Below are 54,235 nucleotides of genomic sequence, written 5' to 3' on the forward strand. Positions count from 1 at the left end.
GCAGCATCTCCTGGACGAAGCTGCCCGCGACCGCGAGCCCGAGCACGATCGCCACGCCGTCGACCGAGCCGGTGACCGCGACGACGGCGAGCGCCGCGAGGCCGGTGGCGGCGATGACGACGCCCGGTCCGGCCGTCACCGGCAGGCCCGCGAGCCGGGGCCAGCCGCCGGCCACGAGAAGGGTGGCGAGGGCGACGACGACGAGGAGCGGCCAGTGCCACATCGCGCTGAGCGCGAGCACGGCGGCGAGGGCGGCGGTGACGACCCCGCGGGTCGAGCTGCCCATCACGACTCGCACCCGGCGACGGCGGGGCGCGGCGGGAGGACAGGGTCGACGGGCACCCCCCGAGTCTGGCAGATCGAACACTGACGTCGGCGGCACCCCGGTTCCCACTAGTGTGTCCCCGACCAGGAAGAGGTGCGATGGCCACTCTTGTCGTGCTGACACGTGAGCCCACCGGCGCAGCCGCCGTGCTGCCCTCGCTCGCCCTGCTCGACCACCGGGTCGCGACGGCGCCCCTGTCCGCGGACTCGCTCGTCGACCCCGCGGACGCGGACGTCCTCGTCGTGGACGGCCGTCAGGAGCTCGCGGCGGCGCGATCGGTGTGCCAGCTCGCCCGCAGCACCGGGCTGCAGCTGCCCCTGCTGCTCGTCCTCACCGAGGGCGGCCTCACCGCCGTCACCCCGGCGTGGGGCTGCAGCGACATCGTGCTCGCCACGGCCGGGCCCGCCGAGCTGGAGGCGCGCCTGCGGCTCCTCGGCAGCCAGGTGGCGGCGGCGGAGCCGGCCGGGGACGTCCTCGAGGCGGGCGAGCTCGTCATCGACACCGCCGCCTACTCGGCGCGGGTGCGCGGACAGGCGCTCAACCTCACCTACAAGGAGTTCGAGCTGCTGCGGCACCTGGCCCAGCACCCGGGCCGCGTCTTCACCCGCGCGCAGCTCCTCGACGAGGTGTGGGGCTACGACTACTACGGCGGTACGCGCACGGTCGACGTCCACGTCCGGCGCCTGCGTGCCAAGCTCGGCGCGGAGCACGACCAGCTCATCGGGACGGTCCGCAACGTCGGCTACAGATTCGTCGTGCGCCCGACCGTCGACTGACAGGACGCGCCGGGCCTGCTGTCCTAGGATGGACGCAGACGTCGGGTCGCGAATGCCCCGGGCTCCAACACAAGCCGCCACGAGCGGCCTTCGCGCCGACTGGCGCTTCGCGGCCCGGCGTCGCCCTCTCCCCCGGCCGGCGTCGGCTGGGCGCACCGACGGGCCGTGCCCGAGGTTTCGCTAAGGTGTCCCGGGACGTCCGGCCGTTCGTCCTCGCCGCGGTCCCGCTCACCGATCTCGTCTCGTCTGCCCGGAGGTAGAACACCATGTCCTTGCGCCGTCCCTTCCTTGCCGTTGCCGCCGCCCTCGCGCTGGTCGGAGCGGCCGGGTGCGCGGCCGACTCCGTCCTCGAGCTCGAGGTCGGCGACTGCCTCAACCAGAGCGACCTGGAGGGCGAGGAGGTCAGCTCCGCGCCGGCCGTCGAGTGCACGGAGGAGCACGACGCCGAGATCTTCGGTGAGCACGTCTTCTCCGGTGACGACTACCCGGGCGTCGACGCCGTGCAGGCCGAGTCTCAGGAGACCTGCCTCAAGGAGTTCGCCGAGTTCATCGGCCTGCCCTACGAGGAGTCCGCGCTGCCCTTCACCATGCTCTACCCCTCCCAGCAGAGCTGGGACGAGGCCGACGACCGCACCACGCTGTGCATCGTCGTCTCCGACGAGCCGCTCACCGAGTCCCTCAAGGGCTCCAAGATCTGACCCTCCGCGACGCGAGACGCCCCCGGGAGCCGAGGCTCCCGGGGGCGTCGTCGTCTGTGCAGGTCAGCCGAAGCGCCCGGAGATGTAGTCCTCGGTCGCCTTGTTCCTCGGCGCGGCGAACATCTGCTCGGTCGCGTCCATCTCGATGAGGCGGCCGGGCTTGCCGGTGCCGGCGATGTTGAAGAAGCCGGTCGTGTCCGAGACACGGGCGGCCTGCTGCATGTTGTGGGTGACGATGACGATCGTGTAGTCCGACTTCAGCTCGGAGATGAGGTCCTCGATCGCGAGCGTGGAGATGGGGTCGAGCGCCGAGCAGGGCTCGTCCATGAGGAGCACCTGCGGCTGCACCGCGATGGCGCGGGCGATGCACAGGCGCTGCTGCTGGCCGCCGGAGATCGAGGAGCCCGGCCGGTCGAGGCGGTCCTTGACCTCCTCCCACAGGTTGGCGCCGCGCAGCGCCCGCTCCACCAGCGCCTCCTGGTCGCTCCTGCTCATCCGCTTGTTGTTGAGCTTGACGCCCGCGAGGACGTTGTCTGCGATGGACATCGTCGGGAAGGGGTTGGGCCGCTGGAAGACCATGCCGACCTGGCGGCGGACCTCGACCGGGTCGACGTCGTCGCCGTAGAGGTCCTGGCCGTCCATGAGCGCCTGCCCCTCGACGCGGGCGCCGGGGATGACCTCGTGCATGCGGTTGAGGGTGCGCAGGAAGGTCGACTTGCCACAGCCCGAGGGGCCGATGAGCGCGGTCACCGAGCGGGGCTCGATGACCATGTTGACGTCCTGGACGGCGAGGAAGTCCCCGTAGAAGACGTTGAGGTCCTTGACGTCGATGCGCTTAGACATGCGTGGTCCTTGAGGGTCGTGCGGGCAGGAGGATCTGGTGCGGGTCGCGCATCAGCGCACTCCCTTGGGCGAGAAGTACCTGCTCACCAGGCGTGCGGCGAGGTTGAGCAGCATGACGATGAGGATGAGGGTGAGCGCACCGGCCCAGGCGCGGTACTCGCTCGCCCCGCCCTGCGCGTACTGCCGGAAGACGTACACCGGCAGGGTGGCGATGCGCCCGTCGAAGGCGTCGTAGTTGACGGCGTTGGTGATGCCGACGGTGATGAGCAGCGGGGCCGTCTCGCCGATGACGCGCGCGATGGAGATCATGACGCCGGTGGTGATGCCGGCGATCGCGGTGCGCAGGACGACCTTGACGATCGTCAGCCACTTCGGCACGCCGAGGGCGTAGGCCGCCTCCCGCAGCTCGTTCGGCACGAGGCGGAGCATCTCCTCCACCGAGCGCACGACGACGGGCGTCATGAGGACGGCGAGGGCGATGCCGCCGATGAGCGCGGACTTGTACGCCGGGCCGAAGAGGACGAGGAACACCGTGAACGCGAACAGGCCCGCGACGATCGAGGGGATGCCGGTCATGACGTCGACGAGGATCGTGATGGCCCTCTTGAGGCGGCCGCCGCCGTACTCGACGAGGTAGATCGCGGTGAAGATGCCGAGCGGGATCGAGATCACCGCGGCGATGCCGGTGACGTAGAGGGTGCCGATGATGGCGTGGTAGGCGCCGCCCTCCGTCATCTGCCCGAAGACCCCGACCATGTCGGTGGTGAGGAACTCCCAGCTGAAGGTGCGGACCCCGCCGCTCACCACCGTCCAGACGAGGGACACGAGCGGGATCATCGCGAGGACGAAGGCGAGGGTGACGAGCGTCGTCGCGAGACGGTCCTTGGCCCACCGCGGGCCCTCGACCTGCCAGGAGACGGCGACGACGGCGACGACGTGGATGATCGCGCCGAGGAAGACGACGCCGGCGACGGTCGGGGTGCCGCCGATCCCGAGGATCGCGGCGGCGACGGCGAGGGAGACCGCGAGGACGGCCCACGGCGCCCACGAGGGCAGCCGGCGGGTCTGGTGCAGGGCGACGGGCGTCGTCGTCATCAGTTGGCTCCCGAGAACTCGGCGCGGCGCGCGATGACCCACCGCGCGAGGAGGTTCACGCCGAAGGTGAGGACGAAGAGGATGAGGCCGGTGGCGATGAGGACGTCGACGCCGGTCCCGGAGGCCTCGGGGAACTGGCTGGCGATGTTCGCCGCGATCGACTGGTGCTGGCCGGGCTGCAGGAGGTTGACGTTGATGAGGAACCCGGGCGACAGCACCATGAGCACGGCCATCGTCTCCCCCAGCGCGCGGCCCATGCCGAGCATGGCCGCGGAGATGATGCCCGAGCGCCCGAAGGGCAGCACGGCCTGCCGGACCATCTCCCAGCGGGTGGCCCCCAGGGCGAGGGAGGCCTCCTCGTGCAGCCGCGGGGTCTGGAGGAACACCTCACGGATCGTCGCGGTGATGATCGGCAGGATCATGACGGCGAGGACGAGCCCGGCGGTGAGGATGTTGCGGGCCGGCGCCTGGTAGTCCGCGAACAGCGGGATCCAGCCCAGGTGCTCCGAGAGCCACGCGAAGAGCGGGTCGATGACCGGCTGGAGCCACTGGATGCCCCACAGGCCGAAGATGACCGAGGGGATCGCGGCGAGCAGGTCGACGAGGTAGCCCAGTCCCTGCGCGAGGCGGCGGGGGGCGTAGTGGGAGATGAACAGCGCGATCCCCACGCTCAGCGGGACCGCGACGACGAGCGCGATGACCGAGGAGAGGACCGTGCCGAACAGGAGCGGCGCGACGTACTCCCACAGGTTGCGGCCCTGCATGAAGCCGACCTCGGCGAGCTCGTCGCGGGAGGCGACGAGGGCCGGCCAGGCGCGCACGAAGAGGAAGATCGCGACGGCGGCGAGGATGACGAGAATCACCAGGCCGGCGCCCGTGGAGATGCCGGCGAAAAGCCGGTTGCCCAGCTTGCCGGGGGTCCGCCCGGCGCGAAGGGCCGGGGTGGAGCCAGGCGGGGTCTGGGGCGGTGCGGCGGTTGCCACGTGTCCTCCGAGAATCGGACGGCGTGCGGACGTGCGTCGGGCGGGCCGGCGTCAGAGCACCGGCCCGCCCGTCAGGTTAGCCGGTCAGCCGGCAACCGTGATCTGCTCGAGGGCGGCGGTGACCCGCTCTCGCAGCTCGTCGGAGATCGGCGCGGAGCCGGCGACGTCGGGCTGGGCGGCCCGGTCCTGGCCCTCGGCGCTGGCGACGTACTCGAAGTAGGCCTTGACGTTGGCAGCGTCCGCCTCGTTCTCGTAGGTCGAGCAGGCGATCGAGTAGGACACGAGGACGATCGGGTAGGTGCCCGACTCGGTCGTGTCGCGCGCCAGGTCGATCGTCAGGCGCAGGTCGGTCGCGCCCTCGGCCGCCGGGGAGGCGTCGATGACGGCGGCCGCGGCCTCCGGGGAGAAGGGCACGTACTCGTCGCCCACACCGACCGCGACGGTGCCGAGGTCCTCGGCGCGGGAGGCGTCGGCGTAGCCGATGGCGCCCTCGGCGGCCTGGACGGTGTCGATCATGCCGGAGGTCTGGGCGCCGGACTGGGTGCCGGCGATCGGCCAGGTCTCCACCGGGCCGTGCGTCCACACGTCGGGGGCGACGGCGTCGAGGTACTCGGTGAAGTTCTCCGTGGTGCCGGAGTCGTCGGAGCGGTTGACCGGGATGATGCCGAGGTCGGGCAGCTCGACGTCCGGGTTCGCCGCGACGATGGCCGGGTCGTCCCAGCTGGTGACCTCACCCATGAAGATCCCGGCGATGGTCTCCGGGTCGAGGTTGAGGTGCTCGGCGTCGACGCCGGGGAGGTTGTAGACGATCGCGATGGGGCTGATGTACAGCGGCATCTCGATGACCTCGCCGCCGTAGCAGCGGTCGACGCCCGCGGCGAGCTCCTCCTCGTCCATGGCGGCGTCCGAGCCTGCGAAGAGCACGGTGCCGTTGAGGAACTGCTCACGGCCGGTGCCAGAGCCGGTGGGGTCGTAGGTGACGTTGACGTCGGGGTTCTGGTCCATGAAACCGGCGATCCAGCCCTGGACGGCGGACTCCTGCGAGCTCGCCCCGGAGCCGGCGATCGAGCCGGAGAGCTCACCCGCGCCGGCGTCCGTGGAGGAGGAGCCGGGGGTGGAGGCGTCGGAGGTGTCACCGTTACCGCAGGCCGCGAGGGTGAGCGCCACGGCGCTCATGGCGGCGATTCCCGCCAGGCGGCGGCTACCTGCAAGCTTCACGTTCATTCCATCCTGTCAGTCGGAGGGCCCGGGAGACCCGGTGGCCGTCACTGACGGTAGGAAGGGCAGGTGTCCGCCCGGCAGGCGCCGGGTGAACGGCGGGTGAACAGGCGATGTGGATTTCATCACGCCACCCGCTCAGGTCGTCAGGCGGCCCCGCACGATGCTGTCGCCGCTGTGGGCGGGGTCGCCGTCGAAGGGCTCTCGGGAGACGTCGACGAGGACGAGCTCGTCGAGGTCCAGCCCCTCGGGCAGGTCGAAGACGCCCTCGTTGCCGGCGAGCAGGCCGACGCTGACGAGCTGCTGGACGTCCTCGTCGAGCAGCCAGACCTCGCGGAAGCCGTCGCTCTCCTCGCCGCTCACCTCGACCCGCAGGAGCAGGCGGCCGTCGGCCTCCTCGATGCGCGCCGACCCGGTCTCCTGCCACCCGGGCAGCGGGTCGAGCTGGGCCTGCGCCACGGGCGCGGGCTCCTCCTCCTGCGTCCCGGGCAGGTTCGTCACGACGAGCGTGCCGGCGATGCCGGCGGCGACACCGGCGGCGAGCCACGCCGCGCGGGCCAGGCGTCCGCGTGGGCGCTCGCGCCGCCCGGCGGGGCGGGTGGAGCCGCCCGGCCCGCGCCGGGCGGTGGCGGTGGCGGTGGCCGGGGCGGTGGCGGCCGACGGGGGCGCCGGGTCCGAGGTCGTGCTCGCGATCTCCTGCGCGATGCGGTCCCACACGTGCGGGGCGGGGGCGACGAGCGGCTCGGCGGCGCGCCCGGCGGAGACGACGGCGGTGAGCGCGGCGAGCTCCTCGCGGCACTGCTCACAGGTGGCGAGGTGCTCGGCCGCGGCGGCGTCCGGCTCGACCTCGCCGAGCGCGACGAGGGTGAGGGTGTCGTCCTCAACGTGACGCATGGCTTCCCTCCATCCTCGTGCGCAGGCGGCGCAGGCCGCGGTTGATGTGCGACTTCACGGTGCCGAGCGGCAGGTCCATTCTCTCGGCGATCTCGGTGTGCGTGAGCCGCTCGAAGAAGGCGAGCTCGAGCACGTCCTGCTGCGGGGGCCCCAGCTCGACGAGGGCCTGGGCCACGACCACCTGGTCGACGATCTCGTCGGTGCGGTCCGGGCCGGGCGCGTCCTCCGCCTCGGCGAGGTCGGACCGGTCGCGGGCCCGGCGGCGCAGCGCGTCGGCGACGGCGTAGCGGGTGATGCCCGAGAGCCACGCACCGATCGGGGCCCGCTGCGGGTCGAAGCGGTCGCGGGAGCGCCAGGCGCTGACGAAGACCTGCTGGGTGACGTCCTCGGCGTCGGCGGTGTTCCGCAGGGTGCGGAGGGCGATGCTGTAGACCATCGAGGAGTACTCCTCGTAGACGAGCCGGACGGCGTCGGCGGTGCCGTCGCGGAAGCGCGCGCCCAGCACCTCGGGTTCCGTCATCGCCACCTCAGCCGTACGCGTCCCTGTCAGGGGACCAATGTAGCGGTGACGACCGTGTTGTCGGTGTAGCTCTGGACGTCGTCCTGCCACACGCCGTCGCAGGTGATGAGGACGAGGCGGTGCTCGCCGTCGCGGCGGAAGTGCTCGGACAGGTCGATCGTCGTCTTGGGGATGAGACGGGCGGACTCGACGGCGTACTCGAGCACCTGCCCGTCCTCGCGGGTGACCTCGATGCGGTCGCCGGGCTCGAGCTCGACGAGGTCCCGCAGCGGGCCGTAGGCGGTGATGAAGGACCCCGAGTGGGCGGCGATGACGGTGGCCCCCTCCTCGGCCCCCGCGGAGGGGCCGAAGCGGTACCAGCCCGCACGGGCGGCGTCCTCGGGGATCTCCATCTGGCCGTCGGGGGCGACGCCGACGGCGTCGACCGGGAGGTCGGCGTCGAGCGCCGGGACGACCACCCTGACGGGCGGGCTCTGGGTCTGGACCTCGGGGAGCCCCGCCGCCGACCGGACGGGCACATCCGGGACGGCGGCGGGGCTGGAGGCCGGGGATCGGGCCGGGTCGTCTGGGGCGGGCGTCCCGGTCGGTGTCCCCGCGCCCGGGCCGGTGGGGGCTCCCACCACCGGCCCGGGCTGCTCGGGCTCCCCGCCGTCCACGCCGCACCCGGCGAGGACGAGCAGCAGGCTCGCCGCTGCGGCTGCGAGGAGACGGTTCATGTCAGGCCCGGGTCCGGGCGAGACGACGGGCGCCGACGGCGGCGGCGAGGAGCAGCGCGCCCAGGCCCGCGGCAAGCGCGGCGGCGGGCACGGTGGGCTCGTCCACGGGGACGAGGCCGGTGGGCACGCCCGCGGGCGCGGAGTGGAGCCCGGTGATCGTCTGGGTGGCGACGTCGAGGGTGTCGTCCTCGAGGCTGCCCCAGGCGTAGACGATGGTGCTGGAGCCCTCCTCGACCGGGACGTCGACCGGGCCGATGACCGGCTCGGTGGTGCCGGCGGCCGCGACGGCTGCCGGGACGGTGCCGGCGGGCAGGTCCAGGCTCTCCTCCGCACCGTTGGCGAGACCGCTGATGACGGCCTCCCCACCGGCGAGGACGTCGACCTCGGGGGCGGCGGCGGTGTGACGGACCGTGAGGCGGCCCTCACCGGCGGCCGTCTCGGAGATGTCGTTGGTGAAGAAGGAGGCGGTGGGGGCGCCGTCCGCGTCGAGGTGGGCGACGGCGGTGTAGTTGCCCCCGGCCTCGAGCGGCAGGTCGAGCGGCCCGAGCACGGGCTCGCTGTCGTCCTCGGCGTCCGCGGCGGTGATCGCAACGGAGTAGGTGCCGGCGGGCAGCTCGAGCGGGCCGGCGAGGCTGGCAGGCTCGAAGTCGTCCAGGGTGCGCTCCCCGTTGACCCAGACGTCCACGGTGAGGCCCGGGACCCCGTGCAGCACGGACAGCAGCGCGGCGTCGTCGGTGGCGGCCGAGGCCGGAGCGGCGAGAGCGAGCAGGGCGAGGCCGGCGGTGGCGCCGATCCCTGCGCGACGGGTGGTGCTCATGGTGTCCTCCAGTGTCGGTAGTGGTGCTGACACCAGGTATTCGTCACCACCCCCCGATCCGGATGCACCTGGGTGCGAGGAACTTTTTTCTCCCCGCTCCCGGCGGACCGGGGCGAGCGTCCTACGTCCGGTCCGCGGCCGTCAGCTCCTCCTTGTACGTCGGCGCGCGGTGCTTCTCGAGCGCGACGACGACGGCCGCCCGGCCGGGGCGGCGCCCGACGTGGACGACGAGCATCTCCGAGGTCTTGAGCCACGGGTCGGACTCGGGGACCTGCTTCATGATGCGGTTGGGCGTGTTGATCGCGATCTGGTCCATGAAGGTCGGCAGAACGGGCCGGTGGGTGCAGATCGCGACGCCCGGCGCGCGCTGCTTGACCTCGGCGTCCAGGAGCTGGCGTGCCCGCTTGGGCTTCTCGCGGTGGGCGTCCTCGGTGATCTCCGGGTGCAGCTCGACCTCGACGCCGATGGCGTCGGCGTAGGGCGTCACCGTGTCGACGCAGCGCCGCCACGGGCTCGAGACGACCCGGTCGACGCCGTAGGCGGACAGCAGCGGGACGAGCCGCTGCGCCTGCGCCTCGCCCACGGCGGTGAGCGGGCGGGTGGACTCCCCGCCCTTCCACACGGTGCGCTTGCGGGCGCGGGCGTGCCGCACGACGATCAGCGCCCACGTGCTGAGCCGCTCGTCCTTCCACTGGTCCAGGAGCATGCCGAGCGGCTCACGGTCGTGGTCGTGGGTGAGGAGCCGGCGCGCGTCCTTGGCCTCGACCCAGCGCACGTCGTCGATCTCGCGCTCGCTCGCCGGGACGGCGAGCGGGCGGCCCCGCAGCGACAGGTCCCCGGGCGGGGCGGTGTGCGCGGCCCAGTAGTGGACCTCCTTGCGCCGCCCGTCGCTGATCCGGTAGCTGACCTTGGGCAGCGGCTGGCCGAGGACGACGGCGACCCCCGTCTCCTCCGCCGTCTCCCGGACGGCGCAGGCGGCGAGCGTCTCGCCGTTGTCGAGCTTGCCCTTGGGCCAGGACCAGTCGTCGTAGCGCGGCCGGTGGACGAGGAGCACCTCGAGCTTCTTGCGGTCGTTGACGCGCCACACGAGCGTGCCGGCCGCGTACTGGGTCCGTGGGACGCTCATCGGCTGGCCGCCACCCGCCGCCGGGCGCGGGCGATGAGGAGCTGCTGGAGGTCCTCGAGCGGTGTGCCGTCCTCCGCGAACTGGTGGCGCTCCCAGGTGCCGTCCTGCAGGAGGTGCCAGGACGCCGTCGTCGGCGCGACGCAGCGGTCGAGGAGGTCGGTGAGGAACTCGACCTGCCCCTTGTCGATGATCCGCACGAGCACCTCGACGCGGCGGTCGAGGTTCCGGTGCATGAGGTCGGCGCTGCCGATCCACAGGTCGGGCACCTCCTCGTCCCCGGCGAAGGCGAAGACGCGGGCGTGCTCGAGGAAGCGGCCGAGGATCGAGCGGACGCGGATGTTCTCGCTCAGGCCCGGGATCCCGGCGCGGAGCGCGCAGATGCCGCGGACGACGACGTCGACCTGCACGCCCGCCTGGCTCGCCCGGTACAGCGCGTCGATGATGGTCTCGTCGACGATCGAGTTGACCTTGATCTTGATCCACGCCGGGCGGCCCGCGCGGTGCCCGGCGATCTCCCGCTCGATGCGCTCGACGAGCCCGGGGCGCACGGAGCGCGGCGCGACGAGCAGGCGGCGGAAGCGCGAGCGCGGGGCGTAGCCGGAGAGCTGGTTGAACAGCCGGGTGAGGTCCTGCCCGACGTCGGGGTCGCAGGTGAGCAGGCCGAGGTCCTCGTAGCCGCGGGCCGTCTTGGGGTTGTAGTTGCCGGTGCCGATATGGCAGTAGCGCCGCAGCCCGTCCTTCTCGTTGCGCACGACGAGGGACAGCTTGCAGTGGGTCTTGAGCCCGACGATGCCGTAGACGACGTGGACGCCGGCCTCCTCGAGCTTGCGCGCCCAGGAGATGTTCGCCTGCTCGTCGAAGCGCGCCTTGATCTCGACGATCGCCAGCACCTGCTTGCCCGCCTCGGCGGCGTCGATGAGGGCGTCGACGATCGGGGAGTCGCCGGACGTGCGGTAGAGGGTCTGCTTGATGGCGAGCACCTTGGGGTCCGCCGCCGCCTGGGCGAGGAACTCCTGGACCGACGTCGAGAACGAGTCGTAGGGGTGGTGGAGGAGGACGTCACGGCGGCGGATGGCCTCGAAGATGTTCGTCGGCTGCGCGCTCTCCACCTCCGCCAGCGCCTGGGCCGTGACGGGGACGAACTTCGGGTACTTCAGCTCGGGCCGGTCGAGCTCGTGGATGACGTCGAGGCCGGTGAGGTCGAGGAGCGAGGGCAGCTCGTAGACCTCGTGCTCGACGACGCCGAGCTCGCGGATGAGGAGGTCGCGCACGTGCGCGCTGATGCCCTGGGCGAGCTCGAGCCGTACCGCGGGCCCGAAGCGGCGGCGCATGAGCTCCCTCTCCAGCGCCTGGAGGAGGTTCTCGGCGTCGTCCTCCTCGACCTCGAGGTCCTCGTTGCGGGTGACCCGGAAGGTGTGGTGCTCGACGATCTCCATCCCGGGGAAGAGGTAGTCGAGGTGCTCGCCGATGATCTCCTCGAGCGGGACGAAGGCGGTGCGGCCGTCCTCGCGCGAGGACGGCGTCTCCTCCGGGCGGTGCGGGCGGCCCGCGGCGTCGACGGCGATGAAGCGCGGCAGCAGCGGCGGCACCTTGACGCGGGCGAAGTGCTCCTTGCCCGAGCTGGGGTTGCGGACGACGACGGCGAGGTTGAGCGAGAGCCCGGAGATGTAGGGGAAGGGGTGGGCCGGGTCGACGGCGAGCGGGGTGAGGACCGGGAAGATCTGCTTGCGGAAGTACTTGCGCAGGCGCAGCTGCTCGCTCTCGGCGAGGTCCTCCCAGTGGAGGATCTCGATCCCCTCGGCGGCGAGCGCCGGCTGGATGTCCTCGGCGAAGGTGCGTGCGTGCTCCTCCATGAGCTCGTGGGCGCGCACGCTGATGGCCTCGAGGACCTGCCGCGGGGAGAGCCCGGACGCCGCCGTCACGGCGAGGCCGGTGGCGATGCGCCGCTTGAGGCCGGCCACGCGGACCATGAAGAACTCGTCGAGGTTGGAGGCGAAGATCGACAGGAACCACGCGCGCTCGAGGAGCGGCTGGGTGGTGTCCTGGGCCTGCTCGAGCACCCGCTGGTTGAAGGCGAGCCAGCTGAGCTCGCGGTCCGCGAAGCGGCCCTCGGGGAGCCCGACGTCGAGCGGGTCGACCTCACCGCCGTCGTCCCCGGCCTCCTCGCCCGCCTCCTCGACGAGCTCGTCCGCCTGCTCGGCGACCTCCTCGGCGGGCGCGGCGGCGCCGGTCAGCGCGACGGCGTCGACGCCGTCGTGAGCGGCACCGTCGTGAGCGGCACCGTCGTGAGCGGCACCGTCGTGAGCGGCACCGTCGTGAGCGGCACCGTCGTGTGCGACGCCGTCGTGGGCGGCGCCGTCGTCCGTGGCGTCGTCGCCGGTCTCGGGCCGCTCGTCGGCGGGCGCGTCCTCGAGGTGGCTGGGCGTGGTGACCTCAGGCTCTGGCATGGGGCCATGCTGCCACCTCAGCGCGCGTACTGAACGTCGAGCGAGGAGCGGTCGTAACCGGCACGGCGGTAGGTGCGGATCGCCGCCGTGTTGTCGCCCTCGACGTAGAGCGTGGTGCGGCGGAAGCCACGCCCGCGCATCTCGGCGAGGGCGAGGGCGGTGAGGTGCCCGCCCAGCCCGCGTCCCTGGGCCTGCGGGTGGACGCCCAGGGCGTAGATCTCGGCGTCCTGCCCCTCGGGCTTGACCCACATCGAGGCGAGGAGCGCGTCCGGCCGCCCGGCCTCGTGGGCGAGCCACAGGAGGGAGGGGTCGAACCACGGCTCGGCCTGCCGCTGGTGGAGGTCCGCGACGGTGAGGCGACCCTGCTCGGGGTGCGCGGCGAAGGCGGCGGCGTTGAGGGCGACCCACGCCTCCTCGTCCTGCCCGACGACGAAGGTGCGCACCTCCACCCCGGCGGGCGCCGCGGCCGCCGGCGCCTGCGCTCCCGGCTCGAGGTCGCGCGCCATCTGCCACAGCTCACGGGTGACGCGCAGCCCGGCGGCGCGGGCCAGCGCCTGGGCGCCGGGGAGGTCGCCGTGCGCCCACAGCGCGACGGTGGGGACGTCGTCGAGGACGGTGTCGAGCAGCCGCCGTCCCAGGCCGCGACGGCGGTGGGCCGGGTGCACGCACAGCTCGCCGCTGCCCTCGGGGTCGACGACGGCGTGGGCGAGGAGCTCCTCCCCCTCGGCGAGCCAGTGGTGGCGGTAGCCGTCGGCGCCGTGGCGCACCGCGAGGACGGTCTGCTCGTTGAAGGGCGCGACGCCGTCGGCGTCCGTCGCGGCGGCGGCGAGACGCAGGACGGCGTCCGCGGAGGTGAGGCCGGTGCCCATCAGTCGAGGGTTCCCACGCGCCACATCTCGGCGGCGCGCTCGAGCTCCTCGGCGGTGCGGAGCAGCGCGGAGGCGCGGCGGGTGAGACGGGCGGCGAGCTCGTCGTCGTCGACCCAGTCGGCGTCGAGCGCGGAGCCGGTGGCGACGACACGGATGAAGGCGGCGGCGCGGTCGAGGGCGACGTCGAGGTCCCCCTCGTAGACGCCCGCGAGGACGGCGTCGGCGAGCTGGGCGACGTCGCTCGGCCCGGGGGGCTCGACGACGCCGGCGATGACCCCGGCCACCTCGGCGCGGTGCCGGCCGATGGAGAAGCGGTCCGCGACCCGGGCGGGGTCGGCCCGGACCCACTCGCGCATGAGGTAGAGGCGCCACAGGGCACCCGGGAGGGTGGTCGGGGGGCTCTGCGCCCACAGCGCCGCGATGGTGTCCAGGCCCTCGGTGTCGACGAGGGACACGAGCCGGGAGACGAGCTCGGGGTCCTCCGCACCGGCGCGGCCGCGCCCGACGAGCACCGCGGCCGTCGTGTGGGCGGCCTGCGAGCGCAGCGCCGGGTCGACGTCGCCGACGATGCGCTCGGCGGTCTGCGCGTCGAGCATGGCCGGACGGCGGTGCTTGCGCTCCATCTGTCCCCCTCACGGTGGTCCGCCCCGGACGGACCGACCGGAACTCCACGATGCTACGAGACACCTCCCCCGTCCGGCACGTGCGCAGCCGCTCTTCCCCGCGCCCGCCGTCCGTGGTGTGCTGGGCGCGCCCACCCCGGAGGAGAGGAAGCACACCATGGACGAGACACCCGCGACCCGGCCGATCGACGCGGCCGGTGACGCCCTGCACGTGCGACGCGTCTTCGGGGAGGCCTACGAGGCGGGCGGCACGCTCGTCATCCCGGTCGCCAGGGTCGTCGGCGGCAGCGGTATGGGCTACGGCACCGGCGCCCTGGGCAGCCCCGAGCAGGGCGGCACCGGGGAGGGCTCCGGCGGCGGGGGCGGCTTCGGCGTCCACGCGAAGGCCGTGGGTGTCTACACCGTGCGTGACGGCGTCGTGCGCTGGCACCCGGCGCTCGACCTCAACCAGGTGATCCTCGGCGGCCAGGTGGTCGGAGCGATCGCCGTGCTCGCCCTCGCCCGGGCGCTGCGGGCGCGGCGCCGGTAGTCAGTCCAGCCGGCTGGCCCTGGCCCGGGCGGCCGCGGCGTCGAGCTCGTCGGCCGTCGTGGCGAGGGCGTGGGGACGGCGGGTGACGGGGCCGGCGGCGTCGTCGTCGTGCGTGTGCCAGCGTGGGTCGCTCGCGGCGCCGTCGGACAGCACCCGCAGGAAGGCCGCGGCCTGCTCGAGCAGGTCCGCGAGGTCGGTCTCGCTCGTCCCGGAGAAGAGCTGGGCGAGCCGCTCGTCCAGGACCGGTGGCTGAGGGGCGACGACGGCGTCGCGCGGCTCGCCGTCCGGGGTCGTCTCCCCCGGGCCGGTCTGCGCGGTGCCGGCGCGGAAGCGCATCGTGATGGTCTCGGGATCGCGCTCGAGCCAGGCACGCAGGAGGTAGAGGCGCCACAGGGCGCCGGGGAGGCTGGTGGCCGGGCTGCGCGACCAGAGACCCGCGATCTCGTCCAGGCCCTCGGCGTCGATGATGGCGCCGACACGCTCGGCGAGGCGCTCGTCCTCGGCCAGGTGGCTCGGGCCGAAGAGGACCGCGTTGGCCGTGGAGTGGGCGGCCTCGAAGGCGAGGGCGGGGTCGGAGTCGCCCCAGATGAGCTCGGCGTCCTTGTTGTCGAGGATGGCGGGCCGTCTGGGCCGCTCGCGACCGTCCACTGCTCTGGGTCAGCTCGCCTTGCGGAGGGCGAAGCCCACGCCCTCGGGGCCGGTCTCCGCGTCGAGCTGGTGCTCGGCGAGGAGCGGTGAGGCGGCCTCCTCGACGAAGACGCGGGCACCGTCCTCCTCGATGACGGCGTCGCCCCGCTCGGGCTGCGGCGACAGGCTCATCTCCACGAGGTCCGCGTCCGGGGCGAGGGAGAGCCGCACCCCGCCGGACTTCGGCAGGCCCGACTGGGAGGTGATGCCCGTGATGGCTGCCTTGGCGTTGTCGGTGAGGCTCAACATGGTGTCCCCCTCGGAGGTATCGGCGGTGCGTCCTGCACCCCCTCTACGGTGAGTCCCTGGGCCGCTCCCCGCAACCGGGACGCGCCGCAGCCTGGCCGGCAGGCCGGTCCGCGTAGTCTTGCCCCTGCCGGTGCGCGGCGGGGTGAGCTCGCCCGCGCGTCCCGGGGGCCTCTAGCTCAATGGGCAGAGCAGCGGACTTTTAATCCGTAGGTTGTGGGTTCGAGTCCCACGGGGCCCACTGGAGGCACGCCCTCCGATCCTGTTGCATGCTGGGAGTACCCAGCCCGTGGCAGGTCCACGGCACACTCGCCCGACCGGACGAAGGACATGGAGACGTACGACAGCACGGTGAAGCTCGCTCAGGCCCTCGGCCCGGGCGACGTGCTCGTGGGCGTCGGTCCGGGCGGCGAACGGCTGTACCCGGTCCACGAGGTGCAGCGCAGGGCCGGGGAGGTCGTCGTCGTCGCCGGCGACCAGTCCGTGACGTTCCACCCGCGTGACGAGGTGCGGGTCGCGCACCCGGACGTGGTGGGGCTCCACGCCCGCGACGAGTCGGCCGCCGAGTCGCCGACGCGGACGGCGTAGCGCCTCCCGTTCGGCTGGCGCCCCCGACCGTCGCCTCGTACGTTCGTCCGGCACGCCGACGAGACCCGCCGGCCACGCACACGAGGAGGGCACGATGGGATTCCTGCGCAAGGCCATTCGAGGTGGCATCGCCCTGAAGGCGCTTCAGATCGTCCAGCGTGAGGCGGCCAAGCCCGAGAACCAGCGCAAGGCCAAGGAGATGTACGCCAAGGTCCGCGACCGGAAAAAGCCCCCGCAGCGCTGACGCGAGTACGCACAGACGGTCACCCAGGGACGCACGTGATGTGCGTCGGGGTGACCGTCTGTGCGTACTCGGGGAGAGGTGAGAGGGGCGTCAGACGCTGCGGACGCCGGACGTCGCACGCCGGCCGCCGCGGCTGCGGCCCTGGCCGCCGCCCTGCGCCGGGCGCGAGTCGACCGAGGCCTGCCCGGTCGTGGAGGAGTAGACCGAACGCGACCCGGCACCGCGGCCGGCGCCGCCGCCGGTCCTGGCGCCGGTCTTGGCACCCCCACGGCTGCCGCCGCGGGGCGCACCGGAACCGCCGGACCGGCCGCCGCCCTGGGGCGCGCGGTCGGTGGTGGCGGCGGAGCCGGAGCGGCCACGGCCGCCGCGACGACGGCCGCTGCCGCCACCGGCACCGGCGCGCTGCTGCTGAGGTGCGCTCGGCACGGTCGCCGCGGCCTCGGCCGGGGACACGAGCGGGGCGAGCTCGCCGACGAGCTCGGAGATGACCCGGTCACCGGGGCGCACGCTCACCGGCTTCGCCGAGATCTTTGCCTGGCGGGTGAGGGTGCGCATGTCGCCGGCCTGCTCGGGGAGCATGATCGTCACGACGTCGCCGCCGGAGCCGGCGCGGGCCGTGCGGCCGGAGCGGTGCAGGTAGGCCTTGTGCTCGGCGGGCGGGTCGACGTGGACGACGAGCTCGACGTCGTCGACGTGGATGCCACGCGCGGCGATGTCGGTGGCGACGAGCACGCGGACGGTGCCGGTGGAGAAGGCCGCGAGGTTGCGCTCACGGGCCGGCTGGGTGAGGTTGCCGTGCAGGTCGACGGCGGGCACGCCGGCCGCCGTCAGCTGCTTGGCGAGGCGCTTGGCCTGGTGCTTGGTGCGCGTGAAGAGCACGCGCTTGCCGGTGCCCGAGGCGAGGGCCTGGACGACGTCCTTCTTGTCGTCGGCGCCGGAGACGGCGAGGACGTGGTGCGTCATCGCCGCGACGGGCGACTCCGCGCTGTCGACCGAGTGGTGCAGCGGGTCGGTGAGGTAGCGCTTGACGAGGACGTCGACGCCGTTGTCCAGCGTCGCGGAGAAGAGCATCCGCTGGCCGGTGCGGGGCGTGCGGTCCATGATCCGCTTGACGCCGGGCAGGAAGCCGAGGTCGGCCATGTGGTCGGCCTCGTCGAGGATGGTGATCTGCACGTCCTCGAGCGACAGCACGCCCTGCCCGAGGAGGTCCTCGAGGCGGCCGGGGCAGGCGATGACGATGTCGACGCCGGTGCGGAGCGCGTTGACCTGGCGGGTCTGGTTGACGCCACCGAAGATCGTCGTCGTCACCAGCCCGAGTGAGGTCGCGAGGGGCTCGACGACGGCGTTGACCTGGTTGGCGAGCTCACGCGTCGGCACGAGGACGAGGCCGCTGGGGCGCTTGGAGACGCGGCGTCGGCCGGCGAGCCGCGTGACGAGCGGGAGGGCGAAGGCGAGGGTCTTGCCGGAGCCGGTACGCCCGCGGCCGAGGACGTCCCGGCCCTTGAGGGTGTCGGGCAGCGTCGCCGACTGGATGGGGAATGGAGCCGTGATGCCGGTGTCGGTGAGGTGCTGGACGACGGGCGCGGGCAGGTCAAAGGACGCGAAGGAAGTCAAGGGTGCCTTTCAGGCTTCGAAGATCGGTCGGAGTTCGCCGTAACGGGATCCGCAGCGATGACCGCTGCATCGAACTCGACGACGCCGGGCTCGCGAAGACGCGCTGCCCACCTCGCCAGGATAGCCCTACTCCCGTCCCTGTGCCGGGCAGGGACTGTGACATGGGGCGCGGTAGCGTGCCGGGCGTGACCCGTCCCTCCCGCGTCCTCGCGGCTCTCGCGCTCGTCCTGGCGGGCCTCCTGCTCCTCCCCCCGGCCGCGACAGCGGCGAGCGGCGACGTCGTCCGGCAGCTCGACATCGCCATCGACATCCGCCCCGACGGGACGCTGGAGGTCACCGAGACCTACGACTGGGACTTCGGCACGCGCGAGGGCCTGGGCCTCACCCGCATGCTCGACTCACGCTTCGACTACGCGCCCGACCCGGACAAGGTCCGCGTGTACGAGTACGGGGACTTCTCCGCCTCCAGCCCCACGGGCGCGCCCGCCGGGGTGTGGAGCACCGACGAGGGCGCCCGCGTCCGGGTCGACATCGGCGCCCCCGACGGCTCCGACGACCGCCGCAGCGGCCGGCAGACCTACGTCCTGAGCTACACCGTCGACGGCGCCCTCAACGCGATCCGCGACGACCCCGCCGTCCCCGACCAGGACGAGCTGTACTGGAACGCCACCGGCCACGACTGGGACGTGCCCGTCGAGCAGGCGACCGTCACCGTCACCGGCCCGGCCGACGTCGTCGACCACGCGTGCTACGAGGGCGGCCGTGGCTCGACCGCCGGGTGCGCCTCCCTCGACGCCGACGGCGGGGAGGTGCGGGCCACGGGCGGGCCCCTGCCCTCGGGCTCCGGCATGACGGTCGTGGCCGCCTTCCCGCCCGGCACCTTCGCGGCCGTCGCGCCGATCCTCGAGGACCGGCCCGAGCCGTTGCTGTGGGCCGGCGACGGCGCCGCCCCCACCGCCGCCCGCTTCGTGCGGGACAACCTCGCGTGGCTCACCCCGCTGGCCCTGCTCGGGCCGGTGCTGCTCGCGGTGCTGCGCGTGCGGCGCGGCCGCGACCTGCACTTCGCCGACCTGCCGCCCGGGGTGCTGCCCACGCCGGGCACGACGCCGCGGGTGGAGGTGCTGCACGGCGACCCCGCCGTCGCCGTCCGCTTCACCCCGCCCGACGGCCTGCGCCCCGGTGAGGTCGGCGCCCTCGACGAGAAGACGGCGACGACGGCGCACGTCTCCGCCACGCTCATCGACCTCGCCGTCCGGGGCTTCCTCCAGATCCACGAGGCGGGCACGGGCTGGCGCGGCAGGCCCAACGACTGGCTGCTCGTCGCCACACCGGAGACCGCACGCGGGGACCTGCGCGACTACGAGCGCACGCTGCTGGAGAGGGTCTTCGCGGGCCGCAGCCAGGTGCGGATGTCCCAGCTGCGCAACACCTTCGCCGGCACGCTGCGCACCGCCCGCCGGCAGCTCATGGGCGGGCTCGCCCAGCTCTTCACCGGACGGGTCCGCGGCGGGGGCGGGTCGGTGCTCGTCCTCGTGCGGGTCGTCGTCGTCGGCCTCGTGCTCGTCACCTTCGGCGGTGGGATCGCCGGGGCGGCCGTGAGCGGACCGGCGACCATCGTCCTCGTCCTGGCGGCCGGCGTCGTCCTCGCCGCCTTCCTCCTGGCCTGGGGCCTGACGCGCCGGGCGAGGCTGCAACGCAGCCCGGTCGGCCGGGCCCTGCACGAGCAGTCACGCGGGTTCCGCCTCTACCTCACCACCGCGGAGGGCCACCAGCTGCGCTTCGAGGAGGGGGAGGACATCTTCTCCCGGTACCTGCCCTACGCCATCGTCTACGAGGTCGCCGAGCGCTGGGCCGGCATCTTCGCCCGGCTCGAGGCCCAGGGGCAGCAGGTGGCCGGGCCCACCTGGTACGTCGGGACGCACGGCTTCCGGGCCGGCAGCTTCACCACCCTCGGCAGCGCGCTGACCTCGTTCTCCTCCACCGCCGGCCGCACCCTGTCCTCGACCCCCGGCTCCTCGGGCGGCTCAGGCTCCCGCGGCGGGGGCGGCGGCTTCTCGGGCGGCGGGGGCGGCGGGGGCGGTGGCGGCGGCCGCTGAGGACCCCGGACACGACGACGCCGGCCGGCCCCCTGAGGGACCGGCCGGCGTCGATGTCAGGCTCAGCGGCGCTTGGCGCTCTTGTTCGTGATGCCGAGGTACACGCTGATGAAGAGGATCGCGGCGACGATCGAGATCGCCCAGCGGATCCAGTCGATCCCGCCCGTGTCCTCCACGCCCAGCGCGCCGGCCAGCCAGTAGCCGGCGAGTGCGCCCAGCACACCGAGGATGATGGTCCACAGGATGCCGAGGTTCTGGTCGCCCTTCATGAAGAGCCGGGCGAGCGCGCCGATGACGGCTCCGAAGATGATGAGACCAATGATCTCCATGGCATTCCTTCCTCTCACTGGGCGCCGCCATTGGGGCGACGCCGGGTGTTCGTCCGGAATCGTGGCACGGCCCCGCAGGGCCCGCACGCCGAGAGCCGTCAGGCCGGCTCGACGCCGACGGCGAGTGCCAGGTGGTCCGACACGGGCAGCCGGACCGCGCTCGCCTCGGTAGTGGCCCGCAGACCCGGCCCGGCGAGCACGTGGTCGAGCTGGCGCCGGGGCCGGCGCGCGTTGAAGGTGGGCGCCTGCGCGAGCCCGCGCATGCCGGTCACCCGGGCGGCGTCGTCGGGGCCCATGTTGAGGTCGCCGAGGAGGAGGTGGGGGCCGGGCAGCGTGCGCAGCGCCCACGCCGACTCCGCCAGCTGGCGACGCGCCACGGGCGGGGCGACGGACAGGTGCGTGCAGCCCACCGTCACGGGCCCGAAGGGCGCCTGGACGACGGCGGCGAGCAGCACCCGCGGCTGGTCCAGCCGCACCTGGAAGCCCAGGCGGGTGTCCGCGGGCGCGACGCGGACGGGGCCGGGCCGCAGCGGCCGCACGTGCCAGGAGCTCACCGGCCAGCGGCTGAGGAGGGCGACGCCGTAGCCGGAGTCGTCGGGCACGTGGGAGGGCACGGGACGGCGGCGCAGGCCCCGGGTGGAGCCGGCGAAGGCCGCAGCGAAGCGGTGCCAGCGGTAGCCGAGGGCCTCGGCGATGACGGCCGTCTCGTCGATGCGGCCGCTGCGCGCCTGGCCCTTGTCGACCTCCTGGAGGGCGAGGACGTCGCCGGGCAGGTCACGCAGCGCCGTCGCGAGCCGTTCCGCGGAGCTCGCGTCGCCCACGAGCGGGTGCCCGTGCTGGAGGTTCGACGTCACGACCAGCACGGGCAGCCTCTCAGCGCTCCTCGAAGCTGAGCGCCACGGAGTTCATGCAGTAGCGGTCCCCGGTGGGGGTCTGCGGCGCGTCGGGAAAGACGTGTCCCAGGTGGGAGTCGCAGCGGGCGCAGCGCACCTCGGTGCGGACCATGCCCAGGGTGCGGTCCTCGAGGAGGGTGACCGCCCCGGAGTCCTGCGGGGAGAAGAAGCTCGGCCAGCCGCAGTGGGCGTCGAACTTCGTGGTGGAGCGGAACAGCTCGGCCCCGCAGCCGCGGCAGCTGTAGACGCCCTCGCGGTTCTCGTGGAGGAGCTCGCCGGTGCCCGGCCGCTCCGTGCCTGCCTCGCGCAGGACGTGGTACTCCTTGGGCGAGAGGCGCTCGCGCCACTCCTCCTCGCTGAGGGCGACCTTGGTGAACGCCACGCGCTGGTTCTCGGTGCTCATGTCCCCATCTTGCGCCTCGCTCGGCCGGGAAGTCACGTCGAGGCGTCCTGGAGTGACTCGACGAGCACCTTGCCGAATACGTGCGTCACGTAGGGGTTGTCCTCGTCGCGCTCGACCGGCTCGTAGCCGCTGGCCCGGTAGAGCCCGCAGGCCTCGACGAGGGACTCGTTGACGCCGAGCAGGACCCGCCGCCCACCGAGGGAGCGGGCGCGGTTCTCCAGGGAGCCGAGGAGGAACCTGCCGAGCCCGCGGCCGCGGACGTCCGGCTTGAGCCACATCCGCCGGATCTCCACGACGCCCGGCTCGAGCACGTGCACCGCCCCGAAGCCGACGACGGTGCCGGTGGCGATCTCGCTGAGCAGCATGAAGTCCCCGCGCGGCGGGGTGACCTCGGCGGGGTCCGCGGCGTCCGCGAAGGACGGGTCGATGTCGAGGCGGTGGCTGAGCTCGGCGAGGTAGGAGCGCACCGCGTGCGCCGCGGCGTCGCTGCCGGCCTGCCCCTCGAGGACCCGCACCGGCGGCACCCCCGCGGCGCGGCGTGCCCGGCCTGCCGTTGCTCCCATCGGCACAGTGTGCACCTTCCCCCTGCGCCCTGTCCTGCGCGGTCCTAGGCTCACGCCATGGAGCAGCAGTCGGCGCACCGGCCCAGGCTGTGCGTCCTCGCGCCCACGCCCCTCCTCATGGTCGAGGTCGAGCCGGGTGAGGACGAGGACTACGAGCACTCCGCCGACCTCCACCTCCATCCCGGTGGCCAGGGCCTGTGGGTGGCGCGGATGGCGATCTCCCTCGGCGCGGAGGTCACCGTGTGCGGGCCCTTCGGCGGTGAGGTGGGCGCCGTGCTCGCCCACATGCTCTCGGAGGAGAAGCTCACCGTGCGGGCCGTGCCCTACAACGCGGGCAACGGCGCCTACGTCCACGACCGCCGGGGCGGGGACCGCGCGACGCTCGCGCACATGGTCCCGCCGCAGCTGACCCGCCACGAGCTCGACGACCTCTACGGCACGGTCCTCGTCGAGGCGCTCGAGTCCGACGTCCTCGTCCTCACCGGCGCCGAGCCGGACAGGGTGCTCCCGGCCGGCTTCTTCTCCCGCCTCGTGCGGGACGTACGCAGCGTGGACAAGCCGATCGTCGCGGACCTCTCGGGCGACGCCGCGAAGGCCGCCGCCGCCGAGGGGCCCACGGTCCTCAAGATGAGCCACGAGGAGCTGCAGGCCGCCGGCCTCACCACCGGGGACTCCGTCGAGGAGCTCCAGGCGGCGGGCCGGAGGCTCGTCGAGCAGGGCGTCGGGGCGATGCTCATCTCCCGTGCCGGGGAGCCGACGCTCCTCGTGACCATGGAGTCCACCCGGCTGCTCGTCGGGCCCGTCGTCACGCCCCTGGACCACCGCGGTGCCGGGGACTCGATGACGGCCGGGGTGGCCGTCGCGCTGGGGCGCGGTGCGAGCGTGGGCGAGGCCGCCCGCCTGGGAGCCGCGGCCGGGGCCCTCAACGTCACGCGTCGCGGGCTGGGCACGGGCCGGCGCGAGCAGATCGAGCGCTTCGCGGACCGCATCGGGATCGAGGTCGTGCCCTGGGACGACCGAGGGAGGGCTGAGGCGTGAGGGTCCTCGTCACCAACGACGACGGCATCCGGTCACCGGGGCTCGTCGTGCTCGTGCACGTCGCGCTCGAGGCGGGCTGCGACGTCGTCGTCGCCGCACCGCACCGCCAGTACTCGGGAGCGAGCGCGTCCCTCACCGCGCAGGAGGTCGACGGGCGCCTCGCGCTCGTCGACGCCCGGCCTCCCGGCCTGCCCGACGGCGTGCCGTCCTTCGGCGTCAAGGCCGCCCCCGCCCTCATCTCCTTCGTCGCGGCCTACGGCGCCTTCGGGGAGCGCCCGGACCTCGTGCTGTCCGGGGTGAACCTCGGCGCGAACACGGGGCGCGCCACGCTCCACTCCGGCACGGTGGGCGCCGCGCTCTCCGCGGCCACCCAGGGCATCCCCGCCCTGGCGGTGTCGATCGCCTCCGCCGAGCCCCAGCACTGGGACACCGCCCGGCTCGTCACCACGCACGCCTTCGCGTGGCTGCGCGAGCAGGGGCCGGACGAGGAACGGGTGCTCAACGTCAACGTGCCCGACATCCCGGCCGACCAGCTGCGCGGTCTGCGCCCGGCGCGCCTGGCAAGCTTCGGTGCCGTCCAGGCGCGGGTGCGGGAGAAGGGGAAGAACTACGTCACGCTCACCTACTCGGGCGTGGACGCCGAGGACGAGCCCGGCTCCGACCACCACCTCCTCAGCCGCGGGTGGGCCACCGCGACCCTCCTCACCGCCCCCTACGACGACCCCGGCGAGACCGGGCTCCCGGCCTTCACCGGGCGCGGCGCGGCGCCGGTGGCGGTGGACGTCGGTTCGGGGACGGTGATGAGCGCGAACGACGACCTGCCGAGCGGGGAGATCACCGAGGAGCAGGTCGAGGGCTCGGCGACGCGCTGAGCCCTCGGTCCCGCCTCGGGTGACCGTCAGTCCTCCGCGAGCGCCTCGCCCTCGGCCGGCGCCCCGGGACGTGCACGACGGCGGTTCTGCACGGCCATGGCGACGGCACCGACGAGCAGCCCGCCACCGCCACCGACGACGGCCCCCTTGACCATCGAGCCGAGCGCCCCGGAGCCGATGTCGACGGCGGGCAGGTCGATGAGACCGTGGCCTGTGAAGATCGTGCAGGCGAGCGCCGCGAGGACGACGGCGAAGCCGCCGAACACGATGGCGCCGGTGGTGCGCTTCATCGCCGGCTCGGCGCGGAAGGCGAGCTCGCTCACGTCCACCCCTCGCCGGCCGGCGTACCAGATCGTCGCCCAGCTCTGCAGGCCGACGACGAGCATCAGCAGCACGGGGAGCAGCAGCTGCCCGAGCAGTGCCGTGACGACCGCGATGCCGATCGAGACGTAGCTCGTGAGGGTGTAGCCGAAGGTGGTGGCCTCCATGAAGACGGCGCGCTCGCGCTCGTCGCCGTAGCTCGCGCTGTCCAGCGCCATGAGGCGGGCGGCTGCCCGGTCCCGGGCTCCGTGGGTGCTCGTCATCGTCGTGCCTCTCCTGTGGTGGTGTCCTCGTCCTGGCCGAACAGCTCCTCGACGGTGGAGCCGAGCGCGCGGGCGACCCGCAGCGCGAGATGGACCGACGGCGCGTAGTCGCCCTGCTCGACGGCGATCACCGTCTGCCGGCTGACACCGACGGCCGTGGCGAGCTCGGCCTGCGTCAGGCGCTGCTCGCGTCGGCGCCGGCGGACGGGGTTGTCCGTGCCGCTCGGGGCGACGGCTCGTGGGCTCATGCCCCGATGTTAAGGACGCTTGACATGCCATGTCAAGGCTGCTTGACACGCAGTGTCAAGGTCCGTTGACACGGTCAGTCGTGGAGCCGCACCTCGGTCGCCTTGTGGCCGCGCGGCTCCAGCTGGAGCGTGGAGTGCTCGACGTCGAAGTGGCCCTCGAGGCAGTGCTGCAGCGCGTCGAGGACCACGCAGAAACGGTCCGGGTGCAGCACGCCGTCCTCGACGACGACGTGCGCGGAGACGACCGGCACGCCGGAGGTGATCGTCCAGGCGTGGAGGTCGTGGACCGTGACGACCCCCTCGACCTCGCACATGTGCTCCCGCAGCTCGGCGAGCGACATGTCCTCCGGCGCCCCCTCGAGCAGGACGCGGGCGACGTCGCGCAGGAGGAGCAGCGCGCGCGGGACGATGAACGCGCCGAGCGCCACGGAGGCGACGGCGTCGGCCTGCGTCCAGCCGGTCACCGCGATGACGGCCGCGGCGACGAGCACCGCCACCGAGCCGAGCAGGTCCCCGAGCACCTCGAGGTAGGCGCCACGGACGTTGAGGCTCTCCCCCCGCCCACCGCTGAGCAGCCACAGGGACACGAGGTTCGCGACGAGCCCGACCGTGCCGACGAGCACCATGAGGCCGGTGCGGATCTCCGGCTCCGTCCCGAACCTCCCCACGCCCTCGACGATGACGACCACGCCGACGACGAGGAGGATCGCGCCGTTGACGAGCGCCGCGAGGATCTCCGCCCGCTGCCAGCCGAAGGTCCACCTCCCCCGCGCGGGACGGGAGGCGATCCACGTGGCCGCGAGCGCCAGGCCGAGCGCGGCCGTGTCGGAGAGCATGTGCCCGGCGTCGGCGAGGAGGGCGAGCGAGCCGGACAGCCACCCGCCGACGGCCTCGACCACCATGACGGTGGCGGTGACGAGGAAGGCCGCGAGGAGCCGCGAGCGGTGCGCCGCGGCGGCGGTGTGGTGGTGGTCGTGGGGCACGTCAGCCCCAGCCGAGCTCGTGGAGGCGCTCGTCGTCGATGCCGAAGTGGTGGGCGATCTCGTGGACGACCGTGACGGCGACCTCCTCGACCACCTCCTCGGCGCTCTCGCACATGCGCAGCGTGGGTCCCCGGAAGATCGTGATGCGGTCGGGCAGGGAGCCGGCCGCCCACCAGGAGTCCCGCTCGGTGAGCGGGGTGCCCTCGTACAGCCCGAGCAGGTCGGGGTCGCCCGCGTCGGCCGGCGGCTCGTCCTCGACGAGGACGACGACGTTGTCCATCTGCGCCGTCAGCTCGGGGGGCACGAGGTCCAGGCCGTCGCTGACAGCCTCCTCGAACTCCGCGCGGGACATCTCGACCATGGCCCCATCATCACCCAGGCCACCGGCACCCCGGCAGGCGATCCGAGGACGTGCCGCAGACCACACCCAGGCGTTTTGCTCCTACGCCGTTCTTCCCCCTATGCTTATGGAGGTCTTGGGGCGCCTCGGCGTCACGGGCGTCCGAACGGGCCCCCATCGTCTAGCGGCCTAGGACCCCGCCCTTTCACGGCGGTAGCACGGGTTCGAATCCCGTTGGGGGTACGAACCAGCACGACAAGCAGTACAGCAGGAAGCCTTACCACAAGGCCCCGTAGCGCAGTTGGTTAGCGCGCCGCCCTGTCACGGCGGAGGTCGCGGGTTCAAGTCCCGTCGGGGTCGCGGCGGAAGGCCCGGTCAGAGTTCTGGCCGGGCCTTCGCACTCCAGGCTCTGTAGCTCAGTTGGTAGAGCGTTCGACTGAAAATCGAAAGGTCACCGGATCGACGCCGGTCGGAGCCACACACAGAAGAACCCCCGCCTCGTGCGGGGGTTCTTCGTTTTTCCGCCCGCGTGGTGGGGCCGGGACGGGCGAGGGCCCCGCACCTGGGCGGGGCGGGGCCCCGCTCGTGCCCTACCCGGTCAGGAGGCCGGGGGGCGACGCACGCCCAGCGTGTCCTTCCCGTCGCCGTTCCAGTCACCGACGTACACCTCGTCGCCGGAGCGGCCGTAGACGATGGCGAAGTCGGCCGGACCGCCACGCAGGGAGTTCTTCACGTGGAACTCCCGGTCGCGGCGGATCGCGAAGGTGTCCGTGCCGTTGCCGTCCCAGTCACCGGCGAGGGTGACGTCACCGGGGCGGCCGTAGGTGAGGACGACGTCGGCGTCGCCGCCGGCGATGCGGTTCTTCACGTGGTAGGTCGCACCGCGACGCACCGCGAAGGTGTCCGAGCCGTTGCCGTCCCAGTCGCCCACCATGACCTCGTCGTTCGCGCGGCCGTAGGTGATGACGTGGTCGGCGTCGCCGCCCCGCAGGGAGTTCTTCACGTGGTACTCCGCGCCGCGGCGGACCGCCAGCGTGTCGACACCGTCACGGTCCCAGTCACCCACGAGGACGACGTCGTCCGCGCGCCCGTAGGTGAGCACGGTGCTCGCCGGCCCGCCCTGGGGCGCGTCGTTGACGAAGTACTGCTTCCCGCGGCGCACGGTGATGGTGTCCGTGCCGTTCCCGTCCCAGTCACCGATGAGCACCTCGTCGGTGCGCCGGCCGTACTGGAACGCGTAGTGCGCGGTCCCCGACCAGTCGTTGGACAGGAAGAAGCCGAACCGCTGGGCCGGGGGCTGCGGCTCGTCCGCACCCTCGACGGTCACCGGCACCCGGACGGTGGTGCCGCTGGGGGCGGCCTCCATCTCGAGGGTGTACTCGCCGTCCAGGTCGGCCGGCACGGTGAAGGTGACCGTGGCCGCGCCGTCGGTGACGGCGGCGGTGTGCACGGCCTCGCCGCGCTCGCCGTCCTCGCCGACGAGGTAGACGGTCAGCTCGGTGTTGTCCGGGCTGCCGAGGGAGGTGAGGTCGAGCCTGCTGACCTCGAAGGAGACGTCCTCGCCGGCGACGAGCTCGCTCGGCAGGGGGCTGACGACCGTGGCCCGGCGGGCGAAGTCGGGCGACAGCGGGGAGCTGGCCTCGATGTACTCGATCCAGGCGTCCCGGTCGACGAGGCCGGTGTCCTGCACGTCGGTGGCCTCACGGAAGACCGTGAAGTTGTCACCGCCCTGCGCCAGGAAGGAGAAGGTCCCGATCCGGTACTCGGCGGCCGGGTCGATCGGGGCGCCGTCGACCGTCACGGAGGTGATCCGCTCCCCGCTCTCCGCCTCCGGGTCCAGCGTGTAGGACACGTTGTCCGACAGGCCCAGGTGCAGGAAGGGGTTGGAGGCGGTCGAGGGCTGCCACTGCTGCTCGAGCATCGTGACGAACTGCTCGCCCGTGAGGGTCACCGTCCACAGGTTGTTGACGAAGGGCAGCACGGCGTTCGCCTCGGCGAAGGTGATCTCACCGTTCTCGCCCCGCAGCAGCTCGGCGCGCAGCCCGCCGGGGTTGACCACGCCGATCTCCGCGGCGCCCAGACGCTCCTCGCTCAGCTTGTCGCGCAGCACGTTGGCCACGAGGTTGCCCAGCGTGGACTCCCTCGTGCGGTCGTCGCGCACGAGGTCACCGGCGGCGTTGGTCGTGTGCGCCGTCGTGATGTCGGCGCTCACCTCGCCGACGACGACGCTGCCGATCTCCCGGGCCTCGGCGAGCGCGGCGTCGAGGATCGTCTTGACCTCGGCGACGCGCGGGTAGGTCTCGACGAGCTCCTCGAAGGGCGCCGTCGTCATGGGCACGTTCCGCTGCTCGTAGTCCACGACCTCGCTGCTCTCGCGGTCGACGGTGAGGACGACCTGCGAGACGTACGTGCCGTAGCTCTCGCCCTGGATGACGGGCCGCAGGGCCGCGCCGTCGGTCCCGGGGACCGGGCCGTCCCAGGCGTAGACCTCGTGCGTGTGGCCGTTGAAGATCGCGTCCACGTCCGCGCTGGTGTCGTTGACGATGCCCGCGAAGACCTCGCTCGTCGCGATCTGCTCCTCGAGCGTCGAGCCGGAGCCGGCCGGCGCCCCCTCGTGGAAGGACGCGACGATGACGTCGGCCGCGCCGCTCTCGCTCAGCTCGCCGGCGACGCGGTTGACCGCCTCGACCGGGTTCCCGAACGTGAGGCCCTCGATACCGCCGGGGGTCACGAGGGTCGGCGTCTCCTGGGTGACGACGCCGATGACCGCCACGGTCACGCCGTCGACCTCGAAGGTGTCGTACTCCGGCAGGGCCGGCTCACCGTCCGGGCCGTAGACGTTCGCCCCGAGGTGCTCGAAGTCGGCCCAGTCGGTGACCTGGCCGGTGAGGTTGTCGAAGCCGGCGTCGAACTCGTGGTTGCCGACGTTCGACACCGCGACGTCCAGGGCGTTGAGGACGTCGATGGTGGGCTTGTCCTCCTGCACGGAGGAGGTGAACAGCGAGGCGCCGATGTTGTCGCCCGAGGACAGGAGGAGGGTGCTGTCCTCCCCGCCCTCGGCGCGCAGCTCCTCGATCGTCCCCGCGAAGGAGAGGGTCGCGTTGGTGACGACGCCGGTCTGCCGGTTGGTGACGTAGTCGTTGAGCCGGCCGTGGAAGTCGTTGAAGGCCAGCAGGTTGATGTCGACCGTGGGCTCCGGCTCGTCGGCGAGGAGGTCGAGCCCGACGATGATCGGGTCGTGGTCGCTGGACCGGTACGGCGAGGCGTCGTGGAAGTCGGTGACGTTGTAGTTGTACCGGCTGTACTCGAAGGCGATGGACTCGTAGGCGTTGATGTTCCAGATGTCCGCGCCGGTCACCGCTGCGGTGGCCGCCTCGCTCGCGAGGACGTGGTCCAGCGAGCCGACCATCGAGCCGAAGGAGTAGGTCGACTTCTCGGTGAGCTCGGCGCCGAGGTCCGTGTAGCCGTTCTCGTAGAAGACCTGCATCGGGTCTTCCTGGGTGTAGGAGTTGAAGTCACCGGCGAGGAGGACCAGCTCCGTGCCGGCGTCGGCCGCGACCTCGTCGGCGAAGGCGACGAGCGCCTCGGCCTGGCGGACGCGGTCGGGGTTCGAGGCCCCCTGGCCGTCGCCCTGGTCGGCGTTCTCGCCCGTGCCGGAGCCCTTGGACTTGAAGTGGTTGTTGATGACGACGAAGGAGTCGGCGTCCTCGACGACGTCACCGTTCTCGTCGACCGGCGCGAACTCCTGGGCCATCGGCTCGCGGGCGTTGCCGAACGCGGCGCTGTCGAGCAGGATCTCGGTGCCGCCGACCGGGGCGACGGCGTCGACCTGGTAGATGAAGGCGTTGCGGATGACGTCCTCCGCCGCGGGGAACTGCTCCGCGGACACGACGTACTCCCACCGCTCCTCGCCGGCGCCGGCGTTGAGGGCGTCGACGAGGTCGGACAGGGCGTGGTCACGGTCGGCAGCGGTGTTGCTGGGCGCGAAGGGCAGCGAGTTCTCGATCTCCTGGAGGGCGACGACGTCGGCGTCCAGGGCGTTGACGGCGCTGACGATCTTCTCGGTCTGACGGGCGAGGTTCGCCGCGTCGTAGGCCCCGCGGACGTCGCAGCTGCGGGCCGTCGTCGGGCCACCCAGGCGGTCGCCGAAGAAGCCGCAGCCGGCCTCCTCGTCGCCGAGGCTGGTGAAGTAGTTGAGGACGTTGAAGGTCGCGACCCTCACGTCCCCGCCGACCTCCCCCGGAGCCTCCGGCCGGGTGTTCTCCCAGCTGATGGGCTGGACCTCGGCGGTGTTGGCGCCGGTGAGGCGGCTCTGCGGCTGGAAGTTCCAGGTGGCGTCCTCCCCTGCGATGGTGCGGCGGAAGTCGAGGATGACGGGACCCTCGAACTCGACCGGCGCGCCGACCCGGACCGGGTTGTCCGGCGTCAGGTAGGCGACCGGGGTCTCGTGGTTGTCGAAGGAGAAGTTGGTCCAGTCGTGGCTGGAGCCGTCGTCCATCCGGATCTCGCGGTCGGCGTTCGCGGCGACGAGGTCGGTGTACGCCTCGGTGCCGGGGCGCACGACGTCGGTGGGCTGGCGCAGGGGCTCGTCGCCGGCAGCCAGGCCCACCCAGCCGAAGCGGTTGGTGTGGTAGGTGTCGGTCACCGTGAAGTCGCCCTGCGGGGCGAGCAGCATGCCCTCGAGGGCCTCGCGCTCGTCGACCGCGGGCAGGGGAACCTGGGCCGGGACGACGGCGGCGGCGGGCTCGTCGAGGACGCTGTGGCTCGCCGCGGCGATCTGGGTGAGGCCGAAGTACTCGCCGGCCGTGCCGGTCACCTCGACGTGGTCACCGACCTCGACGTCACTGGCGAGCTGCGTGCCGCCGCCGAAGACGAAGATGCCGTGCGAGGCGTCGTGGCCCTCGAGGTCCGCTCCCGTGCCGGGCGTCTGGATGAAGGCGCCGTTGAAGCCGCCGTCGGCGTAGACGCCGGTGACGACGCCGCGGGTGGTGACGGTCCGGTCCAGCAGCGGGGTGGCGTCACCGGTGCCCTGGATCTCGGCGATCGGCGTCACCTCGCCCGGCTCGGGCTCCGGGTCCGGGTCCGGCTCCTCGGCGGCGGTGTTGAGGGCGCCGAAGGAGCTCGCGGACGGGCCGGTCCACACGCCGTCGATGCGCTGCAGGGACTCCCCGGCCGGGGTGGTGTTCGTCTGCGCGACACCGATGTCGGTGCTCGCCGTCCCGGCGGCCGGGCCGTCGGCCGCCGTCATGGTCCCCTCGTAGGAGAGGAGCTCGACGACCGTTCCCTCGGGGTCCACCAGCGCCACACCGTCGGGGCTGCCGTTCTGGATCCCGTCCGTCGGGTACTCCTCCACGACGACGCCGGAGTCGCCGACGACGCCGCTGAGCGTCCGCGGGCCGTACGCCGTGTTGTTGCTGCCGTTGTAGAGGACGATCTGCCAGCCGCTGAGGTCGGTGCCGACCGGCGCCTGGATCTCGATCGCCTCACCGACGTCGGTGCCGGCGTTGTCGTAGTGGATCTCGCTGATGAACACGGGTCCCGTGCTCATGAGCGCGGCGGCGGGTGCGACGGCGACGAGCGGGGTGAGGATGAGGGAGGCGACTCCGACCGCGGCCACACCCCCTCTGCCACGAGTGGTGGACCTACGGGGAACTCGGCTCACGGGTGCTCCTTCTCCGGCCGCCCGGCCGGTTGTTCGTGCGCGCGACGACGCGCGCAGTGGAGGGGTAGGCCCGTTCATCATGTGGCACGGGCCACTCTCTCGTCAACGTCTCACAGTGCGAGACACCGCCCGTTCACCCTCCCGTCACCGCCGAGTCACCGCCCGCGAGGAGCCCGTCCGCACCGGGCCCGCGCGCGGCGCGCGGGGCGAGGACGTGCACGGCGCACCGATCCCCGCGATCATGGGGCAGCAACGACGACTGCACGACGACGGCGCTTCGGCGCGGAGAAGAGGGAGACGCGTGAGTACTGCCGCACCGCAGCACCTCGGGACCGGCCAGCAGCCGCCCGGACGCCCGTCCATCGGCGAGCTGGTGGCGAGGATCTCCGACCAGTTCTCGCGCATCCTGCGCGGCGAGCTGGAGCTCATCCAGGTCAAGGCGGCAGCCAAGGCGAAGAAGGTGGGCGCGGGCGCCGCGATGTTCGCCGTCGCCGGCCTCCTCGGCTTCTTCGCCCTCGCCCTTCTCATCACCACCGCGGTGCTGGGCCTGGCCGAGGCGCTCCCGGCGTGGCTGTCCGCCCTCATCGTCGCCGTCGTCCTGCTCGTCATCGCTGGCATCATCGCCCTCGTCGGCAAGAAGATGCTGCAGTCGGGCGAGGCGCCCTCCGCGGAGGAGACCAAGGCCAACCTCAAGGCCGACCTCGACGCCGTCAAGAAGGGCCTCAACTCATGAGCGACGACAAGCGCACCCCCGAGCAGATCCAGGCGGACCTCGCCCGCACGCGGCAGGAGCTGGCCGGCTCCGTCGACGAGCTGAGCACCATGCTCGACCCGCGGGAGCAGATCAAGGAGGCGAGGACGAGCCTCAAGGCCGCCGTCAGCCGCACGGGTGAGTCCGCCCGGCACGCGGCCAAGGGCGCCGAGACCAAGGCCCAGTCCCTGCTGGACGACGCGAAGGGCGGGGACCCCAAGGCCATCGGCATCGTCGGTGCGGGCGCGGCCGCGCTCGCCCTCGTCATCACGGTCGTGGCACGCCGCTCCCGCTGAGCCACGCACACCACGCGCGCAGGGCCCCGGTGGCCCTGCGCGCGTTCTGCTCAGCCCGTGGGGCGCTGCGCGCCCATCCCGTTCGCGACGAGCAGCTCGTCGACCTCGCTGCGGCGGTAGCGGCGGTGCCCGCCGAGGGTGCGGACCGCGGTGAGCTTCCCGGCGTTCGCCCACCGGGTCACCGTCTTGGGGTCGACCCGGAACCGGGCAGCCACCTCACCGGGGGTCAGCAGTGTCTCCTCGCGATGATTCTCGTCCATGGTGCACCTCAGTTCCGTCACGGCCCGGGCCGGCTCACCCGCCAGATGACTCACGCTAACTCGCCCGATTCGGGCGAAAAGCGGACGAAGGTCCCGTGTCCCCCACGGCGCTCGGACCCCCGGCCGGGCCGGCGGAGTGAGCGGCCGCACGTGCGCTGGATGGTCGAACCGCCACTCGACCATGTACCGTGGGGCTCACGAACCATGACCACATAAATGGGGCCGCACTGACACCGTCGGTGCCTGCCCCTCTTCTACGTTGGAGGGGGTCGACGCCATGGGGCGCGGCCGTCAGAAGGCCAAGCAGACGAAGGTCGCTCGCCGGCTGAAGTACTACAGCCCGGAGACCGACTACCAGGCTCTCGAGAGAGAGCTGGCGTCTCAGAGCCATGACCGGGACATGCACGACTTCGAGATCCCCTCCGCAGAGGATGACGACGACTGGCGTCTCCGCTCGGACTAGGTTCACCGTCGCCCACGGCGACGGCGTGACAGCGATCCTCAGGTCGCCGCTTCCCCACGGGGACGCGGCGACCTGAGCTGGTCGCTGCTCTCAGCTGCGGTACTCGCCGTGCATGCGCACGGCGCCGCCACGCATGCCCTTGGTGCCGGTGACGACGTCACCGTCGCTGACGGCGAGGCGCTCCACCGTGCCCAGCTGCCAGGCGTCGATGCCGGCTGCGCGGGCCGTCCGGACCGCCTGCTCCGCCGCGGACGGCGCGAGCACGGCCACCATGCCGACGCCGAGGTTGAGCGTCTGCTCGAGGTCGGCCCACTCGACCGGGCCGAGGCGACGGACGACGTCGAAGACGGCCGGCACCTGCCACGAGCCGCGCTCGACGTGGCCGACGAGACCGGCGGGCAGCACGCGGGCGAGGTTCGCCGCGAGCCCGCCACCGGTGACGTGCGACAGGGCGTGCAGCCCGTCGTCCTCCGCGAGCTCCAGGCACAGCCGCGTGTACAGACGGGTGGGCTCGAGGAGCTCCTCCCCGACGGTGCGGCCGAGCTCGGCGACGTCCCGCTCCAGCGACCAGCCGCTCACCTCGAGGACCCGTCGCACGAGGGAGTAGCCGTTGGCGTGCAGCCCGGAGGAGGCGAGCGCGACGAGGACGTCGCCCTCGGCGACGCGCTCGGGGCCCAGCACGCGGTCGGCCTCGACGACGCCCGTCGCGGCGCCCGCGACGTCGTACTCGTCGGGGCCGAGGAGGCCGGGGTGCTCGGCCGTCTCCCCGCCCACGAGGGCGGTGCCGGTGAGGGCGCAGGCCTCGGCGATGCCGCGGACGATGTCGGCGATGCGCTCGGGCACGACCCGCCCGCAGGCGATGTAGTCGGTCATGACGAGCGGCCGGGCGCCCACGACGACGATGTCGTCGACGACCATGCCGACGAGGTCGTGGCCGATGGTGTCGTGGACGTCCATGGCCTGGGCGATGGCGACCTTGGTGCCGACGCCGTCGGTCGAGGTGGCGAGGAGCGGACGGCGGTACTCGCGGAGCGCGGAGGCGTCGTACAGGCCCGCGAAGCCGCCGGCGCCGCCGACGACCTCGGGCCCGTGGGTGGCGCGCAGCGCGCCCTTCATGAGCTCGACGGCGCGGTCACCCGCCTCCGTGTCGACGCCGGCCGCGGCGTAGCTGATGGGGGTGCGGTTCTCGGTGCTCACTGCGCTCCAGCGATCGTCAGGGACCCCGGGTGCCGGGGCGGGAGGACCTGGTAGTCACGCCGCTCGGCCGAGCCCTCGGCGTCCTCGACGGGCACGGGGTACTCGCCGGTGAAGCAGGCGGTGCACAGCCGCGTGCGGGGCACGGCGGTGGCCTCGATCATCCCGTCGGTGGAGATGTACCCGAGGCTGTCGGCGCCGAGGGAGGCACGGATCTCCTCGATGCTCATGCCGTTGGCGATGAGCTCGGCCCGCGTGGCGAAGTCGATGCCGTAGAAGCACGGCCACTTCACCGGCGGGGAGGAGATGCGGACGTGGATCTCCGCGGCACCGGCCTCGCGCAGCATGCGGACGAGGGCGCGCTGGGTGTTGCCGCGGACGATGGAGTCGTCGACGACGACGAGCCGCTTGCCGGCGATGACCTCGCGCAGCGGGTTGAGCTTGAGCTTGATGCCGAGCTGGCGGATCGTGTCGGTCGGCTGGATGAAGGTACGCCCGACGTAGGCGTTCTTCACCAGCCCCTGCGCGAAGGGGATCCCGGACTCCTGGGCGTACCCGATCGCGGCGGGCGTCCCGGAGTCGGGCGTGGGGATGACGAGGTCGGCCTCGACGGGGTGCTCGCGGGCCAGCACGCGGCCCATCTCGCTGCGCGCCGCGTTGACCGAGCGGCCGGCGATCTGCGTGTCCGGCCGGGCGAGGTAGACGTACTCGAAGACGCAGCCGCGCGGGCTCGGCTTGGCGAAGTGCTGCGAGCGCAGCCCGTCCTCGTCGACGACGACGAGCTCGCCCGGCTCGATCTCCCGGACGAAGGTGGCGCCGACGATGTCGAGGGCCGCGGTCTCCGAGGCGATGGCCCAGCCGCGCTGCAGCCGGCCGAGGACGAGGGGCCGGAAGCCGTGGGGGTCGCGGGCGGCGTAGAGGGAGTGCTCGTCCATGAAGACGAGCGAGAAGGCGCCCTCGAGGAGCGGCAGCACGCTCATCGCCGTCGCCTCGAGGGACCCGGTGCCCTCACCGGCGGTCCCGGACAGCAGGGCGGTGATGACGGCGGTGTCGGTGGAGCTGCCCCGCCCGAGCTCGCCGGACAGGTCCGTGCCCGACTGCTCGCGCACGAGCTCCATGAGCCGGCGCGTGTTGGTGAGGTTGCCGTTGTGGCCGAGGGCGACCGTGCCGCTGCCCGCCGGGCCGAGGGTGGGCTGGGCGTTCTCCCACGCGCTGGCCCCCGTCGTCGCGTAGCGCACGTGCCCGACGGCGATGTGTCCCTGCAGCGCGGACAGCGTCTGGTCGTCGAAGACCTGGGACACGAGGCCCATGTCCTTGTAGACGAGGAGCTGCTCGCCGTTGCTCGTCGCGATGCCGGCCGACTCCTGGCCGCGGTGCTGCAGGGCGTAGATGCCGAAGTACGTGAGGCGCGAGACCTCCTCACCGGGCGCCCAGACACCGAAGACCCCGCACTCGTCCTGGGGAGGGGCCTCTCCCGGGAGCAGGTCGTGACTCAGCCGTCCGTCTCCGCGTCGCACGGGTGCATCGTCCCACACGCCGGCCGGTAGCACCGAGGGCTGTCAGACAGGTGAGAAGCGCACCGTCCGCCCGGGGACGTCCACCTCGTCCAGCCGCACGGTCACCTGCTCGCCGAGCGGCAGCTCCGTCGCCCGGACGGACGCCTCCACGGCGGGCTCGGCGATGACGACCGTGCCGCGCACGCCGGCGTCGTCCTCGTCGACCTCGACGACGACGCCACGGAACTCCTCCCCCACCCTCCCCTCGAGGACGAGGGCCTCGACGGCGTCGACGGCGCCGCGCTCGTAGCGCCCGGCCCGCTGGGTGGCGCGGGCCATGACGCGGGGCAGCTCGGGCAGCGCGTCGTGCACCCACCCGGGCACGGGCTCCCCGGCGCAGACGGCGCGGCAGACCTCGAGGCCGGCGCGGTCGACGAGGCGGCGCAGCGGCGCGGTGACGTGCGCGTAGTGGGCGGCGATGGCGGCGTGCCGGGTGTCTCCGTCGTCGTCCTGGCCGAGCACGGCATAGCCGGCGCCGCGGAAGAGGGTGGTCGCCTCGGTGAGGAAGGCGGCGTGGGCGGGGACGGCGGAGTCGAGGGTGGGGAGGAGGTCCTGGTAGGAGACGTCCTCGGGCCATGGGATGCCGAGGCCGCGGGCGGTGCGGCGCAGGCGGGCGAGGTCGCGCGGGTCGGCCGGCGGCAGGGTCCGCAGGATGCCCACGCCGGCGCCGCGCATGAGCTCGGCGGCGCAGATGCCGGTGAGGAGGGAGATCTGGGCGTTCCACTCCTCGACGGGCAGGGTGGCGCGGAAGGCGAGGGTGTAGCCGCCGTCGCGCGTCACGACCTCCTGCTCGGGGATCTCGAGGGAGACGCCGCCGCGTGCCCGCTCCTGCGCGAGGCGCAGCTCGCCGACCCGGCGCAGCAGCCCGGGCAGGGTCGGCGGGACGGCGGGGTCGCTGCCGCCGTCGACGACGTCCTGGACCTGGCCGTAGGTGAGCTGCGCGCGGCTGCGGACCAGGGCCCGTCGGACTGAGGCCTCGCGGACCGCGCCGTCGGCGCCGAGCGCGATGCGCCACAGGTAGGCGGGACGGTCCTGGTCGGGCAGGAGGCTGGCGGCGCCGGCGCTGAGGACCTCGGGGTGCAGGGGCGTGGAGCCGGTGGGGCCGTAGACGGTGACGCCCCGCTCGTGGACGGCGGCGTCGAGGGCGCCGCCGGGCGTGACGAAGGAGGCGACGTCGGCGATGGCGTAGTGGACGAGGAAACCCTCGCCGTCCTCCTCGAGGTGGACGGCCTGGTCGAGGTCGCGGGAGCCGGGCGGGTCGACGGTGACGAGGGGCAGGTCGCGCGCGTCCGGGAGGGCGGGCAGCGGGCGCCGGGCGGCCTCCTGCGCCTCGGCCAGCGCCGCGGCCGGGAGGTCGACGGGGATGCCGAGCTCGGCGCGGAGCTGGTCGAGGGACTGCGCGACGCGCGCAGGCGGGGCCGGCAGGTGGAGCTGGCGGGTGGGCACGCCGCGCTCAGTCCCGGCCACGGCGGCGCAGGGACCTGCGGTCGGCGACGAGCGCCCAGGTGAGGCCCGCGAAGACGCCGACGGTACCGGTCGCCAGGAGCAGGAGGAGGAACAGCGTGCCGCGCGGGAGGTTGTCCGCGCCCACCGGGAGGACGGTGAGGACCAGCGCGACGACGACGCCGAGGAGGAGGCCGAGGAAACCGAACCGCCCGTAGCGGGGGGCGCGCCGCACCCGGCTCGGGTCGGCGACGTCGACCGCCCGGGCGACGGGGGCGTCCTCGGCGGATGCGGCGGCGTCGGGCGCGGTGTCGGCCGCGGGTGCGGCGGCGTCCGCGGGTGCGGCGTCCGTGGGAGGCGCGACGTCGGCGGGAGGTGCGGCGGGGTCGGGGGACGCGGCGGGGGCGGGCTCGGGCGTGCTCACGCGGTCAAACGTACCCCGCGGCCCGCGCGTGCTCTCGCCCGCGCTACCGGGTGATGAGCGGGAGCACGCCGGAGAGGTCGGCGCGGATGCCGGAGGCCGTCACCGCGCCGGACCTGCGGGCCTCGTCCCAGGAGAGGCGGCCGGTCGCCATGCGCAGCCACGTCTGCATGTCGGTCTCCACGACGTTGGGCGGGGTGCCCCGGGTGTGCCGCGGTCCGGCGATGGCCTGGACGGCCGCGGCGGGCGGCACCCGCACCTCGACGGAGTTGCCGGGCGAGCCCACCGCGAGCTCCTCGAGGGTGAAGCGGACCGCCGTGCGGACGACGGCGGCCGGCACCTGATCCCCGGCGTCCTCGGCGGCGCGCCACTGCCGCAGTGCCGCCATGCCCTCGCCGGGGTCGATGCGTCGTCGTGCCACGGGGACACCGTAGCCGGGGATCAGCGGCCGGCGAGCGCGGCCCGGACTCCCTCGAGAACGTCCCGGTCGGTGACGTCGTACCCCGGGCGTCCGCCCCCCGGGCCGGAGGGGCCGCCGTCGGGGACGTGCCGCCGTGCCGAGAGATGGATCGCGTCGACACCGGCGTCCACGAGCGCGGGCACGTCCTCGGGTCGCAGGCCGCCGCCCGCCATCACCTGCAGGCGCCCGCCGGCCGCCTCGACCATCCGGCGCAGGGTGGGGACGCCGTCGGCGACGGTCGGCGCACCACCGGAGGTGAGGACGCGCGTGAACCCGAGCCTGGCGAGGTCGTCGAGGGCGGCGGCCGGGTCGGGGAGCACGTCGACGCAGCGGTGGGCGGTCACCTCCAGGCCCTCGGCGGCGTACTGGAGCGCCTCGAGGGCGTGCCGGTCGAGCGTGTCCTTGGCCGTGAGGGCGCCAACGACGACGCCCGCGGCTCCGGCGTCGACGAGGGCCTCGATGTCCCGCACCATGAGGGACACCTCGGTCGCCGAGTACCGGAAACCCCCGGGGCGGGGCCGGACGAGGACGTGCACGGGGACACCGGTGGCGACCACGGCCTCGACCATGGCGATGCTGGGCGTGAGCCCACCGACGTCGAGCGCCGAGCACAGCTCGACCCGGTCCGCGCCCGTGTCCCGGGCCAGCGCGGCCCCGCTCGCGTCCTGGACCGCGACCTCCAGCTGCAGCTCACCCATGCGTCAACGATCCCGCATGCGGCGGGCCGGCGCCGCACGCGCCGGCGTGACGGCGGCCTCAGCGCGGGCTCACGCCCCGGCCGGCTCGACGCGGAGCGTGGCGGCGCGGGCCTCCTCGCTGCGCGTGGGGTCGATCGAGGAGCGCGGCGCGTGCGCGTACTTGCGCTCGAGCTCCTCGTCGACGCGGTCCTGGACGGGGTCGTCCGCGGGGACGTGGGTGACGTGGACCGTCTCGCGCGGGAGGTCCAGCGCCGCGTCCCGGTCGCGCTCCGCGACGGCGCCGTCGCCCAGGGCGATCGCCACCGGGCGGCCGGACAGCGCGTGCCGGTACCACCACGAGCCGGCGCCGTAGGCCGACCGCAGGTACGGCACGCCGTCGACGACCATCGCCCAGATCGGCGTCGCGACCGGCTGACCGCCGGCCCTCGTCGTCACCACGGCCACGACCTCGGTGCGGTCGAGGTGGTCCCTCACGTCCTCGAAGCTCATGACAGACCGAACCGCGGGAACCCCGAAGGTGTTCCCGCGGCTCGGTGAGGGCTGGGTCAGATGACGCCCTGGGCGAGCATCGCGTCGGCGACCTTGATGAAGCCGGCGATGTTCGCGCCGACGACGTAGTCGCCCGGACGGCCGTACTCGTCGGCGGTGGCGGCGCAGCGCGCGTGGACGTCGCGCATGATGTCGGCGAGCCGCTCCTCGGTGTACTCGAAGGTCCACGAGTCCCGGCTGGCGTTCTGCTGCATCTCGAGCGCGGAGGTCGCCACGCCGCCGGCGTTGGCCGCCTTGCCCGGCGCGAAGAGCGTGCCGGCCTCCTGGAAGAGCCGCAGCGCCTCCGGGGTGGTGGGCATGTTGGCGCCCTCGGCGACGGCGACGACCCCGTTCGTGAGCAGCGTGCGTGCGTCGTTCTCGTCGAGCTCGTTCTGGGTGGCGCAGGGCAGCGCGACGTCGGTGGGGACGTCCCAGATCGAGCCGTCGGTGACGAGGCGGGAGCCGGGACGACGGTCGACGTAGTCCTTGGCGCGGCCGCGGTCGACGAGCTTGACCTCCTTGAGGAGCTCGAGGTCGACACCCGCCTCGTCGACGACGTAGCCGGAGGAGTCGGAGAAGGCGACGGCGGTGGCGCCGAGCTGGGTCGCCTTCTCGATGGCGAAGATCGCGACGTTGCCGGAGCCGGAGACGGTGACGCGGCGGCCGTCGAGGTCCTGGCCCTTCGTCGCGAGCATCTCGTTGGCGAACAGGACGGTGCCGTAGCCGGTGGCCTCGGTTCGCACGAGGGACCCGCCCCAGCTGATGCCCTTGCCCGTGAGGACCCCGGACTCGTAGCGGTTGGTGATCCGCTTGTACTGGCCGAAGAGGTAGCCGATCTCGCGCTGGCCCACACCGATGTCGCCCGCGGGGACGTCGGTGTACTCACCCAGGTGGCGGTAGAGCTCGGTCATGAAGGACTGGCAGAAGCGCATGATCTCGTGCTGGCTGCGGCCGCGGGGGTCGAAGTCCGAGCCGCCCTTGCCGCCGCCGATCGGCATGCCGGACAGGGCGTTCTTGAAGATCTGCTCGAAGCCGAGGAACTTGACGATGCCGAGGTACACCGAGGGGTGGAACCGCAGGCCGCCCTTGTACGGGCCGAGGGCGGAGTTGTACTCCACGCGGAAGCCGCGGTTGATGCGGACGCGGCCGGCGTCGTCGACCCACGGGACGCGGAAGATGATCTGCCGCTCGGGCTCGCACAGACGCTCGAGCACAGCCGCGTCGACGTACCGGGGGTTCTTGCGCAGGACGGGTCCCAGGGAGTCGAAGACCTCGCGGACAGCCTGGTGGAACTCGGCCTCACCGGGGTTGCGGCGAAGCACCTCCTCGTAGGCGTGCTCGAGCTGCTGTTCCATGGACCACTCCTTCATCTGGACGTACAGGGCCCGGCGGGGGCGCCGGGGGTGGTGCTCAGCCGAAGTGGGCGGGCAGGGTCGCCGTGGCGGCCTCCCGCAGCTCGCTGAGCGGCAGCGTGCCGACACCGTCGATGTCGAGCACGGGACGGCCCTCGTGGGACTCGGGGCCGGTGTCGTCGGTGGTGCCGATGCGCAGGAGCGCGACGCCGCGGGCCGTGCACAGGTCCTGGAGGTGGACCTCCTGGCTGCGCGGGACGGAGACGACGGCGCGTGCCCCGCTCTCGGAGAACAGGGCGGTGGCGAGGTCGACGCCGTCGCGCTCGCACAGCGCGGTGAGGTCGACGCGGGCGCCGACGTCGAAGCGCAGGCACGAGTCGACGAGCGCCTGGAGCAGGCCACCGGTGGACAGGTCGTGCGCGGACTCGACGATCCGGTCGCGGGAGACGTTGACGAGCACCTCCGCGAGCCGGCGCTCGGCCGCGAGGTCGACGGCGGGCGGCCGACCACCGAGGTGGCCGTGGACGACGTCGGCCCAGGCGGAGCCGGACAGCTCCTCGGCCGTCGTGCCGAGGACGTAGACGGCGCGTCCGGGCGCCGTCCAGCCGGAGCGGGTGGCGCGGGTGACGTCGTCGATCACGCCGAGGACCCCGACGACGGGGGTCGGGTTGATCGAGGAGTCGACGAGGCCGGGCTCGCCCGTGCCGTTGTACAGCGAGACGTTGCCGCCGGTGACGGGCACACCGAGCTCGGCGCACGCGTCCGCCAGGCCGGTGATGGCCTGGACGAGCTGCCACATGGCGTCCGGGTCCTCGGGGGAGCCGAAGTTGAGGCAGTCGGTGACGGCGGCGGGCTGGGCGCCCACGGTCGCGACGTTCCGGTAGGCCTCGGCGAGCGCCTGCTGCGCCCCGGTGTAGGGGTCGAGCTTGGTGAAGCGGCCGTTGGCGTCGGTGCTGATCGCCACGCCCAGGCCGGTGGCCTCGTCGACGCGGACCACGCCGGCGTCGTCGGGCTGGGCCAGGGCGGTGTTGCCCTGGACGTAGCGGTCGTACTGGTCGGTGACCCACGACTTGCTCGCGAGGTTCGGGGAGGCGACCAGGCGCAGGGCCTGCTCGCGCAGCTCCTCGGGCGTGCCGGGGCGGGGCAGCCGCTCGGCGTCGTCGGCGTTGAGCGCGTCCTGCCAGGAGGGGCGCGCGTACGGGCGGTCGTAGACCGGCCCCTCGTGGGCGACGGTGCGCGGGTCGACGTCGACGATCCGCTCGCCGTGGTGGTCGATGACGAGGCGGCCGGTGTCGGTGACCTCGCCGATGACCGAGGCCTCGACGTTCCAGCGGCCGGTGATCGCGAGGAACTCCTCGAGCCGGTCGGGCCGCACGACGGCCATCATCCGCTCCTGCGACTCCGACATGAGGATCTCCCCGGCCGTCAGCTCCTCGCGGAGCAGGACGTTCTCGAGGTGGACGTGCATGCCGCCGTCGCCGTTGGAGGCGAGCTCGGAGGTGGCGCAGGAGATGCCGGCCGCACCGAGGTCCTGGATGCCCTCGACGACGCCAGCCGCGAAGAGCTCGAGGCAGCACTCGATGAGGACCTTCTCCATGAAGGGGTCCCCGACCTGGACGGCGGGCCGCTTCGTGGGGCCCTCACCGGTGAAGGTCTCGCTCGCGAGGATCGAGGCGCCGCCGATGCCGTCGCCGCCGGTGCGGGCACCGAAGAGGATCACCTGGTTGCCGACGCCGGAGGCGTTGGCGAGGTGGATGTCCTCGTGGCGCAGCACGCCCACGGCCAGGGCGTTGACGAGCGGGTTGGTCTGGTAGGAGGCGTCGAACTCGGTCTCGCCGCCGATGTTGGGCAGGCCCAGGCAGTTGCCGTAGAAGCTGATGCCGGAGACGACGCCGTGGACGACGCGCGCGGTGTCGGGGTGGTCGATCGCCCCGAAGCGCAGCTGGTCCATGACGGCCACGGGCCGCGCGCCCATCGAGATGATGTCGCGGACGATGCCGCCGACGCCGGTCGCGGCGCCCTGGTGCGGCTCGACGAAGCTCGGGTGGTTGTGCGACTCGACCTTGAAGGTCACCGCCCAGCCGTCGCCGATGTCGACGACGCCGGCGTTCTCGCCGATCCCGACGAGCAGGTGCTCGCGCATCGCCTCGGTGGTCTTCTCACCGAACTGGCGAAGGTGGGTCTTGGAGGACTTGTACGAGCAGTGCTCGGACCACATGACCGAGTACATGGCGAGCTCGGCGGCCGTGGGGCGACGACCGAGGATCTCGACGATCCCCGCGTACTCGTCGTCCTTCAGGCCGAGGTCCCGGTAGGGAAGGGTGATGTCCGGCGTGGCCGCGGCGTGCGCGACGGTGTCGGACCGGTGCTCGTCAGACATCGGTGCCCCGTAATAGGACGGTAAAGGCATGCACGGCGGACAATCTACAGCCCCTCCGGCTGCGCGGCGCAGGTGGCCACCTGGCGGACCTGCCGGCTGGGCGTGAGGCCGCGGTGCTCCACAGGGCCGGGCCGGGGCGGCGGCGTCCACAGCTCGAGGGGCACCTTTCGGCGCCATGTCGGAGAAATGTCGGTGGTGGCACCTAGCCTGGAGTCATGTCCAGCACCGACCCGACCGGCCCAGGCGCACCGCCCGCGGTGGCGCTGAGCGCGGCGGATCTCGGCGCGATGAGACGGCTGCTCGGGCGGCTGGACCCTGGGCTGTGCGTCCCGGAGGAGGCCGACGGCCGGCGCCCCGGCCTCACCGAGGCCGAGTGCATCGACCTCCTGCGCGAGCTGGAGGACCTCAAGGCCGCGGCAGCCGGGGCACAGGCGGCGGTCACGGCCCACCTGTCGCGGCTGCGGCTGGACGCCGAGCAGGCCGCCGGGGTCCCGGCCGAGCGGCGGGGCCGGGGCCTGGGCAGCGAGGTCGCCCTCGCCCGCCGCCTCTCCCCGCACCACGGCGGCCGGCACCTCGGCATGGCGCGGGCGCTGCGGGAGGACATGCCCTGCACCCTCGCGGCGCTGCGCCGGGGCGAGCTCAGCGAGTGGCGGGCCACCCTCCTCGTGCGGGAGACCATCTGCCTCGGGGCCGAGGAGCGCCGCGCGCTGGACGCCGAGCTGTGGCAGGACCCGGACCGCGTCGCCGGCATGGGCGACCGCCAGCTCGTCGCCGAGGCCAAGCGCGTCGCCTACCGGCTGGACCCGCACAGCGTCGTCGACCGCGCGGCCCGGGCCGAACGGGAGCGCTTCGTCGGCATCCGTCCCGCCCCGGACACGATGGCCTACCTCACCGCGCTCCTGCCGGTCGCCCAGGCGGTGGCCGCCCACGCGTCCCTCGGCGCCGCGGCGGACTCGGCGCGGGCAACCGGGGACGAGCGCGGCCGGGGGCAGCTCATGGCCGACGCCCTCGTCGCGCGGCTCACCGGCAGCGACGCCGAGGTGCCCGCTCGGGTACAGCTCCAGCTCGTCATGACGGACCAGTCGCTGGCGGGCGGCGACGAGCCCGCCTCCGTGCCCGAGCACGGCACCGTCCCCGCCGGCTGGGCCCGCGAGCTCCTGCGCCGGGCGCTGGCCGACGAGGGTGGCTGCGGGGTGTGGGTCCGCCGCCTCCTCACCGACCCGGCGGGCCACCTCGTCGCCATGGAGTCCCGCGCCCGCCACGCACCGCCCGGCCTCGCGCACTACATCGCCACCCGGGACGCCGGCCGGTGCCGCACCCCGCACTGCGACGCGCCGGTGCGGCACGTCGACCACGTCGTCGACCACGCCAGGGGCGGAGCGACGGACGAGAAGAACCTCGGCGGCCGGTGCGAGCGGTGCAACCTCGACAAGGCGGCGCCCGGCTGGAGCTCGCTCCCCCTCAGCCGGGGCAGTCCGGGCGCTCCCCGGGCCGGACCGGTCATCCGCACCCGCACGCCCACCGGTCACGTCTACGACTCGGCGCCGCCGCAGCTTCCCCACGCGGGGTGAGGGTCCCGTGACACCGCTGGTCCACTGCACGCCCGGTCGCGCGGGCGCGCAGTGGACCGACGGTGCTCAGGCCGGCGGCTCGTCTCAGCCGAGCCGCTCCGGCAGGGCGCGGCGGCGGCGCTGGAGCACCTCGGCCTCCTCCTGGCGGGCACGCTCCACGCCCGAGGCGATTGGTGCGCGCAGGTGCTCGGGGGTGTAGCCGAAGGCGTCGACGAGGTCGACGGCGTGGGGCCGCAGCCGGGTGAGCAGCCGGTTGATGTAGCCGGTCACCACCCGGGCGCGCTGGGCGGTGATCCGCCCGTTGACGAGGTACCAGGCGAGGTTCCGCTCGATGCGCTCCAGGCCGTAGAGGTCCCGCAGCCAGGTGAGCACCTGACGCGTGGTGCCGGCGGGCACCTGGTCGAGCGCCGCGGTGAAGGCCTCCCACTGGAGCAGCTCCGCGTGGGCGCGGGCGGCCCCGATGAGGGCGTCCTGGTGCTCGTTGAAGACGGCGGCGGCCTTCTCCGGGGGCGCGTCCTTGACCTCGCGCAGCGCGCCGGCGATCTCGGCGATCATCGTCTCGACGCGGTCCTCGAGCAGCTCGCGCTGCGCCTCCGGGTCACGCAGCTGGCCGGCGGACCGGGCCTTGGAGCCGGAGTCGAGCACCGACTGCGCGGCCCGCCGCAGCGGGGTGCGGTGCAGGGCCATGTCACCCGCACGGGCGGCGACGAATCGGGCGGCCCCGGCGATGTCGATCTTCGCCATCGACCGGCCGTAGTCGGTGAGGAGCCGCTTGCCCACGAGCTGGAGCAGGACGTTGTTGTCGCCCTCGAAGGTCGCGTAGACGTCGAAGTCCTGGCGCCAGGTGACGAGCCGGTTCTCGGCCATGTACCCGGCCCCGCCGCACGCCTCGCGCGACTCCTGGATCGCCTCCAGCGCCAGCCACGTCGACGTCGGCTTGAAGGCGGCGGCGAGCGTCTCGAGGTCCTGGCGCGACTCGTCGTCGTCGTGCTCGCCGTTGAAGACCTGGTGGAAGCGCTCGAGGAGGACGCCCTGGGAGAAGGCCGCGGCGTAGGTGCGCGCGAGGAGCGGGAGGAGACGGCGCTGGTGACGCTGGTAGTCGAGCAGGGTGACCTCGCGGTGCTCGTCGGCGCCGGTGAACTGGCGCCGCTCGTCGCCGTAGCGGACCGCGATCGACAGCGCAGCCTTGCTCACGCCCACCGCCGCGCCGCCGAGGGAGACGCGGCCCTGGACGAGGGTGCCGAGCATGGTGAAGAAGCGGCGTCCCTTGCTCTCGATCGGCGAGGAGTAGGTGCCGTCCGGGGCGACGTCGCCGTAGCGGCGCAGGAGGTTGTCGCGGGGGACGCGGACGTGCTCGAACCACAGCTGGCCGTTGTCGACACCGTTGAGCCCGCCCTTGGGGCCGTCGTCCTTGCCGCCGATCCCCGGCCGGAAGCGCAGCCCGCCGTCCTCGTCGCGCTCGCGGATCGGCACGTAGAAGGCGTGGACGCCGTGGTTGCGGCCCCGGGTGTAGAGCTGGGCGAAGACGACGGCGGCGATGCCGTGGACCGCGGCGTTGCCGATGTACTCCTTGCGCGCCGAGGGGAACGGCGTGTGGAGGACGAACTCCTCAGTGGCGGGGTCGTAGGTGGCGGTCGTGGCGATCGAGGCGACGTCGGAGCCGTGGCCCACCTCGGTCATCGCGAAGCAGCCGGGCACCTCGAGCTGCATGATCGGCGGCAGCAGCCGCGCGTGCTGCTCCGGCACGCCGAGGTGCTGGACGGCCGAGCCGAACAGCCCCCACTGGACGCCGCCCTTGATCTGGAGGGAGGGGTCGGACAGGAAGAGCTCCTCGAAGCCGGCGAGGTTGCCGCCCGGGTCTCCCCCGCCGCCGAGCTCCTTCGGGAAGCCGCGCAGCACCTCGCTGCGGCCCACGAGCTCGCGAAGCTGCCACATCACCCGTTCGCGGTACTCGGCGACGGTCTGGTCGGGCAGGCGCTGGAAGTCCGGCTCGAGGGCGAGGTCGCGCGAGGCCCGGCGCTGCTCGCGCCAGCGGCCGTCGAGCGCGTCAGCGACGGCCTGCCGGTCGAAGGCCTCGCCGGGGGCGACGGCGGTGTCCGGGCTCAGCGCCGACGTCGCCGTGGCGACGGGGGCCGGCTGGGCGGCGTCGGACTCGTCGGGCAGGTCCGGTGCCACCGGGCGGGCGGACCGCTCGCGGTGGGCGGCGTCGTCCTCGCGGTGGGTGGTCGTGGTGGTCATGACGGGTCTCCGATCGCGTCGTCGGTCTCGGTGCGGGTGCTGGCGTTGCGGGAGCGTCGGGCGACGCCCATCGCCCCCGTCCACAGCCAGTCGGTGATGTGGGCCGCGAGCGCCGCGCGGTCCAGGGTGGCGATGCCACCCTCGACGGCGGGAGCGCCGTCGGCGGTGACGGCCCGGGAGTCGGCGGCGCCCTCGGGGGTGAGGCTGCGCGCGGCGATCCAGCGCTCGGCGACGCTGCGGACGTGCCCGACGACACCGGCTCCCCACAGGGCGGCGAGCGCGTGGTCCTCCTGCGCCGCCCCGCCGCCGTGACGGAGGACGGGCAGCAGCGCCTCGGCGACGATGTCCTCGATCTCCGCGACGAAGCCACGCAGGGCGCCCGCGGTGGCGGTGGCCTCGGGCTGGGTGACGAAGGCGTAGACCCCGGCGGAGGACTCGACGATGCCGAGGTAGACGTCGACCATGGCGGCGATGCGGTCCCGCGGGCGGGTCACCCGCTGGCTCACCACGCCGAGTGCGCCGCGGAGGTCCTCGATGACCGCGGCACCCACGGCGCCCTGCAGGCCGGACTTGTCGCTGAAGTAGCGGTAGATGATCGACTTCGAGGTACCGATCTCCGCGGCGAGGTCGTCCATCGAGAGGTCCGGGCCGCGGTGGTGCACCGCCCGGCGGGCGGCGCGCACGAGCTCGGCACGGCGCGAGCTGCGGTGCTCGGCCCAGCGGGCGTCACGACCGTCCACGCGTACGTCGTCCTCGGCAGGTGTGCTCGGCATCACGAAACCGAGAGTATCAGGTACTCTGAGTTTCACGATGGCCAGGGACCTTCGTCCCCTCCCGACCTGAAGGAACAACGCCGTGACCTCATCCATCCGCCCGGCAGTCGTCGTCGGGGCGAACCGCATCCCCTTCGCCCGCGCCGGTGGCCGCTACGCCGCGTCGTCCAACAAGGACATGCTCACCGCCGCCCTCGAGGGCCTCGTCGCGCGCTTCGGCCTCGCCGGTGAACGCCTCGACGAGGTGAGCGCCGGTGCCGTCCTCAAGCACTCCCGCGACTTCAACCTCACCCGCGAGGTCGTCCTCGGCTCCTCCCTCGACCCGCACACGCCCGCCTACGACGTCCAGCGCGCCTGCGCCACGGGCCTGGAGGCGATCGTCGGGGTGAGCAACAAGATCGCCCTCGGTCAGGTCGAGGTGGGTGTCGGCGGTGGCGTCGACTCCGCCTCCGACGCCCCGATCGTCGTCTCCGACCGCCTGCGGCGCACCATCCTGCGCGCCTCCCGCGCCAAGAGCCTGCCCGAGCGCCTCAAGGTCCTCGCCGCGATCCGGCCGAAGGACCTCGCGCCGGTGGCCCCCGACACCGCCGAGCCGCGCACGGGGCTGAGCATGGGCCAGCACCAGGCCATCACCACCGAGCGCTGGGGCATCACCCGCGAGCAGCAGGACGAGCTCGCGCTGCGCTCCCACCAGAACCTCGCCGCCGCCTACGACCGCGGCTTCTTCGACGACCTCCTCACCCCCTACCGCGGCGTCACCCGTGACGAGTTCCTCCGCGCCGACACCTCGATGGACAAGCTCGGCAAGCTCCGCACCGCCTTCACCGCCCCGGGCAGCGACAACCCGACGATGACGGCGGGCAACTCCACGCCGCTGTCCGACGGCGCCTCCGCCGTCCTGCTCGCCACCGAGGAGTGGGCCGCCGAGCGCGGTCTGCCCGCCCTGGCCCGCGTCGTCGACGCCCAGACGGCGGCGGTCGACTTCACCAGCGGGGCCGAGGGCCTCCTCATGGGCGGCTGCTACGCCGTGCCGCGCCTGCTCGAGCGCCACGGCCTCACGCTCGAGGACTTCGACTTCGTCGAGATCCACGAGGCCTTCGCCAGCACCGTGCTCTCCACACTCGCCGCGTGGGACGACGCCGAGTTCTGCCGCGAGCGCCTGGGCCGCGGGCCGCTCGGCGCCGTCGCGCCGGACCGGCTCAACGTCACCGGCTCCTCCCTCGCCGCCGGGCACCCCTTCGGCGCCACCGGCGGGCGGATCGTCGGCACCCTGGCCAAGCTCCTCGCGGAGAAGAAGGCCGCGACCGGCGCCCCCGTCCGCGGCCTCATCTCCGTCTGCGCCGCCGGCGGGCAGGCCACCGCGATGATCCTGGAGGCGTGATGAGCGACCGCTACCTCGACCTCGTCTCCGGTGGCCCCGGCAAGTCCGCGGCCAAGAAGCTCGGGCTGCCCCAGCCCGTCCGCCTGCGGCGCACCGACCCCGGCAGCGTCGACCAGCCGCTCGTGCCGGGCCCCGTGCTCGTCCTCGACGACGGCGCCTCGCTGCCCGCCGCCGACGAGCTCGCCGAGACCCTCCTCGGCTGGGACCTCGACGTCCGGCGCGACCCCCAGGAGCTGGCCAAGGGCCGGCGCTGGGGCGCCGTCGTCCTCGTCCTCACCGAGGCGGCCTCGCCGGCAGCGCTCGCCGGGCCCGTCCTCGCGCTCGGCGGCGTGCTGCGCCGCCTCGCCCCCGGGGGCCGGGTCGTCACCGTGTCCCGCCGCGCCGACGACGCGCGCGAGCCCGCCGTCGTCGCCGTCCGGCAGGGCGTGGACGGCTTCCTGCGCTCCCTCGCCAAGGAGCTGCGCGCCGGGGCGACCGCCAACGGCGTCGTCCTGGGGCAGGACGTGCCGGTCGGCGCACCGTCGGCCGTCGGTGCCGTGCGCTTCTTCCTCTCGGCCCGGTCGGCCTTCGTCGACGGGCAGCTGCTCCACGTCACCTCCGCCGACGGCGTGGCCCCGGCCGACTGGACCCGTCCCCTCGAGGGGATGGTCGCCGTCGTCACCGGTGCCGCCCGCGGCATCGGCGCGGCGATCGTCTCGGTCCTCGCCCGCGACGGCGCACGCGTCGTCGGCGTCGACGTGCCGGCCGCAGGCGAGGCGCTGAGCCGGGTGATGAACGAGGTCCGCGGCAGTGCGCTGCAGCTCGACATCACCGCGGAGGACGCCGCCGAGCGGATCCTCGTACACGTGCGCGAGCGCTACGGGCGTCTCGACGTCGTCGTCCACAACGCCGGCATCCTGCGCGACAAGCTGCTCGCCAACATGACCGACGACCGCTGGAACGACCTCCTGGCCGTCAACGTCCTCGCCCCGCTGCGGATGAACGAGACCTTCGCCGAGGAGCTCGGCGCGGGCGGGCGGATCATCTCCCTCGCCTCGACCTCCGGGATCGCCGGCAACCGCGGGCAGACGAACTACGCGGCGGCCAAGGCCGGGATCATCGGGATGACGCGCGCGCTCGCACCGGTCGTCGCGGCGAGCGGCGCCACGGCCAACGCCGTCGCGCCGGGGTTCATCGAGACCGACATGACGGCGAAGATCCCGCCGGTCCCGCGGCAGGTGGCCCGCCGGGCGAACTCGCTGCAGCAGGGCGGCCAGCCGGTGGACGTCGCCGAGGCCATCGCCTTCCTCGCCTCGCCGCAGGCCGGTGGGGTCAACGGGCAGACGCTGCGGGTGTGCGGCCAGAACCTGGTGGGGCAGTGATGCGCGAGCAGCGTCTCGAGCCGGTCCCCAGCCTCGGCTCGCTGTACTCGCGCGCCCTGGCGGCCACGGCGCGCACGACGATGCGCCGCGGCCCGGTGGCCGACCGCCTCCCCGACGTCGCCTACGTCGCGGGCGGCCTGCGTGCCGACCCCGCCACCCTCTCGGCCTACCAGGAGCTCCTCGGGGAGCCGGGCACCGACGAGCTGCCCGCCGGCTACGTCCACGTGCTCGCCTTCCCGCTCGCCATGGCGCTCATGGTCCGGCCCGACTTCCCGCTCCCCGTGCTCGGCATGGTCCACACGGCCAACCGGGTGGTCCAGCACCGGCCGGTGCTGCTCGGCGAGGAGCTGAGCGCACGGGCCGAGGCCCGCTCCCCGCGGGCGCACCGCAAGGGCACGCTCGTCGACCTCGCCGTCACGGTCGAGGCCGGCGGGGAGACCGTCTGGGAGGGCGTGTCGACCTACCTGGCCCGTGGCACCCGGCTGCCGGGAGCGGCGGAGGAGGCGCCGTCGTCGTCCACGGACGAGGAGCCGGGCGGCGACGTCGTCGCGGTGTGGTCGCTGGGGGCTGACACCGGCAAGCGTTACGCGGAGGTGTCCGGCGACCGCAACCCCATCCACGTGTCGCGGCTCGGGGCGAGGGCCTTCGGCTTCCCGCGGCCCATCGCGCACGGGATGTACACCGCCTCCCGGGCGCTGGCCCAGCTCGCCCGCTTCCGCGGTGACGCCTTCACCTGGGAGGTGGAGTTCGCGAAACCGGTGCTGCTGCCGGGGAAGGTCGCGCTGAGCGTCGACCCGGCCGGCGAGGGCGTGCGCTACGCCGGTCACCACCCGAGGTCAGGCCGTCTCCACCTCAGCGGGACGGTCACCCCGCGCACCTGACGGTGCGGCGCCGGTCCCGACGGGCCGGCGCCGCCCGAGCGCGACGACCATCGCGACGACGATGAGGCCCGCGCCGACCCAGGCGAGCGGCGAGACCGCCTCGGCGTACACCGCGGCCCCGAGGAGCATGGCGACGACGACCTCCCAGTAGGACAGCGCCGAGAGCTCCACCGAGCGCAGGTGCATGCCTGCAACGACGAGCAGCCCGAGCGCGAGGAAGCCGCACACGACGAAGAAGACGGCCGCCCACACCCAGTTCTCCACGGTCATCCCCGACATGTCCGGGCGCGTGACGGCGACCATCCCGGCGGCGCCGAGGGCACCGAAGGTGAAGTTCCAGAAGTTGCGGACGTCCGCCGGCATGTCGGCCCGGTAGCGGTAGCACAGCAGGGCCGCGCCGTAGAGCACGCCGGACACGGCGGCGAGGACGTCGCCGAGGAGCTGGTCGCCCGTCGGGACGGCGGGGGTGTCGACCAGGCCGGTGGCGAGCATCATCCCGGCGAAGCTGAGGCCGAGGGAGGCGAGCTCGACGCCCCGGGCGCGCTCCTTGAGGATGACGCGCGCGAGGACGGTCGCGATGACCGGCCCGAGGTAGTGGAGGGCGACGGCGCGGGAGAGCACGGTGAGGACCGTCGCCGAGAGGTAGGTGGCCAGGGACAGGCCGAGGAAGACGCCCCCGAGGACGACCGACCGCGAGACGCGGGTGCGGCGCAGCACCGACAGGCGGCGCCCGGCGGCGAGGATGACGACCATCCCCAGCGCGCCCACGGCCATCCGCCCGAGCGTGAGCGTCTCGCCGATGACGGCCCCCGGCGGGGAGGCGAGCCGCCCGAAGACGCCGGCCAGGCCCATCGCGCTGGCCGAGGCGATGATCGCGAGGACGCCGAGCCGGCGGCGCATCCGCGGGACGGCGGGGCGGGGGGTGGGCGCGGGGGCGCGCAGGGGGATGTCGACAGCCAGGGCCAACGGGACTCCTCGGGATGACGAGCGCGCGAGGGCGCGCGTGAGCAGGGACCGTTCCCCGCTCTGTCATCGGACCTGAGAGTTTTCTGCGGGCGTGGTGCCCGCACTTCCCCGTCGGTGAGCCCCTGAGGGCTGCTTTCCAGAGGTGCCTCGCCGTGGCGGTATGGGGGCCTGAGAGTTTCCGGGGAGGTTGCTCCTTCGGCGCCCGCCTGCGCGGGTCTCTCCCGCCGCGAATCGAAGGCTGTGAAGTTGTCGCCACAAGTCTCTCACACGGCGGGGTCCGCCCTCGAAGGAGCCTCCACAGCTCCGTCCACAGGCTGCGGGCGCTCCCTGTGTGTATGTGCACAACCCTGTGGACACAACCTGTGGACAGATGGCCGCCGGATGACCGCCGGGTGAACGGGCGCCCGTCCGCGGCGGACCTGCGAGGATGCCCGCATGAGGATCGCAGTGCCGCGAGAGGTCATGGACTCCGAGGGCCGCGTGGCCATCACCCCCTCGGGGGTGCACGAGCTCGTCCGCCACGGGCACGAGGTCGGCGTGGAGACCGGTGCCGGGACGTCGACGTCGATCGCCGACGCCGACTTCACCGCGGCGGGCGCCACGGTGCTGCCCGACGCGGCCACCACGTGGGGCTTCGGCGAGCTCGTGCTCAAGGTCAAGGAGCCGGTCCCCGAGGAGTACCCCCTGCTCCGCGAGGGGCAGACGCTGTTCACCTACCTCCACCTCGCGGCCGACCGCGCGCTCACCGAGGAGCTCGTGCGTCGCCGCGTCACGTCCGTCGCCTACGAGACCGTCGAGCTGCCCGACCGCTCCCTGCCCCTCCTCGCGCCGATGAGCGAGATCGCCGGCCGGCTCGCGCCGCAGGTGGGCGCCCACAGCCTGATGAGCGCCCAGGGCGGCCGCGGGGTGCTGCTGGGCGGGGTGTCAGGGGTGTACTCGGCGCGGGTCGTCGTCATCGGCGCGGGCGTGGCCGGGATGAACGCCGCCGCGATGGCGGTGGGGATGCACGCGGACGTCGTCCTCATGGACCGCGACGTGAGCCGGCTGCGGCAGGCCGACGCCCTGTACCAGGGCCGCTGCCAGACCGTCATGTCCAACGCCTACGAGATCGAGCGGGCCATCACCGAGGCGGACCTCGTCATCGGTGCCGTGCTGCTCCCGGGGGCGCGCACGCCCCGCCTCGTGACGAACGAGCAGATCGCGACGATGAGGCCGGGGTCCGTCGTCGTCGACATCTCCGTGGACCAGGGCGGCTGCTTCGCCGACTCGCGGCCCACCACCCACTCCGACCCGACCTACCGGGTGCACGACACGGTCTTCTACTGCGTGAGCAACATGCCCGGCGCCGTGTCCCACACCTCCACCTACGCGCTGACCAACGTCACCGTCCCCT

Annotated in this window: 54 protein-coding genes, 4 tRNA genes and 1 riboswitch (2 of these 59 cut by a window edge); of the genes, 20 read left to right on the top strand and 38 right to left on the bottom strand. The window is 73.4% G+C overall.

The window, feature by feature from the left end; genetic code table 11:
* Window positions 1-286: the beginning of a hypothetical protein gene (locus H9624_RS05590; protein ID WP_251838847.1), read on the bottom strand. Its footprint begins 437 nt before the window's first position; the window shows 286 of its 723 coding nt (coding positions 1-286); its start codon is at window positions 284-286; its stop codon lies beyond the left edge, outside the window.
* A 137-nt stretch (window positions 287-423) separates the two neighbouring features.
* Here H9624_RS05590 and H9624_RS05595 point away from each other — a divergent pair, with 137 nt between their 5' ends.
* Window positions 424-1,101, top strand: a complete 678-nt coding sequence (locus H9624_RS05595) for a winged helix-turn-helix domain-containing protein (protein ID WP_251838848.1) — start codon at window positions 424-426, stop codon at window positions 1,099-1,101.
* 266 nt (window positions 1,102-1,367) lie between these two features.
* Window positions 1,368-1,799 carry a septum formation family protein gene (locus H9624_RS05600; RefSeq protein ID WP_251838849.1) on the top strand — a complete coding sequence of 144 codons (432 nt, stop codon included), beginning with the start codon at window positions 1,368-1,370 and terminating at the stop codon, window positions 1,797-1,799.
* Between the two features lie 63 nt (window positions 1,800-1,862).
* Here H9624_RS05600 and pstB read toward each other — a convergent pair whose 3' ends face one another.
* The 12 genes from pstB to H9624_RS05660 form a co-directional block, all read right to left on the bottom strand.
* Entirely contained in the window at window positions 1,863-2,642 is a 780-nt protein-coding gene (gene pstB, locus H9624_RS05605) for a phosphate ABC transporter ATP-binding protein PstB (RefSeq protein WP_251838850.1), read from the bottom strand.
* A gap of 51 nt (window positions 2,643-2,693) precedes the next feature.
* The gene (pstA, locus tag H9624_RS05610; protein ID WP_251838851.1) at window positions 2,694-3,737 is read right to left on the bottom strand and encodes a phosphate ABC transporter permease PstA; all 1,044 of its coding nucleotides are present in this window, start codon (window positions 3,735-3,737) and stop codon (window positions 2,694-2,696) included.
* Complete coding sequence (pstC, locus tag H9624_RS05615) at window positions 3,737-4,720, bottom strand: phosphate ABC transporter permease subunit PstC (RefSeq protein ID WP_251838852.1); 984 nt, start codon at window positions 4,718-4,720, stop codon at window positions 3,737-3,739. The genes pstA and pstC overlap by 1 nt, the downstream gene beginning before the upstream one ends.
* An 84-nt stretch (window positions 4,721-4,804) precedes the next feature.
* Complete coding sequence (gene pstS, locus H9624_RS05620) at window positions 4,805-5,944, bottom strand: phosphate ABC transporter substrate-binding protein PstS (RefSeq protein WP_251838853.1); 1,140 nt, start codon at window positions 5,942-5,944, stop codon at window positions 4,805-4,807.
* A gap of 132 nt (window positions 5,945-6,076) precedes the next feature.
* Complete coding sequence (locus H9624_RS05625) at window positions 6,077-6,832, bottom strand: anti-sigma factor (protein ID WP_286010679.1); 756 nt, start codon at window positions 6,830-6,832, stop codon at window positions 6,077-6,079.
* Window positions 6,819-7,352 (bottom strand): RNA polymerase sigma factor, encoded by a 534-nt coding sequence (locus tag H9624_RS05630; protein ID WP_251838854.1) that lies wholly within the window; start codon window positions 7,350-7,352, stop codon window positions 6,819-6,821. The genes H9624_RS05625 and H9624_RS05630 overlap by 14 nt, the downstream gene beginning before the upstream one ends.
* Window positions 7,353-7,378: 26 nt before the next feature.
* Entirely contained in the window at window positions 7,379-8,068 is a 690-nt protein-coding gene (locus H9624_RS05635) for a class F sortase (protein WP_251838855.1), read from the bottom strand.
* A gap of 1 nt (window position 8,069) precedes the next feature.
* Complete coding sequence (locus tag H9624_RS05640; RefSeq protein ID WP_251838856.1) at window positions 8,070-8,885, bottom strand: DUF4397 domain-containing protein; 816 nt, start codon at window positions 8,883-8,885, stop codon at window positions 8,070-8,072.
* Between the two features lie 121 nt (window positions 8,886-9,006).
* The gene (locus H9624_RS05645; protein ID WP_251838857.1) at window positions 9,007-10,011 is read right to left on the bottom strand and encodes an NUDIX hydrolase; all 1,005 of its coding nucleotides are present in this window, start codon (window positions 10,009-10,011) and stop codon (window positions 9,007-9,009) included.
* Window positions 10,008-12,458, bottom strand: coding sequence for an RNA degradosome polyphosphate kinase (locus H9624_RS05650; RefSeq protein WP_251838858.1), 2,451 nt, complete (start codon window positions 12,456-12,458; stop codon window positions 10,008-10,010). Before H9624_RS05650 ends, H9624_RS05645 begins: the two co-directional genes overlap by 4 nt.
* 17 nt (window positions 12,459-12,475) lie before the next feature.
* Complete coding sequence (gene mshD, locus H9624_RS05655) at window positions 12,476-13,327, bottom strand: mycothiol synthase (protein WP_251838859.1); 852 nt, start codon at window positions 13,325-13,327, stop codon at window positions 12,476-12,478.
* Window positions 13,327-13,950: a hypothetical protein gene (locus tag H9624_RS05660; RefSeq protein WP_251838860.1), complete on the bottom strand. Its 624-nt coding sequence runs from the start codon at window positions 13,948-13,950 to the stop codon at window positions 13,327-13,329. The genes mshD and H9624_RS05660 overlap by 1 nt, the downstream gene beginning before the upstream one ends.
* A gap of 157 nt (window positions 13,951-14,107) precedes the next feature.
* Between H9624_RS05660 and H9624_RS05665 the strand changes: the two genes are divergently transcribed.
* The gene (locus H9624_RS05665) at window positions 14,108-14,479 is read left to right on the top strand and encodes a spore germination protein GerW family protein (protein ID WP_251838861.1); all 372 of its coding nucleotides are present in this window, start codon (window positions 14,108-14,110) and stop codon (window positions 14,477-14,479) included.
* Here the strand turns inward: H9624_RS05665 and H9624_RS05670 are convergent, their stop codons facing one another.
* Window positions 14,480-15,127, bottom strand: coding sequence for a hypothetical protein (locus H9624_RS05670; RefSeq protein ID WP_251838862.1), 648 nt, complete (start codon window positions 15,125-15,127; stop codon window positions 14,480-14,482). It abuts the gene before it with no gap.
* A gap of 9 nt (window positions 15,128-15,136) precedes the next feature.
* Window positions 15,137-15,415 (bottom strand): hypothetical protein, encoded by a 279-nt coding sequence (locus H9624_RS05675; protein ID WP_251838863.1) that lies wholly within the window; start codon window positions 15,413-15,415, stop codon window positions 15,137-15,139.
* Window positions 15,416-15,580: 165 nt separating this feature from the next.
* On the opposite strand from H9624_RS05675, the gene H9624_RS05680 reads away from it, so the two are divergent.
* From H9624_RS05680 to H9624_RS05690, 3 genes are all read left to right on the top strand, one after another.
* Window positions 15,581-15,653: transfer RNA gene (locus tag H9624_RS05680), tRNA-Lys, on the top strand.
* An 89-nt stretch (window positions 15,654-15,742) separates the two neighbouring features.
* Window positions 15,743-16,000 carry a hypothetical protein gene (locus H9624_RS05685; RefSeq protein ID WP_251838864.1) on the top strand — a complete coding sequence of 86 codons (258 nt, stop codon included), beginning with the start codon at window positions 15,743-15,745 and terminating at the stop codon, window positions 15,998-16,000.
* Window positions 16,001-16,094: 94 nt separating this feature from the next.
* Entirely contained in the window at window positions 16,095-16,244 is a 150-nt protein-coding gene (locus H9624_RS05690; RefSeq protein WP_251838865.1) for a hypothetical protein, read from the top strand.
* Window positions 16,245-16,334: 90 nt separating this feature from the next.
* Here the strand turns inward: H9624_RS05690 and H9624_RS05695 are convergent, their stop codons facing one another.
* Entirely contained in the window at window positions 16,335-17,858 is a 1,524-nt protein-coding gene (locus H9624_RS05695; RefSeq protein ID WP_251838866.1) for a DEAD/DEAH box helicase, read from the bottom strand.
* Between the two features lie 185 nt (window positions 17,859-18,043).
* Between H9624_RS05695 and H9624_RS05700 the strand changes: the two genes are divergently transcribed.
* Window positions 18,044-19,954: a DUF2207 domain-containing protein gene (locus tag H9624_RS05700; protein WP_251838867.1), complete on the top strand. Its 1,911-nt coding sequence runs from the start codon at window positions 18,044-18,046 to the stop codon at window positions 19,952-19,954.
* A gap of 62 nt (window positions 19,955-20,016) precedes the next feature.
* Here the strand turns inward: H9624_RS05700 and H9624_RS05705 are convergent, their stop codons facing one another.
* The 4 genes from H9624_RS05705 to H9624_RS05720 all read right to left on the bottom strand — a co-directional run bounded on the left by H9624_RS05705 (window position 20,017) and on the right by H9624_RS05720 (window position 22,142).
* Entirely contained in the window at window positions 20,017-20,283 is a 267-nt protein-coding gene (locus tag H9624_RS05705; protein ID WP_251838868.1) for a GlsB/YeaQ/YmgE family stress response membrane protein, read from the bottom strand.
* Window positions 20,284-20,381: 98 nt separating this feature from the next.
* The gene (locus H9624_RS05710) at window positions 20,382-21,146 is read right to left on the bottom strand and encodes an endonuclease/exonuclease/phosphatase family protein (protein ID WP_251838869.1); all 765 of its coding nucleotides are present in this window, start codon (window positions 21,144-21,146) and stop codon (window positions 20,382-20,384) included.
* Between the two features lie 10 nt (window positions 21,147-21,156).
* A complete protein-coding gene (gene msrB, locus H9624_RS05715) occupies window positions 21,157-21,579 on the bottom strand; it encodes a peptide-methionine (R)-S-oxide reductase MsrB (protein ID WP_251838870.1) in 423 nt (140 codons plus the stop codon).
* A 32-nt stretch (window positions 21,580-21,611) separates the two neighbouring features.
* On the bottom strand, window positions 21,612-22,142 hold the full coding sequence (locus H9624_RS05720; RefSeq protein ID WP_251838871.1) for a GNAT family N-acetyltransferase: 531 nt from the start codon (window positions 22,140-22,142) through the stop codon (window positions 21,612-21,614).
* Between the two features lie 57 nt (window positions 22,143-22,199).
* On the opposite strand from H9624_RS05720, the gene H9624_RS05725 reads away from it, so the two are divergent.
* Window positions 22,200-23,180: a 1-phosphofructokinase family hexose kinase gene (locus H9624_RS05725; protein WP_251838872.1), complete on the top strand. Its 981-nt coding sequence runs from the start codon at window positions 22,200-22,202 to the stop codon at window positions 23,178-23,180.
* Window positions 23,177-24,052, top strand: a complete 876-nt coding sequence (gene surE, locus H9624_RS05730; RefSeq protein ID WP_251838873.1) for a 5'/3'-nucleotidase SurE — start codon at window positions 23,177-23,179, stop codon at window positions 24,050-24,052. Before H9624_RS05725 ends, surE begins: the two co-directional genes overlap by 4 nt.
* Before the next feature lie 26 nt (window positions 24,053-24,078).
* Here the strand turns inward: surE and H9624_RS05735 are convergent, their stop codons facing one another.
* From H9624_RS05735 to H9624_RS05750, 4 genes are all read right to left on the bottom strand, one after another.
* Entirely contained in the window at window positions 24,079-24,636 is a 558-nt protein-coding gene (locus H9624_RS05735; RefSeq protein ID WP_251838874.1) for a hypothetical protein, read from the bottom strand.
* On the bottom strand, window positions 24,633-24,884 hold the full coding sequence (locus H9624_RS05740; RefSeq protein WP_251838875.1) for a helix-turn-helix transcriptional regulator: 252 nt from the start codon (window positions 24,882-24,884) through the stop codon (window positions 24,633-24,635). Before H9624_RS05740 ends, H9624_RS05735 begins: the two co-directional genes overlap by 4 nt.
* Before the next feature lie 74 nt (window positions 24,885-24,958).
* Window positions 24,959-25,867, bottom strand: a complete 909-nt coding sequence (locus H9624_RS05745; RefSeq protein WP_251838876.1) for a cation diffusion facilitator family transporter — start codon at window positions 25,865-25,867, stop codon at window positions 24,959-24,961.
* Window position 25,868: 1 nt separating this feature from the next.
* The gene (locus H9624_RS05750; protein WP_251838877.1) at window positions 25,869-26,228 is read right to left on the bottom strand and encodes a metallopeptidase family protein; all 360 of its coding nucleotides are present in this window, start codon (window positions 26,226-26,228) and stop codon (window positions 25,869-25,871) included.
* Window positions 26,229-26,377: 149 nt separating this feature from the next.
* Here H9624_RS05750 and H9624_RS05755 point away from each other — a divergent pair.
* From H9624_RS05755 to H9624_RS05765, 3 genes are all read left to right on the top strand, one after another.
* Window positions 26,378-26,450, top strand: a tRNA-Glu gene (locus H9624_RS05755).
* 43 nt (window positions 26,451-26,493) lie between these two features.
* Window positions 26,494-26,567: transfer RNA gene (locus H9624_RS05760), tRNA-Asp, on the top strand.
* 45 nt (window positions 26,568-26,612) lie between these two features.
* Window positions 26,613-26,685: transfer RNA gene (locus tag H9624_RS05765), tRNA-Phe, on the top strand.
* 120 nt (window positions 26,686-26,805) lie between these two features.
* Here the strand turns inward: H9624_RS05765 and H9624_RS05770 are convergent.
* Window positions 26,806-31,824, bottom strand: a complete 5,019-nt coding sequence (locus tag H9624_RS05770; RefSeq protein ID WP_251838878.1) for an ExeM/NucH family extracellular endonuclease — start codon at window positions 31,822-31,824, stop codon at window positions 26,806-26,808.
* 346 nt (window positions 31,825-32,170) lie between these two features.
* Here H9624_RS05770 and H9624_RS05775 point away from each other — a divergent pair, with 346 nt between their 5' ends.
* Complete coding sequence (locus H9624_RS05775; RefSeq protein WP_251838879.1) at window positions 32,171-32,602, top strand: phage holin family protein; 432 nt, start codon at window positions 32,171-32,173, stop codon at window positions 32,600-32,602.
* Window positions 32,599-32,916, top strand: a complete 318-nt coding sequence (locus tag H9624_RS05780; RefSeq protein ID WP_251838880.1) for a DUF3618 domain-containing protein — start codon at window positions 32,599-32,601, stop codon at window positions 32,914-32,916. Before H9624_RS05775 ends, H9624_RS05780 begins: the two co-directional genes overlap by 4 nt.
* Window positions 32,917-32,966: 50 nt before the next feature.
* On the opposite strand, the gene H9624_RS05785 is transcribed toward H9624_RS05780, so the two are convergent.
* Window positions 32,967-33,176 carry a BldC family transcriptional regulator gene (locus H9624_RS05785; protein ID WP_251303561.1) on the bottom strand — a complete coding sequence of 70 codons (210 nt, stop codon included), beginning with the start codon at window positions 33,174-33,176 and terminating at the stop codon, window positions 32,967-32,969.
* A 277-nt stretch (window positions 33,177-33,453) separates the two neighbouring features.
* On the opposite strand from H9624_RS05785, the gene H9624_RS05790 reads away from it, so the two are divergent.
* Window positions 33,454-33,639 (top strand): DUF3073 domain-containing protein, encoded by a 186-nt coding sequence (locus H9624_RS05790; RefSeq protein ID WP_110853207.1) that lies wholly within the window; start codon window positions 33,454-33,456, stop codon window positions 33,637-33,639.
* A gap of 90 nt (window positions 33,640-33,729) precedes the next feature.
* Here the strand turns inward: H9624_RS05790 and purM are convergent, their stop codons facing one another.
* From purM to purL, 9 genes are all read right to left on the bottom strand, one after another.
* Window positions 33,730-34,836, bottom strand: coding sequence for a phosphoribosylformylglycinamidine cyclo-ligase (purM, locus tag H9624_RS05795; protein WP_251838881.1), 1,107 nt, complete (start codon window positions 34,834-34,836; stop codon window positions 33,730-33,732).
* A complete protein-coding gene (gene purF, locus H9624_RS05800) occupies window positions 34,833-36,350 on the bottom strand; it encodes an amidophosphoribosyltransferase (protein ID WP_251838882.1) in 1,518 nt (505 codons plus the stop codon). Before purF ends, purM begins: the two co-directional genes overlap by 4 nt.
* A gap of 42 nt (window positions 36,351-36,392) precedes the next feature.
* Window positions 36,393-37,835 carry an RNB domain-containing ribonuclease gene (locus H9624_RS05805; protein WP_251838883.1) on the bottom strand — a complete coding sequence of 481 codons (1,443 nt, stop codon included), beginning with the start codon at window positions 37,833-37,835 and terminating at the stop codon, window positions 36,393-36,395.
* Window positions 37,836-37,842: 7 nt separating this feature from the next.
* Window positions 37,843-38,256, bottom strand: coding sequence for a hypothetical protein (locus H9624_RS05810; protein ID WP_251838884.1), 414 nt, complete (start codon window positions 38,254-38,256; stop codon window positions 37,843-37,845).
* Window positions 38,257-38,299: 43 nt separating this feature from the next.
* On the bottom strand, window positions 38,300-38,674 hold the full coding sequence (locus tag H9624_RS05815; RefSeq protein WP_504740232.1) for a sterol carrier family protein: 375 nt from the start codon (window positions 38,672-38,674) through the stop codon (window positions 38,300-38,302).
* Between the two features lie 20 nt (window positions 38,675-38,694).
* Window positions 38,695-39,411, bottom strand: a complete 717-nt coding sequence (locus tag H9624_RS05820; RefSeq protein WP_251838885.1) for a copper homeostasis protein CutC — start codon at window positions 39,409-39,411, stop codon at window positions 38,695-38,697.
* A 69-nt stretch (window positions 39,412-39,480) separates the two neighbouring features.
* On the bottom strand, window positions 39,481-39,900 hold the full coding sequence (locus H9624_RS05825; RefSeq protein WP_251838886.1) for a DUF2255 family protein: 420 nt from the start codon (window positions 39,898-39,900) through the stop codon (window positions 39,481-39,483).
* A gap of 56 nt (window positions 39,901-39,956) precedes the next feature.
* Window positions 39,957-41,294 carry an NADP-specific glutamate dehydrogenase gene (gene gdhA, locus H9624_RS05830; protein ID WP_251838887.1) on the bottom strand — a complete coding sequence of 446 codons (1,338 nt, stop codon included), beginning with the start codon at window positions 41,292-41,294 and terminating at the stop codon, window positions 39,957-39,959.
* A 55-nt stretch (window positions 41,295-41,349) separates the two neighbouring features.
* Window positions 41,350-43,671, bottom strand: coding sequence for a phosphoribosylformylglycinamidine synthase subunit PurL (gene purL / locus H9624_RS05835; RefSeq protein ID WP_251838888.1), 2,322 nt, complete (start codon window positions 43,669-43,671; stop codon window positions 41,350-41,352).
* Between the two features lie 215 nt (window positions 43,672-43,886).
* Between purL and H9624_RS05840 the strand changes: the two genes are divergently transcribed.
* Entirely contained in the window at window positions 43,887-45,242 is a 1,356-nt protein-coding gene (locus H9624_RS05840; protein WP_251838889.1) for an HNH endonuclease, read from the top strand.
* Between the two features lie 84 nt (window positions 45,243-45,326).
* Here the strand turns inward: H9624_RS05840 and H9624_RS05845 are convergent, their stop codons facing one another.
* The gene (locus H9624_RS05845; protein WP_251838890.1) at window positions 45,327-47,480 is read right to left on the bottom strand and encodes an acyl-CoA dehydrogenase family protein; all 2,154 of its coding nucleotides are present in this window, start codon (window positions 47,478-47,480) and stop codon (window positions 45,327-45,329) included.
* The gene (locus H9624_RS05850) at window positions 47,477-48,253 is read right to left on the bottom strand and encodes a TetR/AcrR family transcriptional regulator (RefSeq protein WP_251838891.1); all 777 of its coding nucleotides are present in this window, start codon (window positions 48,251-48,253) and stop codon (window positions 47,477-47,479) included. Before H9624_RS05850 ends, H9624_RS05845 begins: the two co-directional genes overlap by 4 nt.
* A gap of 82 nt (window positions 48,254-48,335) precedes the next feature.
* Between H9624_RS05850 and H9624_RS05855 the strand changes: the two genes are divergently transcribed.
* Genes H9624_RS05855 through H9624_RS05865 form a run of 3 tightly spaced genes read left to right on the top strand, consistent with a single transcriptional unit; the run spans window position 48,336 to window position 51,876 of the window.
* Window positions 48,336-49,634, top strand: a complete 1,299-nt coding sequence (locus tag H9624_RS05855) for an acetyl-CoA C-acetyltransferase (RefSeq protein WP_251838892.1) — start codon at window positions 48,336-48,338, stop codon at window positions 49,632-49,634.
* A complete protein-coding gene (locus H9624_RS05860; protein ID WP_251838893.1) occupies window positions 49,634-50,995 on the top strand; it encodes a 3-oxoacyl-ACP reductase in 1,362 nt (453 codons plus the stop codon). The genes H9624_RS05855 and H9624_RS05860 overlap by 1 nt, the downstream gene beginning before the upstream one ends.
* Window positions 50,995-51,876: a MaoC/PaaZ C-terminal domain-containing protein gene (locus H9624_RS05865; RefSeq protein ID WP_251838894.1), complete on the top strand. Its 882-nt coding sequence runs from the start codon at window positions 50,995-50,997 to the stop codon at window positions 51,874-51,876. Before H9624_RS05860 ends, H9624_RS05865 begins: the two co-directional genes overlap by 1 nt.
* Here H9624_RS05865 and H9624_RS05870 read toward each other — a convergent pair.
* On the bottom strand, window positions 51,832-52,842 hold the full coding sequence (locus H9624_RS05870) for a DMT family transporter (protein WP_251838895.1): 1,011 nt from the start codon (window positions 52,840-52,842) through the stop codon (window positions 51,832-51,834). The genes H9624_RS05865 and H9624_RS05870 overlap by 45 nt on opposite strands.
* Window positions 52,843-52,988: 146 nt before the next feature.
* A riboswitch (glycine riboswitch) is annotated at window positions 52,989-53,076 on the bottom strand.
* A gap of 201 nt (window positions 53,077-53,277) precedes the next feature.
* On the opposite strand from H9624_RS05870, the gene ald reads away from it, so the two are divergent.
* Window positions 53,278-54,235, top strand: partial view of an alanine dehydrogenase gene (ald, locus tag H9624_RS05875; protein WP_251838896.1) — the 5' portion only. It continues 158 nt past the right edge of the window; only the first 958 of its 1,116 coding nucleotides appear in the window; the start codon lies at window positions 53,278-53,280; its stop codon lies beyond the right edge, outside the window.

It is taken from the genome of Oceanitalea stevensii, assembly GCF_014837105.1.
Lineage (GTDB): Bacteria > Actinomycetota > Actinomycetes > Actinomycetales > Actinomycetaceae > Oceanitalea > Oceanitalea stevensii.

What these genes read in the sequence shown, in the direction of transcription:
- H9624_RS05595 (WP_251838848.1), top strand. Translation starts at nt 424, where the DNA reads ATGGCCACTCTTGTCGTGCTGACACGTGAGCCCACCGGCGCAGCCGCC.
- H9624_RS05600 (WP_251838849.1), top strand. Translation starts at nt 1,368, where the DNA reads ATGTCCTTGCGCCGTCCCTTCCTTGCCGTTGCCGCCGCCCTCGCGCTG.
- pstB (WP_251838850.1), bottom strand. Translation starts at nt 2,642, where the DNA reads ATGTCTAAGCGCATCGACGTCAAGGACCTCAACGTCTTCTACGGGGAC.
- pstA (WP_251838851.1), bottom strand. Translation starts at nt 3,737, where the DNA reads ATGACGACGACGCCCGTCGCCCTGCACCAGACCCGCCGGCTGCCCTCG.
- pstS (WP_251838853.1), bottom strand. Translation starts at nt 5,944, where the DNA reads ATGAACGTGAAGCTTGCAGGTAGCCGCCGCCTGGCGGGAATCGCCGCC.
- H9624_RS05625 (WP_286010679.1), bottom strand. Translation starts at nt 6,832, where the DNA reads ATGCGTCACGTTGAGGACGACACCCTCACCCTCGTCGCGCTCGGCGAG.
- H9624_RS05630 (WP_251838854.1), bottom strand. Translation starts at nt 7,352, where the DNA reads ATGACGGAACCCGAGGTGCTGGGCGCGCGCTTCCGCGACGGCACCGCC.
- H9624_RS05635 (WP_251838855.1), bottom strand. Translation starts at nt 8,068, where the DNA reads ATGAACCGTCTCCTCGCAGCCGCAGCGGCGAGCCTGCTGCTCGTCCTC.
- H9624_RS05640 (WP_251838856.1), bottom strand. Translation starts at nt 8,885, where the DNA reads ATGAGCACCACCCGTCGCGCAGGGATCGGCGCCACCGCCGGCCTCGCC.
- H9624_RS05645 (WP_251838857.1), bottom strand. Translation starts at nt 10,011, where the DNA reads ATGAGCGTCCCACGGACCCAGTACGCGGCCGGCACGCTCGTGTGGCGC.
- H9624_RS05650 (WP_251838858.1), bottom strand. Translation starts at nt 12,458, where the DNA reads ATGCCAGAGCCTGAGGTCACCACGCCCAGCCACCTCGAGGACGCGCCC.
- mshD (WP_251838859.1), bottom strand. Translation starts at nt 13,327, where the DNA reads ATGGGCACCGGCCTCACCTCCGCGGACGCCGTCCTGCGTCTCGCCGCC.
- H9624_RS05660 (WP_251838860.1), bottom strand. Translation starts at nt 13,950, where the DNA reads ATGGAGCGCAAGCACCGCCGTCCGGCCATGCTCGACGCGCAGACCGCC.
- H9624_RS05665 (WP_251838861.1), top strand. Translation starts at nt 14,108, where the DNA reads ATGGACGAGACACCCGCGACCCGGCCGATCGACGCGGCCGGTGACGCC.
- H9624_RS05675 (WP_251838863.1), bottom strand. Translation starts at nt 15,415, where the DNA reads ATGTTGAGCCTCACCGACAACGCCAAGGCAGCCATCACGGGCATCACC.
- H9624_RS05685 (WP_251838864.1), top strand. Translation starts at nt 15,743, where the DNA reads ATGGAGACGTACGACAGCACGGTGAAGCTCGCTCAGGCCCTCGGCCCG.
- H9624_RS05690 (WP_251838865.1), top strand. Translation starts at nt 16,095, where the DNA reads ATGGGATTCCTGCGCAAGGCCATTCGAGGTGGCATCGCCCTGAAGGCG.
- H9624_RS05705 (WP_251838868.1), bottom strand. Translation starts at nt 20,283, where the DNA reads ATGGAGATCATTGGTCTCATCATCTTCGGAGCCGTCATCGGCGCGCTC.
- msrB (WP_251838870.1), bottom strand. Translation starts at nt 21,579, where the DNA reads ATGAGCACCGAGAACCAGCGCGTGGCGTTCACCAAGGTCGCCCTCAGC.
- H9624_RS05720 (WP_251838871.1), bottom strand. Translation starts at nt 22,142, where the DNA reads ATGGGAGCAACGGCAGGCCGGGCACGCCGCGCCGCGGGGGTGCCGCCG.
- H9624_RS05725 (WP_251838872.1), top strand. Translation starts at nt 22,200, where the DNA reads ATGGAGCAGCAGTCGGCGCACCGGCCCAGGCTGTGCGTCCTCGCGCCC.
- H9624_RS05735 (WP_251838874.1), bottom strand. Translation starts at nt 24,636, where the DNA reads ATGACGAGCACCCACGGAGCCCGGGACCGGGCAGCCGCCCGCCTCATG.
- H9624_RS05740 (WP_251838875.1), bottom strand. Translation starts at nt 24,884, where the DNA reads ATGAGCCCACGAGCCGTCGCCCCGAGCGGCACGGACAACCCCGTCCGC.
- H9624_RS05750 (WP_251838877.1), bottom strand. Translation starts at nt 26,228, where the DNA reads ATGGTCGAGATGTCCCGCGCGGAGTTCGAGGAGGCTGTCAGCGACGGC.
- H9624_RS05780 (WP_251838880.1), top strand. Translation starts at nt 32,599, where the DNA reads ATGAGCGACGACAAGCGCACCCCCGAGCAGATCCAGGCGGACCTCGCC.
- H9624_RS05785 (WP_251303561.1), bottom strand. Translation starts at nt 33,176, where the DNA reads ATGGACGAGAATCATCGCGAGGAGACACTGCTGACCCCCGGTGAGGTG.
- H9624_RS05790 (WP_110853207.1), top strand. Translation starts at nt 33,454, where the DNA reads ATGGGGCGCGGCCGTCAGAAGGCCAAGCAGACGAAGGTCGCTCGCCGG.
- H9624_RS05820 (WP_251838885.1), bottom strand. Translation starts at nt 39,411, where the DNA reads ATGGGTGAGCTGCAGCTGGAGGTCGCGGTCCAGGACGCGAGCGGGGCC.
- H9624_RS05825 (WP_251838886.1), bottom strand. Translation starts at nt 39,900, where the DNA reads ATGAGCTTCGAGGACGTGAGGGACCACCTCGACCGCACCGAGGTCGTG.
- gdhA (WP_251838887.1), bottom strand. Translation starts at nt 41,294, where the DNA reads ATGGAACAGCAGCTCGAGCACGCCTACGAGGAGGTGCTTCGCCGCAAC.
- purL (WP_251838888.1), bottom strand. Translation starts at nt 43,671, where the DNA reads ATGTCTGACGAGCACCGGTCCGACACCGTCGCGCACGCCGCGGCCACG.
- H9624_RS05840 (WP_251838889.1), top strand. Translation starts at nt 43,887, where the DNA reads ATGTCCAGCACCGACCCGACCGGCCCAGGCGCACCGCCCGCGGTGGCG.
- H9624_RS05845 (WP_251838890.1), bottom strand. Translation starts at nt 47,480, where the DNA reads ATGACCACCACGACCACCCACCGCGAGGACGACGCCGCCCACCGCGAG.
- H9624_RS05850 (WP_251838891.1), bottom strand. Translation starts at nt 48,253, where the DNA reads ATGCCGAGCACACCTGCCGAGGACGACGTACGCGTGGACGGTCGTGAC.
- H9624_RS05860 (WP_251838893.1), top strand. Translation starts at nt 49,634, where the DNA reads ATGAGCGACCGCTACCTCGACCTCGTCTCCGGTGGCCCCGGCAAGTCC.
- H9624_RS05865 (WP_251838894.1), top strand. Translation starts at nt 50,995, where the DNA reads ATGCGCGAGCAGCGTCTCGAGCCGGTCCCCAGCCTCGGCTCGCTGTAC.